General features: G+C 44.4%; 58 protein-coding genes and 1 riboswitch (2 of these 59 cut by a window edge). Of the genes, 9 read left to right on the top strand and 49 right to left on the bottom strand.

Going from position 1 to position 57,671, the window contains the following annotated elements; all coding sequences use genetic code 11:
- From ACY8D0_RS07320 to ACY8D0_RS07230, 19 genes are all read right to left on the bottom strand, one after another.
- Window positions 1–805, bottom strand: partial view of an ABC transporter substrate-binding protein gene (locus ACY8D0_RS07320; protein ID WP_462409817.1) — the 5' portion only. Its footprint begins 194 nt before the window's first position; the window shows 805 of its 999 coding nt (coding positions 1–805); the start codon lies at window positions 803–805; its stop codon lies off the left edge, out of view.
- A gap of 21 nt (window positions 806–826) precedes the next feature.
- Window positions 827–1,597, bottom strand: coding sequence for an ABC transporter permease (locus ACY8D0_RS07315; RefSeq protein ID WP_462409816.1), 771 nt, complete (start codon window positions 1,595–1,597; stop codon window positions 827–829).
- Window positions 1,587–2,321, bottom strand: a complete 735-nt coding sequence (locus ACY8D0_RS07310; RefSeq protein WP_462409815.1) for an ABC transporter ATP-binding protein — start codon at window positions 2,319–2,321, stop codon at window positions 1,587–1,589. Before ACY8D0_RS07310 ends, ACY8D0_RS07315 begins: the two co-directional genes overlap by 11 nt.
- Window positions 2,322–2,328: 7 nt before the next feature.
- Window positions 2,329–3,000 carry a thiaminase II gene (gene tenA, locus ACY8D0_RS07305; RefSeq protein ID WP_462409814.1) on the bottom strand — a complete coding sequence of 224 codons (672 nt, stop codon included), beginning with the start codon at window positions 2,998–3,000 and terminating at the stop codon, window positions 2,329–2,331.
- The gene (locus ACY8D0_RS07300) at window positions 2,997–4,289 is read right to left on the bottom strand and encodes an acetylornithine deacetylase (protein WP_462409813.1); all 1,293 of its coding nucleotides are present in this window, start codon (window positions 4,287–4,289) and stop codon (window positions 2,997–2,999) included. Before ACY8D0_RS07300 ends, tenA begins: the two co-directional genes overlap by 4 nt.
- 16 nt (window positions 4,290–4,305) lie before the next feature.
- On the bottom strand, window positions 4,306–4,821 hold the full coding sequence (gene thiW, locus ACY8D0_RS07295; protein WP_462409812.1) for an energy coupling factor transporter S component ThiW: 516 nt from the start codon (window positions 4,819–4,821) through the stop codon (window positions 4,306–4,308).
- Window positions 4,818–5,471 (bottom strand): thiamine phosphate synthase, encoded by a 654-nt coding sequence (gene thiE, locus ACY8D0_RS07290; protein ID WP_462409811.1) that lies wholly within the window; start codon window positions 5,469–5,471, stop codon window positions 4,818–4,820. Before thiE ends, thiW begins: the two co-directional genes overlap by 4 nt.
- On the bottom strand, window positions 5,468–6,280 hold the full coding sequence (gene thiD / locus ACY8D0_RS07285) for a bifunctional hydroxymethylpyrimidine kinase/phosphomethylpyrimidine kinase (RefSeq protein ID WP_462409810.1): 813 nt from the start codon (window positions 6,278–6,280) through the stop codon (window positions 5,468–5,470). The genes thiE and thiD overlap by 4 nt, the downstream gene beginning before the upstream one ends.
- 16 nt (window positions 6,281–6,296) lie before the next feature.
- Window positions 6,297–7,100, bottom strand: coding sequence for a hydroxyethylthiazole kinase (thiM, locus tag ACY8D0_RS07280; RefSeq protein WP_462409809.1), 804 nt, complete (start codon window positions 7,098–7,100; stop codon window positions 6,297–6,299).
- Window positions 7,101–7,859: 759 nt separating this feature from the next.
- A riboswitch (TPP riboswitch) is annotated at window positions 7,860–7,969 on the bottom strand.
- A gap of 57 nt (window positions 7,970–8,026) precedes the next feature.
- A complete protein-coding gene (locus tag ACY8D0_RS07275; protein ID WP_462409808.1) occupies window positions 8,027–8,773 on the bottom strand; it encodes a hypothetical protein in 747 nt (248 codons plus the stop codon).
- A 92-nt stretch (window positions 8,774–8,865) separates the two neighbouring features.
- Window positions 8,866–9,105, bottom strand: a complete 240-nt coding sequence (locus ACY8D0_RS07270) for a glutaredoxin family protein (protein WP_462409807.1) — start codon at window positions 9,103–9,105, stop codon at window positions 8,866–8,868.
- A gap of 20 nt (window positions 9,106–9,125) precedes the next feature.
- Window positions 9,126–9,617, bottom strand: coding sequence for a metallophosphoesterase family protein (locus ACY8D0_RS07265; RefSeq protein WP_462409806.1), 492 nt, complete (start codon window positions 9,615–9,617; stop codon window positions 9,126–9,128).
- Window positions 9,618–10,012: 395 nt separating this feature from the next.
- Complete coding sequence (locus tag ACY8D0_RS07260; protein ID WP_462409805.1) at window positions 10,013–10,411, bottom strand: acyl-CoA thioesterase; 399 nt, start codon at window positions 10,409–10,411, stop codon at window positions 10,013–10,015.
- Between the two features lie 96 nt (window positions 10,412–10,507).
- Window positions 10,508–11,497 carry an agmatinase family protein gene (locus ACY8D0_RS07255; protein ID WP_462409804.1) on the bottom strand — a complete coding sequence of 330 codons (990 nt, stop codon included), beginning with the start codon at window positions 11,495–11,497 and terminating at the stop codon, window positions 10,508–10,510.
- Window positions 11,478–12,767, bottom strand: a complete 1,290-nt coding sequence (gene hutI, locus ACY8D0_RS07250; RefSeq protein WP_462409803.1) for an imidazolonepropionase — start codon at window positions 12,765–12,767, stop codon at window positions 11,478–11,480. Before hutI ends, ACY8D0_RS07255 begins: the two co-directional genes overlap by 20 nt.
- A 21-nt stretch (window positions 12,768–12,788) precedes the next feature.
- The gene (gene hutU, locus ACY8D0_RS07245; protein WP_462409802.1) at window positions 12,789–14,462 is read right to left on the bottom strand and encodes a urocanate hydratase; all 1,674 of its coding nucleotides are present in this window, start codon (window positions 14,460–14,462) and stop codon (window positions 12,789–12,791) included.
- A 479-nt stretch (window positions 14,463–14,941) separates the two neighbouring features.
- On the bottom strand, window positions 14,942–15,838 hold the full coding sequence (locus ACY8D0_RS07240; RefSeq protein WP_462409801.1) for a PhzF family phenazine biosynthesis protein: 897 nt from the start codon (window positions 15,836–15,838) through the stop codon (window positions 14,942–14,944).
- A gap of 271 nt (window positions 15,839–16,109) precedes the next feature.
- The gene (locus tag ACY8D0_RS07235) at window positions 16,110–17,150 is read right to left on the bottom strand and encodes an ATP-grasp domain-containing protein (protein ID WP_462409800.1); all 1,041 of its coding nucleotides are present in this window, start codon (window positions 17,148–17,150) and stop codon (window positions 16,110–16,112) included.
- 139 nt (window positions 17,151–17,289) lie between these two features.
- Window positions 17,290–17,784 (bottom strand): flavodoxin domain-containing protein, encoded by a 495-nt coding sequence (locus ACY8D0_RS07230; protein ID WP_462409799.1) that lies wholly within the window; start codon window positions 17,782–17,784, stop codon window positions 17,290–17,292.
- A 210-nt stretch (window positions 17,785–17,994) separates the two neighbouring features.
- Between ACY8D0_RS07230 and ACY8D0_RS07225 the strand changes: the two genes are divergently transcribed.
- From ACY8D0_RS07225 to ACY8D0_RS07215, 3 genes are all read left to right on the top strand, one after another.
- Window positions 17,995–20,025, top strand: a complete 2,031-nt coding sequence (locus tag ACY8D0_RS07225) for a metallophosphoesterase family protein (protein ID WP_462409798.1) — start codon at window positions 17,995–17,997, stop codon at window positions 20,023–20,025.
- 243 nt (window positions 20,026–20,268) lie between these two features.
- Window positions 20,269–21,603 (top strand): alkaline phosphatase family protein, encoded by a 1,335-nt coding sequence (locus tag ACY8D0_RS07220; RefSeq protein ID WP_462409797.1) that lies wholly within the window; start codon window positions 20,269–20,271, stop codon window positions 21,601–21,603.
- Window positions 21,600–22,877 (top strand): MFS transporter, encoded by a 1,278-nt coding sequence (locus ACY8D0_RS07215; protein ID WP_462409796.1) that lies wholly within the window; start codon window positions 21,600–21,602, stop codon window positions 22,875–22,877. Before ACY8D0_RS07220 ends, ACY8D0_RS07215 begins: the two co-directional genes overlap by 4 nt.
- 234 nt (window positions 22,878–23,111) lie before the next feature.
- Here ACY8D0_RS07215 and ACY8D0_RS07210 read toward each other — a convergent pair whose 3' ends face one another.
- The 3 genes from ACY8D0_RS07210 to ACY8D0_RS07200 all read right to left on the bottom strand — a co-directional run bounded on the left by ACY8D0_RS07210 (window position 23,112) and on the right by ACY8D0_RS07200 (window position 24,662).
- Entirely contained in the window at window positions 23,112–24,008 is an 897-nt protein-coding gene (locus ACY8D0_RS07210; RefSeq protein ID WP_462409795.1) for a carbohydrate kinase family protein, read from the bottom strand.
- Window positions 24,009–24,093: 85 nt separating this feature from the next.
- Window positions 24,094–24,300, bottom strand: coding sequence for a copper chaperone CopZ (gene copZ, locus ACY8D0_RS07205; RefSeq protein ID WP_462409969.1), 207 nt, complete (start codon window positions 24,298–24,300; stop codon window positions 24,094–24,096).
- A gap of 14 nt (window positions 24,301–24,314) precedes the next feature.
- The gene (locus tag ACY8D0_RS07200; RefSeq protein WP_462409794.1) at window positions 24,315–24,662 is read right to left on the bottom strand and encodes a metal-sensitive transcriptional regulator; all 348 of its coding nucleotides are present in this window, start codon (window positions 24,660–24,662) and stop codon (window positions 24,315–24,317) included.
- A gap of 654 nt (window positions 24,663–25,316) precedes the next feature.
- Here ACY8D0_RS07200 and ACY8D0_RS07195 point away from each other — a divergent pair.
- The gene (locus ACY8D0_RS07195; protein WP_462409793.1) at window positions 25,317–25,784 is read left to right on the top strand and encodes a DinB family protein; all 468 of its coding nucleotides are present in this window, start codon (window positions 25,317–25,319) and stop codon (window positions 25,782–25,784) included.
- 43 nt (window positions 25,785–25,827) lie between these two features.
- Here ACY8D0_RS07195 and ACY8D0_RS07190 read toward each other — a convergent pair whose 3' ends face one another.
- Window positions 25,828–26,586, bottom strand: coding sequence for a GTP pyrophosphokinase (locus ACY8D0_RS07190; protein WP_462409792.1), 759 nt, complete (start codon window positions 26,584–26,586; stop codon window positions 25,828–25,830).
- 2 nt (window positions 26,587–26,588) lie between these two features.
- Entirely contained in the window at window positions 26,589–27,260 is a 672-nt protein-coding gene (locus tag ACY8D0_RS07185) for a TetR/AcrR family transcriptional regulator (RefSeq protein ID WP_462409791.1), read from the bottom strand.
- A gap of 299 nt (window positions 27,261–27,559) precedes the next feature.
- On the opposite strand from ACY8D0_RS07185, the gene ACY8D0_RS07180 reads away from it, so the two are divergent.
- Entirely contained in the window at window positions 27,560–27,727 is a 168-nt protein-coding gene (locus tag ACY8D0_RS07180) for a hypothetical protein (protein ID WP_462409790.1), read from the top strand.
- Between the two features lie 74 nt (window positions 27,728–27,801).
- On the opposite strand, the gene ACY8D0_RS07175 is transcribed toward ACY8D0_RS07180, so the two are convergent.
- The 11 genes from ACY8D0_RS07175 to ACY8D0_RS07125 all read right to left on the bottom strand — a co-directional run bounded on the left by ACY8D0_RS07175 (window position 27,802) and on the right by ACY8D0_RS07125 (window position 38,035).
- Complete coding sequence (locus ACY8D0_RS07175; RefSeq protein ID WP_462409789.1) at window positions 27,802–28,350, bottom strand: DNA-3-methyladenine glycosylase I; 549 nt, start codon at window positions 28,348–28,350, stop codon at window positions 27,802–27,804.
- 262 nt (window positions 28,351–28,612) lie between these two features.
- A complete protein-coding gene (locus ACY8D0_RS07170; RefSeq protein WP_462409788.1) occupies window positions 28,613–29,137 on the bottom strand; it encodes an aromatic-ring-hydroxylating dioxygenase subunit beta in 525 nt (174 codons plus the stop codon).
- On the bottom strand, window positions 29,134–30,486 hold the full coding sequence (locus ACY8D0_RS07165) for an aromatic ring-hydroxylating oxygenase subunit alpha (RefSeq protein ID WP_462409787.1): 1,353 nt from the start codon (window positions 30,484–30,486) through the stop codon (window positions 29,134–29,136). Before ACY8D0_RS07165 ends, ACY8D0_RS07170 begins: the two co-directional genes overlap by 4 nt.
- Before the next feature lie 63 nt (window positions 30,487–30,549).
- Window positions 30,550–31,746: a 4-hydroxybenzoate 3-monooxygenase gene (gene pobA, locus ACY8D0_RS07160; RefSeq protein WP_462409786.1), complete on the bottom strand. Its 1,197-nt coding sequence runs from the start codon at window positions 31,744–31,746 to the stop codon at window positions 30,550–30,552.
- A 75-nt stretch (window positions 31,747–31,821) separates the two neighbouring features.
- Window positions 31,822–32,670, bottom strand: a complete 849-nt coding sequence (locus tag ACY8D0_RS07155) for a DODA-type extradiol aromatic ring-opening family dioxygenase (RefSeq protein ID WP_462409785.1) — start codon at window positions 32,668–32,670, stop codon at window positions 31,822–31,824.
- A gap of 143 nt (window positions 32,671–32,813) precedes the next feature.
- Window positions 32,814–32,996 (bottom strand): 4-oxalocrotonate tautomerase, encoded by a 183-nt coding sequence (locus tag ACY8D0_RS07150; RefSeq protein ID WP_462409784.1) that lies wholly within the window; start codon window positions 32,994–32,996, stop codon window positions 32,814–32,816.
- 26 nt (window positions 32,997–33,022) lie between these two features.
- A complete protein-coding gene (locus ACY8D0_RS07145; protein ID WP_462409783.1) occupies window positions 33,023–33,805 on the bottom strand; it encodes a 2-keto-4-pentenoate hydratase in 783 nt (260 codons plus the stop codon).
- 13 nt (window positions 33,806–33,818) lie between these two features.
- Window positions 33,819–34,844 carry a 4-hydroxy-2-oxovalerate aldolase gene (dmpG, locus tag ACY8D0_RS07140; RefSeq protein ID WP_462409782.1) on the bottom strand — a complete coding sequence of 342 codons (1,026 nt, stop codon included), beginning with the start codon at window positions 34,842–34,844 and terminating at the stop codon, window positions 33,819–33,821.
- A gap of 22 nt (window positions 34,845–34,866) precedes the next feature.
- A complete protein-coding gene (locus tag ACY8D0_RS07135) occupies window positions 34,867–35,751 on the bottom strand; it encodes an acetaldehyde dehydrogenase (acetylating) (RefSeq protein ID WP_462409781.1) in 885 nt (294 codons plus the stop codon).
- 27 nt (window positions 35,752–35,778) lie between these two features.
- Window positions 35,779–36,552 carry a 2-keto-4-pentenoate hydratase gene (locus ACY8D0_RS07130; RefSeq protein WP_462409780.1) on the bottom strand — a complete coding sequence of 258 codons (774 nt, stop codon included), beginning with the start codon at window positions 36,550–36,552 and terminating at the stop codon, window positions 35,779–35,781.
- Window positions 36,553–36,571: 19 nt separating this feature from the next.
- Window positions 36,572–38,035 (bottom strand): aldehyde dehydrogenase, encoded by a 1,464-nt coding sequence (locus ACY8D0_RS07125; RefSeq protein WP_462409779.1) that lies wholly within the window; start codon window positions 38,033–38,035, stop codon window positions 36,572–36,574.
- Window positions 38,036–38,252: 217 nt separating this feature from the next.
- Between ACY8D0_RS07125 and ACY8D0_RS07120 the strand changes: the two genes are divergently transcribed.
- Complete coding sequence (locus ACY8D0_RS07120) at window positions 38,253–39,056, top strand: IclR family transcriptional regulator (RefSeq protein WP_462409778.1); 804 nt, start codon at window positions 38,253–38,255, stop codon at window positions 39,054–39,056.
- A 37-nt stretch (window positions 39,057–39,093) separates the two neighbouring features.
- Complete coding sequence (locus ACY8D0_RS07115; protein ID WP_462409777.1) at window positions 39,094–40,029, top strand: amidohydrolase family protein; 936 nt, start codon at window positions 39,094–39,096, stop codon at window positions 40,027–40,029.
- A 54-nt stretch (window positions 40,030–40,083) separates the two neighbouring features.
- On the opposite strand, the gene ACY8D0_RS07110 is transcribed toward ACY8D0_RS07115, so the two are convergent.
- The 9 genes from ACY8D0_RS07110 to ACY8D0_RS07070 form a co-directional block, all read right to left on the bottom strand.
- On the bottom strand, window positions 40,084–41,331 hold the full coding sequence (locus ACY8D0_RS07110) for an MFS transporter (protein WP_462409776.1): 1,248 nt from the start codon (window positions 41,329–41,331) through the stop codon (window positions 40,084–40,086).
- Window positions 41,332–41,358: 27 nt separating this feature from the next.
- Window positions 41,359–42,114, bottom strand: coding sequence for a cyclase family protein (locus tag ACY8D0_RS07105; protein ID WP_462409775.1), 756 nt, complete (start codon window positions 42,112–42,114; stop codon window positions 41,359–41,361).
- A gap of 27 nt (window positions 42,115–42,141) precedes the next feature.
- A complete protein-coding gene (locus tag ACY8D0_RS07100; RefSeq protein ID WP_462409774.1) occupies window positions 42,142–43,047 on the bottom strand; it encodes a fumarylacetoacetate hydrolase family protein in 906 nt (301 codons plus the stop codon).
- Between the two features lie 242 nt (window positions 43,048–43,289).
- A complete protein-coding gene (locus ACY8D0_RS07095; protein WP_462409773.1) occupies window positions 43,290–45,005 on the bottom strand; it encodes a sigma-54 interaction domain-containing protein in 1,716 nt (571 codons plus the stop codon).
- A gap of 35 nt (window positions 45,006–45,040) precedes the next feature.
- Window positions 45,041–46,798, bottom strand: a complete 1,758-nt coding sequence (locus tag ACY8D0_RS07090; protein WP_462409772.1) for a sigma-54 interaction domain-containing protein — start codon at window positions 46,796–46,798, stop codon at window positions 45,041–45,043.
- A 155-nt stretch (window positions 46,799–46,953) separates the two neighbouring features.
- Window positions 46,954–47,898: a VOC family protein gene (locus ACY8D0_RS07085; protein ID WP_462409771.1), complete on the bottom strand. Its 945-nt coding sequence runs from the start codon at window positions 47,896–47,898 to the stop codon at window positions 46,954–46,956.
- 38 nt (window positions 47,899–47,936) lie between these two features.
- The gene (locus ACY8D0_RS07080; protein WP_462409770.1) at window positions 47,937–49,043 is read right to left on the bottom strand and encodes an alpha/beta hydrolase family protein; all 1,107 of its coding nucleotides are present in this window, start codon (window positions 49,041–49,043) and stop codon (window positions 47,937–47,939) included.
- Window positions 49,044–49,107: 64 nt separating this feature from the next.
- On the bottom strand, window positions 49,108–50,238 hold the full coding sequence (locus ACY8D0_RS07075) for an FAD-dependent monooxygenase (protein ID WP_462409769.1): 1,131 nt from the start codon (window positions 50,236–50,238) through the stop codon (window positions 49,108–49,110).
- A 415-nt stretch (window positions 50,239–50,653) separates the two neighbouring features.
- The gene (locus tag ACY8D0_RS07070; RefSeq protein WP_462409768.1) at window positions 50,654–51,019 is read right to left on the bottom strand and encodes a winged helix-turn-helix transcriptional regulator; all 366 of its coding nucleotides are present in this window, start codon (window positions 51,017–51,019) and stop codon (window positions 50,654–50,656) included.
- A gap of 203 nt (window positions 51,020–51,222) precedes the next feature.
- Between ACY8D0_RS07070 and fdhA the strand changes: the two genes are divergently transcribed.
- The gene (gene fdhA / locus ACY8D0_RS07065; RefSeq protein WP_462409767.1) at window positions 51,223–52,440 is read left to right on the top strand and encodes a formaldehyde dehydrogenase, glutathione-independent; all 1,218 of its coding nucleotides are present in this window, start codon (window positions 51,223–51,225) and stop codon (window positions 52,438–52,440) included.
- 45 nt (window positions 52,441–52,485) lie between these two features.
- Entirely contained in the window at window positions 52,486–52,908 is a 423-nt protein-coding gene (locus ACY8D0_RS07060; protein ID WP_462409766.1) for a GlcG/HbpS family heme-binding protein, read from the top strand.
- A gap of 179 nt (window positions 52,909–53,087) precedes the next feature.
- Here the strand turns inward: ACY8D0_RS07060 and ACY8D0_RS07055 are convergent, their stop codons facing one another.
- From ACY8D0_RS07055 to ACY8D0_RS07035, 5 genes are all read right to left on the bottom strand, one after another.
- On the bottom strand, window positions 53,088–54,542 hold the full coding sequence (locus ACY8D0_RS07055) for an aldehyde dehydrogenase family protein (protein ID WP_462409765.1): 1,455 nt from the start codon (window positions 54,540–54,542) through the stop codon (window positions 53,088–53,090).
- A gap of 66 nt (window positions 54,543–54,608) precedes the next feature.
- Window positions 54,609–54,905: a thiamine pyrophosphate-dependent enzyme gene (locus ACY8D0_RS07050; RefSeq protein WP_462409764.1), complete on the bottom strand. Its 297-nt coding sequence runs from the start codon at window positions 54,903–54,905 to the stop codon at window positions 54,609–54,611.
- 47 nt (window positions 54,906–54,952) lie between these two features.
- Window positions 54,953–56,323 (bottom strand): thiamine pyrophosphate-requiring protein, encoded by a 1,371-nt coding sequence (locus ACY8D0_RS07045; RefSeq protein WP_462409763.1) that lies wholly within the window; start codon window positions 56,321–56,323, stop codon window positions 54,953–54,955.
- A gap of 89 nt (window positions 56,324–56,412) precedes the next feature.
- Window positions 56,413–57,117: a nuclear transport factor 2 family protein gene (locus ACY8D0_RS07040; protein WP_462409762.1), complete on the bottom strand. Its 705-nt coding sequence runs from the start codon at window positions 57,115–57,117 to the stop codon at window positions 56,413–56,415.
- Between the two features lie 37 nt (window positions 57,118–57,154).
- A protein-coding gene (locus tag ACY8D0_RS07035; protein WP_462409761.1) for an acyl-CoA dehydrogenase family protein crosses the window boundary here: on the bottom strand, window positions 57,155–57,671 show its final stretch. The gene runs 653 nt beyond the window's last position; the window shows 517 of its 1,170 coding nt (coding positions 654–1,170); the start codon falls outside the window, past its right edge — the gene reads right to left on this strand; its stop codon occupies window positions 57,155–57,157.

The raw sequence follows: 57,671 nt of genomic DNA, 5'->3' as shown, positions 1-57,671 counted from the left end.
CTTCATGGTCCATTAGGATTGACAGACTCTCCTCCGGATGTTCAGCCACATAAGTCTGCCCTTTGGCCATGGCTTTCATTAGCTTTTTAAAGACTTCCGGCTTTTCTTTTAACCCTTTTTCACTAGCCACCAGCACTAATTCATAATAATCTGGCACCCCATAATCGGCAGGATTTAACGTGCGCATCGGGTGACCTTCTTTTTCCAAGAGCAGTTTTTCATGATTGATGTAGCCGCCGATGAGCGCATCGGTTTTGTTTGTCGCCATTGCCGGTATTAAATCCCAGCCGACATCCGTCATTTTCACCTTTTTCGGGTCCCCGCCATCTGCTTCCACCATTGTGCCAACAATCGCTTCATCCAGCGGAATCGACGGGTAACCGACTGTTTTTCCGGCAAAATCCTTAGGCGATTGGATGGAACTATCTTCTGGCACCATCAATTGATTTAACGGATGGCGGACAAGAGCGGCAATCGATTGAACTGGAATGTCCTCACTCCGTGCCACCAACACCTCCGGCTGATAGCTTAAGGCCAAATCAATTTTTCCAGCAGCAGCCAATCGTAAAGGATCATTGGTATCGGCGGGCATTTGAATGTCCACATCCAACCCCTGTTCCTTAAAGTAGCCTTTTTCCTCGGCCGTATATAAAAACGAATGGACAGCATTTGGATACCAGTCAAGCATGATGCTGACCTTCTCCAATTTCTGGCCGGATGCTGACGTTTTTTCAGCCTCCTTTTGCCCGCAAGCACTTAACATTAACAGTAAAAGTCCGATTATCAAGATAATACCTTTTTTCAATGTACCTTCCACCCTCTCAAGCTATGAATAGTGTTTATGTTTTAGTAACTGTTTTTCTAGTAAACTGACGAATAAAAATAGAATCATTCCCAGCAATGAAAGTAAGAATATGGCAGCAAACACGGCATCTGCCTGCAGATTCCCCGACATCCGCCGGCTGAAATACCCCAATCCTTCACTCGCACCAAGCCATTCACCAATCGTTGCTCCGACCACACAATACACCACCGACATTTTGATCCCTGACAGGATGGACGGCAGCGCCATCGGGATCTGGATTTTTTGAAAAATCGTCCAGCGGCGTGCCCCCATGGTCAATAATAATTCCTGGTATTCTTTTCCGCCGGACTTCAAACCGTCATAGGTACTAACCACGATTGGAAAAAAGGCAACCAGGAAGGTGACGGCAATTTTGCTCCAAATGGAATAACCAAACCACATGATAAAAATAGGAGAAATTGCAATGGTTGGTATGGTTTGGCTTATGACCAAAAACGGATATAATACTTTTTCAGTTATCCTCGAAAAATGCATCAGTACCCCAAAGAACAGCCCTGCAGCCAATGAGACGCCAAATCCCAATAATGTTTCTTTTAACGTGGCTGGTAAATGTTCCTCCAGCAGTATTTGCCGGTTCTCCTGCAATGCTTCCCAGATGGCTGATGGAGAAGGCAGAATAAAGGAAGGAATCATCCCCTGCTTGACCACCCATTCCCATATGCTTATCACCAAAATGGCTGCCAGCACAAATAGGCCATATGCTTCTGTCCACTTTTTCCAGTTAGCTTTCATGATGTATCAGCCACTCCAGTTCTTTTCTCATGCTAATCAATTCTTGCTGATAGATTAATTCCGGACCCCTCGGGCGCGGCAAGTTGACTGGGAACTCTCGAACCCCAGTTCCTTTAAGGAGAAAGATCCGGTCACTTAATAAAATCGCTTCCTCGAGGTCATGGGTAATAAACACGATCGTTTTTTGCAGCTCTCCCCATAGGCCCAAAAGCCAGCTGTGAATATTCCGTTTTGTGAGGGAATCGAGTGCCCCAAACGGCTCATCTAACAACAGAAGATTTTTACCGGTCATCATCGTTCTTAGAAAAGCGGCCCGCTGCTTCATTCCTCCTGAAAGCTGGTCGGGATAAGCTTGTTCGTAACCGGCCAGTCCAAAGCGAGCCAGCCATTTCCGGATTTCCCGGACTTTTTTCTGTCTGTTGCTCCCTTCAACCTCTAATGGCAGCTGCACATTGTCGAAAACCGTCCGCCATGGCAAAAGCAGATCCTTTTGCGGCATGTAGCCTACTGTTCCCAAACGGTGTTTGGAGACCTCGCCATCGATCACAATCTCCCCCTGGTCTGGTTCAAGCAGGCCAGAAATTAACCGAAACAATGTGCTTTTTCCGGAACCGCTTGGTCCAATTAGAGAGACAAATTCTCCCGGATGGACATCCAATGATAGTTTTTCAAAAATCGGCTGTCCTCCCGCAAAGGCATATGTAAGTTCTTTGATGGACAACATCGGTGAATCAGACAGGCCAATCGCCCCCCTGATAAACCATATCCCAGAACATATATTCAAATTGGGAAGTAGTTAAAAAATGCTCTTCCAAGACGGCTAATTCCCGTTCCGGTTTCCCCTCGGTCAGCCGGTCAAGCTCCTGAATCAGCCAAGAAGCCAGCTCGCCAAACTCTTGGGAAGAGTACATTTTCACCCACTCGCCATATAATAGATGATTGCTAGAGTTGGGATATCTTTCTGCTAGCAGTGTGCCAATCTCCCAATAGCTCCACATACAAGGGAGAAGCGACGATATTAATCCCTCTAACGAACCATTTTGAGCCACATTGAGCATGTACCGGGTATAAGCCAGATTCATCGGAGCGGGTTTGGTCTCTTCTAGCTCGGCTGTGGTAATTCCGAACCTGGCTGCATACTGGCGGTGCAGGTCCATTTCCCCATGCAGCGTTTCATGGAGGAGTTTGGCAAACGCCCCCATGGTTTGAATGTCTCTTGCTTTCACCGCTGCTAAGGCAAAAAGTTTCGAGTAATCAATCAGAAAAACATAATCCTGTTTCATGTAGCGAACGAACGCCTCTACTGGGAGTTCCCCCGTGCCCATACCGGTCACGAACGGGTGCTGGTGAGTTTGTTCCCATATCGAATTCACGTTTTGACGAAGCCGCTCAGAAAATTTCAACCTATTTTCTCCTCCTTACGGGTATTGCACCATTCCGTGATAAAAACAGCCAGTGCCTTTGTAAAATCGAGCAGCTGCTTGATTTCTACTTTTTCATCAACAGCATGTGCATCTTCTAATTTCCCTGGACCAAACGTGGCTGTAGGGATGCCAGCCCGGCCTAGCCATCCTGAATCATTTACCGATGTCGACATGCCGATCACAGGCTTGTGCGATAAAGTCCTTTCAAACGAATCTGCCAATGCCCTTGTACCTGGATGATCGACTTGAAGTTCTAATGAAGGGAAAATCTCGCCTCGATCGACAATCATGGATTTGCCGCCCCACACAAACTTTGGAGGATTTTCCTTTAGCCACGGGTCAGCGGCAGCCACTGCATCAATATGCTGTTCAATCTCCTTGGTGACCTGCTCGTAATCTTCATTCGGGTAAAAATGGACCGTGACCCACAATGCACACCGGTCGGCAATAAAGGCCGCATGCCGGCCGCCTTCAATCACGGCGGGGTTAATGGTGTTGGTTCCCGGCGGAAACCCTGGAAAGCTTTTGGTTATCGCCCAGTGCCGTTCTAACTCCTGAAGTCCAGCGATGACCTTCATCATTTTCTCGATGGCACTGGCACCGTTGATTCCACCGCCGGCATGAATTAGCTGTCTCCTCAATCCATCATGAAACGTTTTTGGACTTTCAATCGTAATCCAACCGGTTATGACGCCGCCTTGCCCTTGGATATGCAAGTCACTTGTATCAACGACTACGGCATAATCTGCTCCGTACCCTCTTTCAAGACATGCCAAGGTGCCCGCCTCTCCGACTTCTTCACCTATTACGGATTGAAATTGCAGGTCACCTTGAAGCGGGACGCCTAGTTCTTTTAATAGCTTAATAGCGTATAGTGATGCAGCAATGCCGCCTTTCATATCAGCCGTGCCCCGTCCGTAAACATATTGATCTTGGATTACCGTCTGAAATGGTGACGATATCCACTCTTTTTCATCGCCTACTAAAGCCACATCCACATGACCGTTGATAATCAGGCTGTTATACTGTTCCGAAGCCGTTCCTCTTAGAGTCCCAACGACATTGGAGTCACCGGGGTACACTTCCCACTGATCTGTTTGGAAACCCAAGTCCTCCAGATACTCTTTTACAAATCCCTGAATCTCATTTGTATTCCTGGCCGGCGGACTGACCGTTGGAAAAGATACCAGTTGGGAAAGGAGCCCGAATAATTCTTCTTGCCTTGCGTCCACCTCTTCAGCCATTTTTTTAACCAGCTGTTCGTCCATGATTTTGCCTCTCCCATCAATTGTTGATCTTATTTTCAATGGAGCTTGTTTTGAACAAAACTCTTTTTCTTAAAAACACCACGAGGATGATAAAGCCTAGCAGCGCACCCGCAAATGAGCTAAAGATAAACAGCGGAATAAACCCAAACAATGTCGCTTTTTGCCCTAATAAAAGCGTCGCGACTGGATAACAAAGAATCGCTCCGATAATGCCGGTTCCGATTACTTCACCAGCAAAAGCCATATATATTTTTCTAGTTTTTGAAAATAAAACTGCCGCCAAGAAGGCCCCGACCATGCTGCCGGGAAAGGCAAAAATCGAGCCGGTTCCCATCAAGTTTCTTAAAACAGAGGTGCAAAAAGCTTGGGCCACTGCATAATAAGGCCCTAATAAAACCGCAGATAACACATTCAAAAAATGCTGGATTGGAAAAACTTTTGTAAAACCAACCGGAATCGATACGAGATTACTAGAAATCGTACCTATTGCAATCATCATCGCCGTCAATGTCAATTTATAGGTTTTATTCACTTGGAAATTTTCCTCCCCACCTGTTTACTTAACTCCCAAGCCGCCATCATAGGTGAATCTGCATGGCTGATGGCCGTTATGACGGAGACTCCGTCTCCCCCTGCTGCTGTTACAGAAGCGGCGTTGTCAATGGTGATTCCGCCAATGCCCACAATCGGGATGGTGTAACCTTGTTGCCGCAATGACTCAATCAGTGTGGTTCCTCTAGATGGTTTGGCGTCCGCTTTGGTGGTGGTCGGAAATACAGGACCGATGCCAAAATAGTCAGCACCATCCTGTAAGGCCTGTGCGGCTTCTTCTTCTGTATGGACCGAAACGCCGAGTATTTTCCCTACGCCAATTTTTTCTCTTACGGTACTTACTGGTTCGTCCTCCTGTCCGATATGCACGCCATCGGCATTCAATTCGATTGCCAGTTCAATGTCGTCATTGACCAAAAACGGGACTCCATTTTCCTTACAGATTCGCTGAAACTCCTTCGCAAGGGAATATTTTTTGGCCCCCATTAAGGCTCCCTCGCCTTTCTCCCGGAATTGAAACAAGGTAATCCCGCCGGCAATGGCCTCCTTTAACACTTCCACCGGTTCTTTTTTGCAGTTGGGGCTTCCCATAATAAAATATACCTTCAATGCTTCCCGCAATTCCATCATCGTTTCACCAGCTCCTTGTTCCTGTTTCGGTATGCCCAATGGTTGGTAGGCCCATGTCCTTGGCCGATTTCTAAGTCCTCTTCAATTGCCGCTTGGATAAAGGCTTTAGCCGTCATAACCGCTTCCTGTACCGTGTTTCCTTTTGCAAGCCCGGCAGTGATGGCCGCTGAAAACGTACAGCCTGTTCCATGGGTGTTTTTGGTCCGGACCCGCTTGCTTGGAAAACTGTAAAATTCCTTTCCATCAAACAACAAATCAATCGCCTGTTCTGGGTCTTCATCATGGCCGCCTTTTAAAACAATATTCTGAACCCCCATATCATGGATTCGTTTGGCTGCCTCTTTCTTTTGAGCCAATGTTGTAATCGTCAATCCGGTTAACTCCTCTGCCTCGGGGATATTGGGTGTGATCACCTTAGCCAAAGGCAGCAAGTATGTTTTCAAAGCAGAGACGGCTTCTAATTGGAGCAGTGAGGCACCGCCTTTCGCGATCATGACAGGGTCGACTACAACGTTTTCCCATTTATAGGTCCTCAGATTTTCCGCAACTGCCTCTATAATTTCGCCATTAAACAGCATCCCTGTTTTGACTGCGTCAGTACCAATGTCCTCGGCAACGGCCTGGATTTGCTTGGTGACTGCCTCTGCTGTCATCGGATAAACGCCATGCACCCCTAGGGTATTCTGTGCTGTTACCGCCGTTAAGGCTGACATGCCATATACCTCTAACTCTTGGAAGGTTTTCAAGTCCGCTTGGATTCCTGCCCCGCCGCCGCTGTCTGACCCGGCTATCGTCAATGCTTTATTCATGTGAATCGTCTCCTCATTAATTCATTTTTCTTACAGATGCATGCTCCATGATGTCATTCGCAGTTACTAATGACAGCTGATTTAAAAATTCAATTTGAAAGCTTCCAGGTCCCCGCTCGATGGTTACTTTTGCTGCCTTTTCAGCTGCAATTCCGTAGAAGGCCAATGCAGCGGTTGCCGCTGATAAGAGATCCTTTTCGACTCCAGCAAATGCTCCAATAACAGAGGTTAAAAGGCAGCCAGTGCCTGTGACTTTTGTTAATATCGGATGTCCATTGGCGATGAGATAGGTGGTCTTTCCATCTGTCACCACATCTTCTTTTCCAGTAATCACGACAATAATCCCCAGTTTTTGAGCTGCCGTCGTGGCCAGGCTGACAACATCTCCTTGTCCTTCCCCAGCATCGACTCCTTTTATCTCCCATAATTCTCCGACCACATTGGCAATCTCGGCGGCGTTTCCTCTGATTAGGGAGACATCTAGTTCTTTCAAGATTCTCCGTGCCGTTTTTGTTCGATACGGGGTTGCCCCTGCACCGACGGGATCCATGATAACGGGTACATCGGATTGGTTTGCAGCTCTTCCTGCGATCAGCATGGATTCGACGGTTTGCTCCGTCAGTGTTCCGATGTTTAACACTAGTGATCTAGCAATCTTCGCCATGTCCGCCACCTCTTCAGGGGCATTGGCCATCACCGGAGAGGCACCTAAGGCAAGCAGGCCATTAGCTGTAAAATTCGTGACCACTGTGTTTGTGATGTTATGTACGAGCGGATTTTCTTTTCTTACTTTTTGCAGTATGTTTATATACTTATCCATTATTGAAGGTCCCCCTTATGTTCTACTTTTCTTGGCATTCATAGGCAGTTATGTTACCTGGTTTCCTCTTTTTCCTTGCTTTCGGTCACGTAGAGCCCTTCTACGTTACCCGGTTTCCTCTTTTTCCTTGCCTTCGGTCACGTAGAGCCCTTCTACGTTACCCGATTTCCTCTTTTTCCTTGCCTTCGGTCACGTAGAGCCTTTCTACGTTACCCGATTTCCTCTTTTTCCTTGCCTTCGGTCACGTAGAGCCCTTCTACGTTACCCGATTCCCTCTTTTTCCTTGCCTTCGGTCACGTAGAGCCTTTCTACGTTACCCGGTTTCCTCTTTTTCCTTGCCTTCGGTCACGTAGAGCCTTTCTACGTTACCCGGTTTCCTCTTTTTCCTTGCCTTCGGTCACGTAGAGCCCTTCTACGTTACCCGATTTCCTCTTTTTCCTTGCCTTCGGTCACGTAGAGCCTTTCTACGTTACCCGATTTCCTCTTTTTCCTTGCCTTCGGTCACGTAGAGCCCTTCTACGTTACCCGATTCCCTCTTTTTCCTTGCCTTCGGTCACGTAGAGCCTTTCTACGTTACCCGGTTTCCACTTTTTCCTGAGCTTCGGTCACGTAGACTTTGCCCCTTATAGGGTTAATAACATTTCAATTGATTAGTCAATCACTCCTCCCCGTTCCTATCACTAAGACGTACGGCAGCAAAGAAACACAAAAAAACCAGATCCTATTAGGACCTGGTTGAGTTAGCAAGAGAAACAGCAAGTTTCACTGTACCTACTTTCCTACGCTGGTATTACCCAGATCAGGTCCGAAGAGTTAAAAACGCTGCCGTTTTCTCTCAGCCCGCATGCTGGGCACCCCTAGTAGATATTCCGTATTTAATTAACAACATCATACGCTTAAAAAACCAAACTGTAAAGGATATTGTCTTAAGTATTCTGAATCCTTTTTTGCAAATATTCCTTTGCAAGACGTGACAAAAGCCGTTCATCCTCATAGGAAGCGCTTCCTTCACAATCCGCAAAAAGATCCTGCATGTCTTCCCATTTAAGCATAGATATCCCCTTAACATTTTCCAGGCCATCCTGGCGGTGAGGCAAAAACTGCTTCAAAGTATTAGTGTTAGATTGATACTCTTTTACTGCTTTTACACCTTTTGGCGAATGTTTTTCATCTAGGATTAACAGGGAAAAATAAAAATCCTTGCCATTGGCATAATCCGAGCCAATATCGATATTCCGCAGCACCTGATTCCGAGATTCATTCCTGCTCGTGGCCATCTCTATATCTCTTTTATATTTCACTTCCATAAACCAAACAAACTTATCATTTTCCAGCATGACATCAATCTCAGATTCCCTTTCAGGCAGATCATAAGACACCGGCGGGCTGAATTTTTTCCATAAGGATATTTTCATGTCCTCCACAAGATCATCGCGCATTTCGCCAAAAGACTGATAGAAAAGTTTCGGCAGCCATAAGTCTGGATCTATTTTTTGCAGTGTCCGGAAGGCGTTCCATGTCATGGCATCCTCACTATTCTCACTACGAATGGCTTCGAGCTTAGGGCCTCTCATTTTTCCGAATACCCGGTTATATTTATCTATGATGATATTTTCCTTGTAGCTGTCATATACCAATACGCCCGATTTTGAGATACTTCCTTTAGCATTCATCCGTCCTTCCCCCCTTTACCAAAAATATTCGGTCTTTTTTATAAATATCCTCTTAAAAAATATCCCTGTCACCATTTTGACAGAGAATCACCTTACCTTTTAGCTATTTCTATCAACTCTTTTAACTCATTGGTAAAGCCTTTTACAGCCCGATCACCAACTACCGTTACCGGAACTCCCAGATAGCCGAATTTTTCGACTTCCTTTTGATAGTTCGGGCTTTCTGCTACATTCCTGGACTCAAACGTAATGCCTTCTTCCGTCAGCACCTTTTTTACCATAGTGCATTCTATACAGTCGTTTGTCGTGTAGACAATCACCTTTTTCCCCATTTTCTGTCTCTCCTCGACGATTATTTATCAAAAAAAATAAGCTCTGCTTGAAGTGTGTCGTTTACATGTAGGATTCCGAACGAATATTGTTTCTGTCTCCGCTTATCCGTAGGGGAACCCGGGTTCAATAAAAGGATTCCTTGGTCATATTTATGGACTGGAATATGGGAATGACCAAAAATAATACAGTCGAGCTGCTCTCCCTTAAATGCTTCCAGGGCTCTTTTTTCAGTCGTCTTTCCTGTTCCGTGTCCATGAACAACGCCAATTTTAAACCCTTTTTCCTCGATCATCAACTTGTCTGGAAATTTTGTTTGTATGTCCTCACCATCCACATTGCCATACACTCCAGCCACTTTTCCGAACGACGCTAATTGGTGATAAACCTCCAAGGTCTGCCAATCTCCAGCATGAATAATAAGGTCTGCCTCTTTTAGTTCTTTGGTGAGTCTGTCAGGGAGTTCTTTTGCACGTTTTGGCATATGTGTGTCAGAAAGAACAATTATTTTCATTGCAATTACCTCAGGTAATAATTGATACATTTTATTATACATTCAACATACCCATTTGGACAAAGCAGCGTATAAATCGAAGTATTATTGTTCTGCAGAAAACGCTTACAAAAAATCGAGAAATGTCTATTCCTGCGCTTTCCCGAGCAATAATTCCCCATAATCATAGTCTCCTTTATGCCTGCCAAGTAAATTGAACCTTGATAGTAATGGATTTATGAGAATGGTAAGACTTTACCTCTAAAAAAATAATAAAAAAACACAAATTGCATAGTTTGTCAATAATTGTATTTTGGTGTCTTTTAACACAATATTTCCTGTACTCTTGGGAAAGAATATTTCCCTTTCCTTCAAAAAAAATAGGGCTGAATCCATATACTCAGCCTTGTTGATATTCAATGTTGTGCAGTTTGAATATTCACCAAGTTATCCTGGTTAAGGAAGCTTCTTAACTTATTTGGCACCCGGGTTTTTTCCCTTGTTTTCGTATCAATTGTCGCAAGGATAATTTCAGCTGCCGCAGCCAATTCGTTTTCGCCGGTTACCATTTTTTGCAGCAAGGTAAAACTTGTATTTCCGACCCGTTCAAGACTTGTTGTAATCCTGAGTTTTTCGTTATTCCAAATTTCCCGACGGTAGTCGACTTCAATGTGTACCACTACTGCATGTACTTCTAGAGAGGAACAAAATCGGTACCATTCCTTGCGTGCGTCATCGAGATACTCAAAAAGCTTCACATTGCTGACATGGCCTTTCTCAGTCTTTGCCACCGTCTCCCACTCCGTATACGCCATCCTAATCCCACCTTGCCTATTATAAACTACATTATAACAAAAAGTGGAATACACAAGCAGAGACTATTAACATATTAAAATTTGTTTCTGTAAATCTTACCGTAACAAAGTCCCAGTAAGGTAGTTGAGGAATACATGGGTACCCAGCTTCACTGTTGTTTGGACTTGAGTGTCTTTAAGGGGATCAAGGCAAACGATGTCCATGGTGTTTACTTTAGGGTGCCGGCCAGCTGCAAGTACTCCTTCAAGCAATTCGGCAGCAGTCATGCCTCCTGGTGTGGAGGCTGGAACACCAGGGGCATAGGCGATGTCTAAGACGTCCATATCCACCGTCAAATAAATCGTGTCAACTTTAGCCGCCAACTGTTCCAGACATATCCCAACAGCCGTCTCGATGCCTAGTTTTCTCGCCTGTTTTAAGGTCACGTAATGAACACCTGTTTTATCAGCATATTCCTTTAAATCTCTGGTATTGAAAAATCCATGCAGGCCGATGTTATAAATATTGGTTGCTTTTACGGTGCCGCTTTCAATCAGGTTTCGCATCGGCGTGCCGTTGGACGGGCCATTATCGGTTAAATCCCGCAGATCAAAATGGGTATCAAACTGAAGGATCCCTATTTTCACTCCAGGCTTAGCCCGCTTCCATCCTTTTACCATCATCGCCGTAATCGAGTGATCGCCTCCGATTCCGCAGATTTTCGCCTTTGGGAAGCGGCCATGCAGCATGGAGGAAGCTTCAACAATATTGTCATGGCAACGGCTGATATCGGTCACATGCATGGGAACGTCCCCTGCGTCCACTGCGGTTATTTCCGCCAAGTCCGTATCTTCCTCCAGATGATAAGTGGAAAAGGATTTCCAGGACCGGCGAAAATGATCGGGAAATTCCGAGGCCCCTGATGCGCTAATTGAGGAACGGGAAAGCGGGACTCCCACTACCAATACATCCGCTTTTTCCGCCAACGAGACATCGCTGGATTCGTTTGTCAATGGCTGTATCCATTCATGGACCTTTGAAATCCTCTTTCCCTTATCAGGCCGAACCCAAATAAATCCTGGTGGGTTAAGGACTATACTCTTCAATCAGCTTCCCTCCTTTCACTACGACATGGCCATTTTTTACAACCGTATCCGTATGATTAACCCCGTACAAGTATTGCAGTTTTATATAATTCTCGACATTAAAAATAGTTATATCCGCCTTCTTCCCCACTTCCAAGCTGCCAATTTCATGGCCGCGGTTAATCGCGTGTGCTGCATTAATCGTGGCCGCTGTTATGACTTCAGCCGGGGTCATCCCCATTTTTAAACAACCAAAGTTCATGATAAATGGCATAGAGACCGTTGGGGATGAACCGGGATTGCAATCCGTTGCCAGTGCGACCGGCACGCCCAGGTCAATCATTTTTCGGGCATCCGCTGATTCCGCCATTAAAAAATATGCCGTGCCCGGCAGCAATACGCCTACTGTCCCTTTCTCAGCCATCTGGCGCAGCCCTGTCTCCGAGGCCTTTAACAGGTGGTCCGCTGAAATGGCCCCGACCCTTGCCGCTAGCTCTGCTCCTTGGTACGGTTCAATTTCATCCGCATGGATTTTGGGAAGCAGGCCATAGTTTTTTCCTGCTTCAAGAATGGTCCGCGATTGTTCTGGGGTAAACACCCCTTTTTCACAAAAAACATCATTAAACTCTGCCAGGCGGAGCTCCGACACCTTTGGAATCATTTCCTTGATTAATAATTGCACATACCTATCCGGATTTTGCTTATATTTCCTTGGGACGGCATGGGCTCCCATGAACGTGGCAATAACATCAATGGCATGTTGTTGATTTAACTTCTGCGCCACTTCCAGCTGTTTCTGCTCAGTTTCCCAATCCAAACCGTAGCCGCTTTTTGCTTCGACTGTCGTGACCCCGTGGAGCAAAAATTGGTTTAACCGTTCATACCCCTGTTGAAAAAGTTCCACATGTGTCGCAGCCTTTGTTTTGCTAGTTGTCGCATAAATCCCACCGCCGGCATTCATTATTTCCATATACGTTGCGCCTTGAAGCCGGAGATTAAATTCGTTTTCCCGGCTGCCGGCAAACACAAGATGAGTGTGCGGGTCGACTAACCCTGGTGTGACTAGTTTTCCACTTGCATCAATCAGATCGGCTCCATTCAAACGATTTTGATACTTGGCAGCCAGCTCTTCATCCTTGCCAATGTCCTTGATGACGCCCTCTTCAATCCAAACACTGCCCTTTTCAATAACGCCGAGGGCTGACATCTCCTCCTTAACCCGGGGAGCCTGCGAACTCCCTTGCAAGGTGATCAGCTGCGATGCTTTTCTGATAAAAAGTGGTTTCTTCATCCCTTCTGCCGCCCCTTCCGATTAATCTTGGTCCAGCATCGGCATTCTAATTCCTTTTTCTTTCGCCGTCTTAATAGCCAGTTCATAACCGGCATCCGCGTGCCGGACCACCCCTAAGCCAGGGTCGGTAGTCAGGACTCGCTCCAGCCGTACTGCTGCCTCTTTTGTACCATCGGCCACAATGACCATTCCGGCATGCTGGGAATACCCCATGCCAACCCCGCCGCCATGGTGGACGGATACCCAACTGGCACCGCCAACGGCATTAATAAGCGCATTAAGGATGGGCCAGTCAGAAACCGCATCACTGCCATCCTTCATTGCTTCCGTTTCCCGGTTCGGCGAGGCTACGGAACCAGCATCCAAATGGTCCCGGCCAATGACAATCGGAGCGGATACTTCTCCCAATGCCACCATTTTATTGATCATTTTGCCTAACCGGGCTCGGTCACCGTAGCCCAGCCAGCAGATGCGCGCCGGCAGACCTTGAAATTTAATTTTTTCTCCAGCCATGCGAATCCATTGGCATAAATGAGCATCATCCTTAAATTCCCTAAGGATGGCCTGATCAATTTTTCGAATATCCTCCGGATCGCCTGAAAGTGCCGCCCAGCGGAACGGGCCTTTTCCTTCACAAAACAGCGGGCGGATATAGGCTGGTACGAAACCTGGGAAATCAAAAGCATTCGCAACGCCTTCATCTTTGGCCATTTGACGGATGTTGTTTCCATAATCAAACGTAACTGCGCCATTTTTCTGCATATGGAGCATCGCCTTGACGTGTTCAGACATGCTTTGTTTGGCCAGCTTTACATATTGAACAGGATCTTCCTTCCGTAACTTGGCCGCAGCGTCTAGTGTAAAACTTGCGGGGATATATCCGTTTAAAGGGTCATGGGCGGAGGTTTGGTCGGTTAAGGTGTCGGGGGTAAATCCTTTGTCAATCATGATTGGCAGGAGTTCCGAAGCATTTCCCAGGAGCCCAATTGACAAGTGTCTGCCGGCCGCCTTTGCTTCTTGGGCCAATCTTAATGCCTCATCAAGTTCCTTTGTTTTCACGTCCAAATAGGCTGTTTCAATTCGCCTATCAATTCTCGTTTCATCCACTTCCACTGCAATGCATACCCCTTCATTCATGGTAATCGCCAATGGCTGTGCGCCGCCCATTCCACCAAGTCCGGCGGTTAAGGTAATCGTATGTTTTAAAGTGCCAGCGAACTTCTGCCGGGCGAGTTCGGCAAAGGTTTCGTACGTCCCCTGTACGATTCCCTGACTGCCGATATAGATCCAGCTGCCAGCCGTCATTTGCCCGAACATGATCAGCCCTTTTCGGTCGAGCTCGTGAAAATGCTCCCAGGTAGCCCATGCGGGTACAAGGTTGGAGTTGGCGAGAAGGACCCGTGGTGCATCTTTGTGTGATTTAAAAACGGCCACTGGCTTTCCGGATTGAATCAGCAATGTTTCCTCATTTTCTAGCTCGAGCAGGGTTTGAACAATTCGATCATACGCCTCCCAGTTCCGAGCGGCTTTCCCAATGCCACCGTAAACTACCAAATCCTCTGGCCGTTCTGCCACTTCCGGGTCCAAATTGTTCATCAGCATTCGCAATGCCGCTTCTTGTATCCATCCCTTTGCATGAAGCTGGGTTCCCTTATAGCTTTTAATGACCCTTTGTTTGTTAGGCTTTTCCCCCACTTCCGATCCCTCCCTCGGTTATTTCAGGCCCTGTTATTGAATATTGATTTTTCTGTGTTTGAAAAATAAGCGGAAAAATTTCGTTTAAATTGGGAAATACCCGTATTTCCTTAAAATAGAAGTAATATCGATTAACGACTGTACGCTCCAAAAAATCGCCAATACGGTCGTTAATCGCCTTTATTAGCGACCGTACACTCGAAAAAATCACCAGTACGGTCGTTAATCGCCCTTATTAGCAACCGTACACTCAGAAAAAGCGCCATAACGGTCGTTAATAGCCATTTATTAACGACCGTACGCTCGGAAAACTCGCCAGAACGGTAGCTAATACATATTACAGAATCCCATTTGATAAACGTAAGAAGGAAACAACAATCTCTACAAAAACTGTCTATTATTAAGAATATTAAAAATGTCATGAAAAAAGACACCTTCCTTCATGGATAGGTGTCTCAGTACTATCATAAAAATCTAGTTTACATAACAAGATTACCGTTTATTGTTATAATAGCTGAACCGGCAACCTCGATAATGGCTGATTCTTGTTTTGGTGTGACAGTGACAAACAGCGTACCAGGACGGCCCATGGCATGCCCTTGGCCAATTTTCAACTGATGTTTTTGATTTTTGGCAATGATTCCTTCCAGATAGAAATAACCTGCCAATGCTCCATTAGCAGAACCGGTAACAGGATCTTCGTTAATTCCGACTCCCGGGCCAAACCCTCTAGTATACACATCAAATTCCTCATTTGTATCAAATGTAAATAAATGTGTGGTAGAGATTTGGTATTCTCGGTTCATGGCTGCCAGCTCCTTTAGCATGGGTTCAGCGGATTCGATCGCCTTGCGGGACTTAACCGGTACAAGGAGATGGTTGTTACCGGTATTCCCTATCTTGATCAGGTATCGATCATCTAATTCCTTTGCATCAATCCCGATTAGTTCCGCCATTCTTTGGCTATCAAACTGAGATTCTTTGACACTTGGAGCATTCTGAGTCATTGAAACTCGAACCAACTGATCATCCTCCATGATCCATTTTACTGGAATAAGTCCAATATTGGTTTCAAAAATCACCTGATCATTTTTTTGAAGATAATCAAATTCTGTTGCAAGCAGCCAGGAGAGACCGACTGTTGCATGGCCACAAAAGTTAATTTCTTCTGTTGGTGTAAAAAAACGCACTTTGAAGTCGGCTTCCGGATGCTCTGAGGGCATCAAAAAGGCCGATTCCGGCAAACTTAACTCATTGGCAATTTTCTGCATTTCATTTTCTGTTAATTTTTCCGCCTCCAGCACCACTCCTGCAGGATTTCCCGAAAACGGTTCGGATGTAAAAGCATCAATATGATAAACTGGAATTTTTCTCATTTCATCCCTCCAAAAATATCATTCAGTCCTCCTGATTATAGCCTAAAGACAAATTAATTCGCATAACCATTTCTATGTATAGATACCGGGTATTAAATATTTCTTAATGACAACCAGAATCTGCTCCTGTTTGTTCGTTATAAACAACTACCTATTCACCAATAGGTATCAATTTTCCTGTGTATTCCAAGTGGATGACATAAAAAAAGCTGGCATCAGATACCAGCCCCAATTGTCCTCCACAGGCGGACAAAACTTGGGAAATATTCGATCATAGTGCCTGACTCCAGCTATCTTTTAGAATTAGTTCTTGTTCAATATGGCTCGCGCGAATGCCGAATCGAGGTGTAATCTTATCCATTCTCTCCCCCAGCAGGACCTTTATGGCGAGATATGGGAAGTTGATGCCGGAAAGGCAGCTGATATGAAGCCCGCCGCTCATTCTTGGATTGATTTCCAGCAGTTTCGGTACACCCTGATTGTATTTCACCTGAATATTGAAGACATACGGGACTTTATAAACGTCATGAAAAGCCTGTGCCATCTCCATCAGCCCACGGTGATCGACAAGCTCCCTTACCCGGCCGTCCCCCTTCATCCTTGGGATGGCCGCAAATAATTTTTCTTCCGAGGCCAAACAATCGATGCTATATTCGCGCCCCTCCAAATACTCAAGAACCATCAGGTCCGGAAAAGAAGCCTGCTGGCTTAAAATATCACAAGCATAGTTATAAGGAATCCGGTACCCCGTGGAATAACCGAAAAGCTGTTCGATGGAATCTTTTTTCTCCTTAATGACCCGGAACCCGGCAGCCCCTTCACCGATAACCGGTTTAAAACACACTTTATGGCCTTTCTTTTTCAAAGACTCATAAGCCCGCTTAAAATCTTCAAGATTGTTCACAACATGATAGTCGGGGATTGAAAAAAGCGATAATTCAGGTCTGGAAGTAAATTCTTTATATACTGCCGCCTTATTTTCCATCATGTCCATCAGTTTAGAATCAGGGCAGACAAGAACTTTGACCCCCAGGGCTTCAAACTTTTCCAGCCGTTGCGAAATCAGGACATTTTCCTTATGGGGAATAAAAATATCAATGCCATGCGTTAAGCAAAAATCAAGGCAAAAATCGATATAGGCATCCCCAGAAAGATCCGGTTCGATAAAGGCATGATCGCAATTTTGTAAATACAGCGCGTCAGGATTCGGATGGGAACCATAAATAGTAAAGTTACGGTGATCTTCATTCTCGCGAATCATTTCAATATAATGTAAAACTGTTGTAAACCATCTGTTAAACCAAATTTTCATGCTAAACCTCTTTCGTGTTGAAATCCAATATATACCAAACAAGTTTATATTATAATCAAATACTATTGGAGAATGCAAATTACGACAAAAAAAACCGTTCCGATTGTGGCGGAAACGGGTGTTATTCTTTTTTTAAATATCAAACCAAAACAGGACGGTTATTGATTCTGGAGGCAAATTCCATGATGGCCTTCAAATCGATTTCCGATAGATCCTTTGTCACTCCGTCGACCCTTTTGACGACATGCCGCTCAAAAAAATTCATTCTTGATACAAGCAATTCCCCACCGAATAATCCCATGGCCACGGAGTTTTTTCTCAATTCGGTTGGAAATGCATGATTGAATTGTTCAATGGCGATATCTCCTTTTCGCATGCAGCATAAAAATAAGCCAATGTCCTTTTCCAACAAAACATCATGATATTTTTCGATAAAGTGTTTCATTTTTCCTTGGATTTCCCCTGCATGAATTGATCCCCCAATGATTACCGTATCAAATTCCTCCGGATCGAATAAAACCTTATCTCGCCTTAAGTCAACGGCCAACACTTCCCCTTCCAAGTTTTCACTTAAGATTCGTGCCGCTTTTTCCGCAGTACCATGGGATGAGCAATAAACAATCAATGTTTTCATATCCCCTGCTCCTCCTTCATCAAAATGGCGAAGACATTCTTATCATGATTATTTCACTCCTATTATACTTCCTGTTCACTCGCTTTTACCGAAAGGCAATTGGCAATATTATGACAATTACGCCGTAGGATCGGTTTTGAAACCTGTCAAATAGCACTGCTGACTTGGCCTAGGAATATATTGGAATGAACTAATGAAAGAGGTGGAAATATGAATTTTCCCTTCATTTTGGCCGGACCGATTCTTAGGAGGGTTGAGCCAACCAAGGTTTACATTTGGCTTGCCACAAGCAAAAATGCCGATATTACTGAGGAATTTTTCAAAGTGACAGAAAATAACCCCTACGAAAAATTGGAAACCGTATCGGAATGCAAAACGATCCAAGCAGGTAAGAATCTATTCATTCACTTAATTGGTATCAAGCCTTCCAGCGATCCATCTTTTCCGCTCAATACGCTTATTGGATATAATCTCCATTTTCTTCGTTCCAAAAAGAGCCGCGATTTGGCCCGCCTTTTTGCAGACCAGTCGTTGACCTATGGAGATTTGCAATACCCCACCTTTCAGATACAGGCAGACAAGCTACCTTCCTCTTTTTTGTATGGGTCGTGCCGGAAACTTCATGGAGAAGGAGATGATAGGTTAGTTAAAGGGGATTCTATTTTGGAAGAACATGCGGCCAGTTTAGACTCCCGCCCAACAGCCCTGTTTTTAACGGGGGACCAAATTTATGCCGACAACGTGGCACACCCGATTATCCGCGTGTTATCCAAACTTGGGAAAGCATTACTCGGCACACGGGAGCCGCTCGAAAAAGTGGAGCCGCGTTTGGGAAAGGAAAGGTCCCGGAGTGCCAGAAGCCAAATTAATGGCCGCAAGGAAATCATCAAAGATTTCTGCCATTTCACCACGGACAATCCTGAAAATCATTTAATGGAGCTGGGTGAATATGCGGCGATGTACTTGCTTTCCTGGAGTCCTGCGCTTTGGAAAACCGCCCATCAATATGGCTTATTTCAAACGTTTGAAGTAGCCGATGCGGAAAATCAAATTTATTACGATTCCCCCTTCGGTGTGGGTTTACCCGGTTTGGATTCTTTGCAGAAACGGAAGCTAAAGACTCAGTACAACAACCAACAACAAGCCCTGGTTTCTTTTCAACAAAACCTGCATAAGATTCGCAGATTGCTAGCCAATATCCCGGTTTATATGATATTTGATGACCATGATATTACCGATGACTGGAACATTACTGCCAGCTGGAAAGACCAAGTGTCCCGCTCCCCATTGGGACGGCATGTGATTGCCAATGGATTGACTGCCTATTGGATGTTTCAAGGCTGGGGCAATGATCCTGATTCATTTGGGGAAGAATTTTTGGAAATCATGCAATCTCACTTTCTCTCACTAAAACGAAGAAACAAGGATTCGGGTTATGAAAAATGGGTCCGTACTGTTTGGGAGTTTGATTCGTGGCATTATATCGCACCGACCTCTCCAGAAGCGGTATTTTTAGACACACGGACACAGAGGGAATACAAATCGCACACAAAATCAACCAGTACTGCTCCTTTTAAATTCGAAAATGAAGCTGTGCCGGAGCTGGTGAATCAAATGTCGTGGAACCAAGTAACCAAAAAATTGGATGCAAGCGGTTGGGTAAGCCATACACCGTTAATGGTGGTTTCGGCTACGCCGGTATATGGCATGGGGTTGATTGAGTCTTTTTTGCATAATTATGTCTACCCTTTTCGGGCCATTGGGATAGACGTCGAAACTACTTTCGATTTTGAGGCATGGAAGTATAACGGGAAAGGTTTTACCGAGTTTTTAAAACGGGCGGCCGATTGGGGTGCTTCGCCATGCATTATTTTATCAGGCGATGTCCATTTCGCTTCGGAAGTTAAAGCACAGGTCACCTTCCATGATGGCGAGCAGCTTTCCATCCATCAGGTCACCAGCAGTCCTCTGAAAAATAGGAGTTTTTCCGGAATCTGGGGCATGCTGATGAAGGCGGTCATTACGTCGAATGCCGCCAAACGGAAGAATAAACAAATCCATCGTATCTGCCGGCCAGATTATGAAATTATCCATGTTGAACCTGAACATTCAGAGCCTTTTATTTGGAAGGACCAATTAGCCTATCAATTTATAGAAGAGGATTCGATTATGGTAACGAATAACAATCTCGGGCTTTTGGTGGTTAGTGCTGAACAAATCAAAAACACCGTCATAACTTAAACGAGAGTTATGATGGTGTTTTGCGAGAGTATTCCGGCTTCATCCGAGAGTAATCTCTTGTTATCCGAGAGTTATTTGCTTTGCGAGAGTATTCCCGCCTCATCCGAGAGTTAGTCTGTCCTGCCAGAGTATCCTGTTCACCATTTATTAGTTAATTTACAAAAATTTTGTAATTCAATTGTAACAAAGAATCTGACTTATAGTACAATTGAGGGGTAGTGGATATTTTTCTGGGGGGTTTTTATGAATCGCCTTACCGACCATTTGATTATTATTTCATTTGATTGTCTTTCAGCTTTAGACTTTCCTATTCTGCAAGATTTGCCTCACTTTCAGGACATTTTAAATCAGGGTGCATTAGTAAAGCATGTGGAAACGATCTATCCGTCCGTGACCTATCCTTGCCATGCGACCCTGGTCACCGGCAATTATCCAAACCGGCACGGCGTGGTCAATAATACACTGCTGCAGCCTGGCAGGCCTTCACCCGATTGGCACTGGTACCGAAGCTCAATTCGCGGCACCACGATTTACGATGAAGCCAAAAAGGCCCACATGACAACCGCGGCCCTGCTTTGGCCAATTACTGGAAAAGCGAATATTGACTACAACATGCCGGAGATTTTTCCTAACCGTCCTTGGCAAAATCAAATCTTGGTTTCACTCAGGAGCGGCACTCCCGGTTTCCAATGGGACTTGAATAAACGATTTGGCCATCTGCGCAACGGACTCAGCCAGCCCGAACTGGATGACTTTGTATTGGAAGCGGCCGTTGATACCATCGTGTCCAAAAAACCGAATCTAATATTGGTGCACTTTACCGATTTGGATTCCCAGCGCCATTATCATGGTTTCTCCAGTGAGGAAGCGCTCGCCGCAATCCGCCGCCATGACAATCGTCTCGGCCGGATTATCGAGGCATTAAAGGAAAGCGGCATCTATGAAAACTCCACCATTGCGATACTTGGAGACCATAGTGCTTTGGATGAAAACAAAGCCATCCATCTCAATTACTTGTTTCATAAACAAAATCTATTTACCACCAACACAAAAGGAAAAATTATCGATTGGAAAGCATACTGCAAAAGCTGCGATGGTTCCGCTTATATTTACTTGAACGACCCGAACGACACGATCACCTATAGGGCGGTCAAACAACTGCTTTTCTCCTTGCTGAAAAACCCTGAATCCGGAATGGAACAAGTGTTGACCGGCGAACAAGCCGCCAAAAAAGGCGCTGATGGCAATTGTGCCTTCATGGTCGAAGCAAAATGCGGCTATTATTTTTCAGAAGATTTCCAAGATGTTTTTATTAAAAAAGTCACACGTGAAGAGGCGTTCAGGGATAAAAAATATACGGTGGCCTGCCATGGTTACTCTCCCGAAAAAGAAAATTACGGAACCATATTTATGGCGGCAGGTAAAGGCATACATCCCGTCACGCTGCCCAGCATCCGGCTCATTGATGAAGGTCCCACTTTTGCCAGGCTCCTCGGTCTCAGTTTAGGTGACACGGATGGAAAAGTGATAGAAGAACTGTTAGATTTATCATCATATACTTGGGAGGAAATTGTATGAGCCGGTTATCCAAGCAAGAAAAAAGCTGGGTATTTTACGATTGGGCCAATTCCGCCTACTCGATTCTGATTACAACGGCTGTATTTCCACTGTATTTTAAAGCTGCGGCTAATTCTGCCGGATTGGCAGCGGCCGATTCAACTGCATATTGGGGCTATGCCAATTCCTTCGCCACCCTGCTGATTTCGATTTGCGCGCCTGTCCTCGGAAGCATTGCCGATTTCAAGGGACTGAAAAAACGCTTGTTTACTTTTTTCTTTGCGCTGGGTATCATTTTTACTTTTCTGCTGGCAGTTGTCCCCAGTAATCAATGGCTCCTTTTGCTCTTCTGTTATATGTTCACGGTGATTGGTTTTGGCGGCACCAATATTTTCTATGATGCCTTCCTCGTCGACGTCACGACGGAGGAAAGGATGAACAAAGTATCCTCCCGCGGATATGCGATGGGATATATCGGCAGTACGATCCCGTTTATTCTGGGCATCGCCCTGATTCTCTTATCGCAGCAAGAAATTCTGCCTTTTTCGGTTTCCGTCGCGAGCCAGATGGCCTTTGCCATCACGGCGTTATGGTGGGGGTTATTTACGATTCCGCTGTTAAAAAATGTCCAGCAGGTCTACTATAAAGAACCTGTCCCGAACCCGATTTCCAACGGCTTTAAACAGCTGTTTCAGACGTTTAAAAAAATTAAGCTGTACCGCCCTTTATTTCTATTTTTAATCGCTTATTTCTTTTACATTGACGGCGTCAACACCATTATCACGATGTCCACCGCTTACGGGTCTGATTTAGGGATTGATTCAACGAACTTATTGATTGTTTTGTTTGCCACTCAAGTTGTCGCCTGCCCGTTTGCAATACTTTATGGGAAGCTTGCCGATCATTTTAAAGCCAAGACGATGCTCTTGGTTGGCATTTTCATTTATATTGTGATTTGCACCTATGCTTATTTTTTAAAAACAGTGTTGGATTTCTGGATTCTAGCGATGCTGGTCGCTACTTCGCAAGGCGGGATTCAGGCGCTTAGCCGGTCTTATTTTGCCAAGCTGGTACCGAAGGAAAACGCGAATGAATTTTTCGGCTTTTATAGTATTTTTTATAAGTTTGCGGCGATCCTCGGTCCGTTTTTAGTCGGAGTAACAGCCCAGCTGACCGGCAATACAAACAGCGGCGTTTTCAGCCTAGTCATTTTATTTATCATCGGAGGCGTACTATTGCTGCGGGTACCCGACGCCCATTCAGTGCCAACTTCCAATTCCATTGCAAAATCATAACTTAAAGAAAAATGCACACGGGAAGTCGTGTGCATTTTTGTATGACGCAGGATTTACAGCACTTCCCCAAACAGATGAAGGACAGTTCAGCTCCTGCCGTGTGGTGTTTGTCCTTCATAACCCTTAAAAAACATTTTTTATCTTTGACGGAGTTTTTTTGTCGTTTATCGCCTTTATGAGAGACAATTCTTTCCTCTGTGGAGAAGTTTTGTCTTTCATTATCATTGGTGTATTCTATAAGGCTCCCAGCTTCGTGGTCGCCATTGCCGCTTTTTCATTGGCAAAATCAACATACTCTTTTAACATGTCATCGTCAGAAGGAGTTCCTTGATCATGAAAGCAACTAAGGATTGCGGCCATAAATGCATCCCCGGCCCCTGTTGTGTCAACGGCCTTCACCTTTCTGCCCGGAACCGTTATTTTTTTCCTATTATGTATGGCAATGGCGCCTTCACTTCCCATTGTTACAAAAAGATACGGAATGTTCCACTTTGTAATTCTTTTCAATCCATCTTCAACGGATGCTGTCTCCAAGAGAAAGCACAATTCCTCATCAGACATTTTGACAATATCCGCCCGCTCGATAAATGAACCTATCGTTTTCCTGCATTGCTCCTCGCTTTCCCAGCGTTTCAAACGGATGTTTGTGTCAAATGCCACAAATAAACGAGCATCCCTTGCATACTTTAATGCCTGTTCTGTTGTATTCCGAGCAGTATCATGAAAAAGAGTTCCTGAACCAAAATAAAAGATTCTCTTTCCCTGAAACCATTCCTTTTTCAGTTCCTTCTCTGACAAAAGTTCATCAGGAGTTGGGTTTTGATAGGAATGAAAATACCTGTCTCCTTTTTCATTCAAGTAAACGGTCACACTGCAGATCCGTTTCAAAACAGTCTGGACACAATAGTCAATATGTACGCCTTCTTTCCGCAATTCTCTTTCGACAAAGTGACTGTCCTCATCCGTTCCTAATTTCGTTACGTAATAAGAAGGAACACCCAACCGTCTGACCCCTGCCGCCACGTTAATGGTGGCCCCGCCTAAAAATGGCTGAAACTTACTGTTCGTTTGGTCCACCGATATATAATCAATAAAGGCATCCCCGAATATGATCGTTCCCTGACTACCCAAGTTAAATCCCCTCACAAATCAATTTCCATAAAGTATATCAAAAAAACAAGCACCCAAGTAATTTCAACTACTTGAGTGCTCTTTCTTAGTTCACATCGTATCCTTGATCATCAATCGTTTCTTTAATGGATTCGAGAGTGACTACGCCAGAATCAAATTCCACGTCCACTTCGCCTTTTTCCAATTTAACGGCTACCTTTTTTACTCCGTCCAATTTGCCGACGCTGCCTTCAATTGCTTTGACGCAGTGATTGCACGACATTCCGCTTACTTGTAATGTAACATTTTCCATCATGAAGTCCTCCATTATTTTTTCATCAATTTTTGAATGGTGACTAACACTTCATCCAGCACTTCGTAGTCGCCCTCTTGAATGCGCTCGACGACGCAGCTTTTCATGTGGCCTTCAAGGAGAATCTTTGCTACACTATTTAGGGCCGACTGGGTTGCTGAAATTTGATTAATTACGTCATCACAGTACGTGTCTTTTTCAATTAATCCTTTAATGCCGCGAATTTGGCCTTCAATCCGATTTAATCTGGTGATTAGGTTGCTTTTGACTTTATCTGAATGATGGCTCTTGCGATGGCTGCCATCTTCTGCACAGCAAGATTCATCAGGCTGTTCAACGTTTTTTTCCATTTCTAAAGACATTCGAACGCCTCCTTTTTTCCCATTATATCATACCCCCGTATCGTAAAGCGAAGAGTTTCGTGACCCTTTCTTTGGCATGATCCCCTATAGCAATGAGCTCTTTCTATTTAACATAACAAGCTTCAATCACGAGAATTTTGCTGTATTTTTAAGGATTCATCTTTTCTTCCTATTCTGTTTCTCTGTCACCCGTTCATAGCTAGAATAATCCCCCAAAATCAAGTTTGTGGATTTACCTGAACAATTGATAAGATAAAACCTGTTAACCAAAAAATTTGCTTTGCAATAAAAGGCAAATTAACAGGAGGAGTTTATTATCCAATCTCTATCATTGAATTACACAAGCGAAATGGAAAAAGCGTTGCTTAAAGCCCATAAAGTCAATTTCCACGTATACTGCCGGTCAAATAACGTTAGAGTAAAAGTGGAAAAACATCGGGAAAATGACTATAAAACCGCACAACGTATGATTGCCGAACTAGCTCGTCGAGTTCATTGCTAAATATAGGAAGGCTTATGTCAGACATTATCCGAAGATTCTCGTTCAGTTATCCCCTCCATTTTTTATAATTATTCGCAGGAAACCATATACTATAAAATTAGAAGAACTGGTATGATATTGCTATATTAGTAATGAAATAGGAGTGTTTTTTCATGAATGCAATCTTGCAGTTTGGCAATATCATTCCCTTTTTGGAGGAAATAAAAGAACGGGAGAATGATCAGGCGTTTTTTCAGCCGATCAGTGAGGGAAAATGGTCTACAGCTGCGATCGTTGCCCATCTTTTATACTGGGACCAATACATTCTTAATACCCGCCTGCCATCAATGATCACAATGGATGTTCTTCCATCAGGTCATATCGATGTTCAAGCGATGAACCATGTGGCTGAGACCTATGCCCATTCAGGCATCGGGAAATCAGAATTAATTGACAGCTTCCTAACCAACCGCAAGAAACTGTTAGATGAACTAAACCGGGTTAACCTTCAAAAAGCTTTTACCATCGGTTCTCACCAATTAACGATTGAAAGCTATATTCTAGACATGGCCGAACATGACCTGCACCATATCAACCAAATTAAAGATTCCTATACAAAAAAACTGTTTCGTTTTAAATAAAAATGGTGCCTGAAACAAATGTCAGGCACCACTTTTTTATAACTTAGTTGCTTTTTTTATCAGGCAGTAACTGTTCCAATATCGGTAGATTAAGGCCTTCTAAATTAAGCCGGTCAAGATGCAAATCCTCTAGGAATATTTGTGCCTCATTGGCTTCGTTCGCTTGTTTGATTTCGGAAATTTCATGATGCAGCCGCTCCATTTTTTTATCCAATTGTGAAGCCATTACGGCGGCTTCCTTTAGTTCCGCCACCATATGATGGGGAACTTCTTTATTGTATTTATAGTAAATCTTGTGCTCTAGACTGGCCCAAAAGTCCATCGCGATTGTGCGGATCTGGACCTCGACATAGGTCAATTCCTCGCGGTCAGACATAAATATCGGGATTTGCAAAATAAGGTGAAGGCTTTGATAGCCATTCGGCTTTGGATTTTTAATATAATCCTTGTAATCGACCACCGTCACGTCTTTTTGGCTGGAAATCATTCTGCTGATTTCATAAATATCGGAAATAAACGAACAAGTAATCCGAATCCCTGCAATATCCCTAATATTCTCTTTGATCGCCTCTAAGGAAAGGTCACAGCCTTTACGGTATATCTTATTAAAAATACTTTCTGGTGACTTTATTCTCGATTTAACATGTTCTATCGGGTTGTATTCATGAATATAATTAAATTCATCGCTAAGGATATTAATTTTTGTGCTCATCTCATCAATGGCGAACTTGTAGGCCATCATAAATCTTGTCAATTCCACTTTTAGTGCTTTTAATTCATTCAAATCAATAACATGTCCCATAGTTAATGCTCCAGTTCCTCTCCTGCTGTACGGTTTTCACAGTTTCTTAAAGTTTTCAATATTTCTGGTGGAAAAACCAGCCTGCAGATAACCTTCGCCAAAGCATAATAATCCGTTGGTTTACCGCTTTGAAGATATTTCTCAAAGCCGGTTTCAACTAATACCAATATCGACCAAGCCACGGTTTCCAGGTCCAGGTCCTTCCAGGTTAATCCGGCATCGTACGCCCGCTGCAAATCGGATAATACTCTTGCATGAATTTTTCGTTTCGCCCCTGACAGCATTTCCGCCAGCTCTGCATCTTTTAAAATAATTTCAGGCAAGACACGATAAAGGCCGGATTCGTTGAGGCTTGTTTCATGCTCCTCCAGCACTTTCGCCAGATAGATCTCCGGATCCTTCGCCGTCCAGCTTGGTTCAGGCGGCAAATAATTGTCGATTTTATCTTCTAACAGGGACATTAGCAGCTGCCGCTTATCAGAAAAATAACGATAAAAGGTCCCTATGGCAACGCCAGCATGGGCTGCAATATCTTTGGCTGTGGTATGTTCATATCCCTTTGACACAAACAAAATATGGCCGCTATCCAACAAGGCATTTCTCTTAGCCTGAGCCCGTTCCTGTTTCGGAATGATTGGAAAATCACCAATATGCAAATCCTCTCGCTCTGACATTTTACCACCTCGAACCCATCATATCATAAACCAATAAATTGAACCATAGTTCATGTTTTTATTGACAAGGTCTCTTCTTCATGTAATACTTGAACTACGGTTCATGTTAAGTCACTTCCCTGTTTAACACCCCTTTGACTTTAAAGAAATGATGTTAACATGGCCGAATTTTTTTTTTATAAAGATAATTATATGCAGGAAACCAAAGTGGTTTTTCCGAATAATAATATAATACAGTTTACTTGATTTTTTCTTTATTTTTTTTATATACTCGACCATATCGAAAGGTGATGATTCCTGTGGCTAACCAATCTGAATCAAAAAAAATCTCTGTTAATTCTACGATTTCGTTAAAGGGAATCGTAAAAGCCATCTTCAATGATACGGTTCATGTCCAAATCGGCGGTAAAATTATTACTCTGCCGGTATCGGACTTCAGCTTAGATAAACCAACTACAACTTCTTAAATACTAATTATTAAAAAGGTTCCCCAGTTACTGGAGAATCTTTTTTTTCATGTTTGGGAAAGCCGCGCAGTTTTTTAGTAACAATCACAGGTGGTAACGTGATCATTAACCATTCCCACTGCCTGCATAAAGGCGTAACAGATGGTTGAACCAACAAATTTAAATCCCCGCTTCTTTAAATCCTTGCTTAATTTGTCACTGAGCGGCGTGGTAGCCGGCACTTCCGACAGGTCATGAAAGTGGTTCTGAATCGACTTTCCGTCCACAAAGGACCAGATGTATGATTGAAAGGACCCAAATTCGTCCACCACTTGAAGATAGGCCTTTGCATTGGTTATGACCGCATTGATTTTTAGCCTGTTCCTGACAATTCCTTCGTTATGTAAAAGTTCCTCTACCTTTTTTTCATCGTAATGGACAATTTTATCAGCGTCGAAATGATCAAAAGCCTTACGGTAATTTTCCCGTTTTTTTAAAATGGTGTACCAGCTAAGACCAGCCTGTGCTCCCTCCAGATTCAGGTACTCAAACAATAGACGGTCATCATAGACCGGCACTCCCCATTCATGGTCATGGTAATCGATATATAACGGGTCCTGATTGACCCAGCCGCACCTGTTCATTCGTTTCCCTCCAAAATCAGCTCTTTCTTCATTATAGGTCTCTAAGTGAAATTCTGACAAGGCCACAGAAATTTGCCAGTTCCAGGATGGTGAATGGATGACCGTAATTTAAATGGATGGTATGTTCCGAGTATGACCAAGGCAGAAAAAGAAAAAGTGTACCACAATGCTTAGTACTTGGGATACACTCCATCACAATAAACTTATTTCATTTCGTTTTGACTCATTAATAACGATTATGATCTTGCAGTCCTTTTCATCATTATAAAAACATACTCATATTCATCGTTGTAATAACCGCTTGATCAGGATAAATGGTACGGGCTGCTATTTTGTATTCGTTGTTCTCTATTCGAATAATATCGTTTCGTTCACCAAACATCTCCTCAATTTCATGGGTAAACGCACGGCTTCGCTTAAATAAAAAATAACTTCTGACCAGAAATTCATTCGGTTCGGAACTTGGTTCTATCATGATATTGGATATAAAATGCCTCTGGCGGGTTGCCGGGTTTTCCACCCAAGCGGATTTTGTGTACAACCGGTTGACTCTTGTCGTTAAGGCTTGTTTTGTTTCTTCATAAAAAGAAGTATCCTCAGCAATATCGCTGACCCCCACACCTTCAACCGTCTCCCGCATTGGCATCCGATAAACGAGGTCATCCGTCAGCAAATCCAGCCATTCTTTGTATTTGCGATTATCCAAATAAAAGGCCTCTTGGTGCAATAACTGAATGATATCGTTTTGAATTTCAAAAGTGATTTTACTTCTTACTTCGGAAGTCATTTACTTACCTCCTTTAATGCCATGTCTTTGGATATATATTTGAACCATTCTTCATGCATGCTCCTGGCAATCGCATCAAGGAAGGTGGTGGGATAAGCGGTGCCTGGACCAGTAAATGTTTGATCCGGTTCAACGCGGCCGTAACCCATTAAATAATTATTAACGTTATTGTAATTTAATTCTTTATTCCGGACCATCAGTGCATTGCTGACTTCGACAATTCTTGCCCAGTTTTCTGTATCATCCTGCTCCAGAGTCCCGGTAGGTCCAAAAGAACCAAGATAGCCCCTATAAGCAGCTTCCTTATATTCTTCAGGTGCCGCTTTATCAATCATAAACCAACACCAAACCTCCACTTTTTCTGGTCCAATCGGCCTCCATACGCGGAAATTTAAATAATTGTGCAGATGCCCTTCCGTTCCGTGGATAGGGCTGACAAAGGACAGATTCGGATAAACTCCGCCAACCAGCACGGTCACACGTGATTGAATATCCAGCTGTTCGGGTGTTAAATGCTGCTCGAACAGCGGCCACATCGATTCCGGTGTAGCCTGAAAAGGCACTCTGGCCCTTCCCGTTTTGGAGGTGACCACATTAATTCCATGCCCATTTTCCAGGACGACTTGGTGGCCGTATGCTGCATAGAGAGGATCGGAAGGACTAATCCCCATTTCGACTGTAGAGCGGTGAGTCGTTTGAACATGATATGGATCGGCTGCAAAGTTTTCGGCAGTGGCTTTCCAGTTGGCTTTGGCAACCCAGCGCTGCGGCAGCCCCCTTACTTCCATTCCCCCGCTTCTGCCAAGCATAAGATCTAAGTACCATTTCATGTCTCCTAGATAATCCTCCAGCGGCTCGGCGTTTTCATCGAGATTTCCAAAAATCATGCCTTGGTAACTCTCGACTCGCGGAATCTTGCGGAGCCCCCAATCCGGCCGGCACATTTCTTCGCCATAGACTTGATTTCCTGCGACAATACCGATTAAATCGCCATCGGTGTTATAGCTCCACCCGTGATAAGGACACGTAAATGTTTTTTTATTTCCCCGATCAGCCGTACAGAGCATGGTTCCACGGTGCGTGCAGGAATTCAAGAACGCATTTATTTTTCCATCACGGTTCTTGAGAAGCAATATCGGATTATTGGCCATCCATCGGGTTATATAGCTGCCAGGCTCTTTTAATTCTGTCTCATGTCCAAGGAATTGCCATGTCACGCCAAAAATCTTTTCCATTTCCAATTCGTAAATATCAGGATCGGTTATGACCCACTGTGGAAGCAGTCCTTGCTCAAGTTTTTCTTTCACTAAACGAAACGCATTTTCATCAAGTGTTTTCTTTACTAGCATAAATCGTCCCTCCTTCTTAATAAAGCGTTTTCATTTTTGCTTTTTAGTTATTATTCAAACTGCTTAAACACGGCTAGTACTCTTAGATACCTCTAATGGCAAACCAACATAATTTTCTGCAAGGCTCTCCGCGGCAGCCCTTGACGATGTGACATAATCCAATTCTGCTATTTGGATGCCATATTCAAATGGACTGTGCTGAGTATTTCGATGCAGCATTGTTGTCATCCAGTTAGAGAACCTTTGTGCCCTCCAAACACGGCGGAGGCATATTTTCGGATATCGATCCAGCATCCCCGAGCTGCCTGATTGATAGAATTCCGTTAATCCACTTGCGAGCACCTGAACATCCGCTGCAGCCAAATTCAAACCTTTTGCACCGGTTGGCGGAACAATATGTGCCGCATCACCAGCCAAAAATAGCCGGCCATACCTCATTGTTTCACAAATAAAGCTTCGCATTGAAACGATATTCTTTTGGATAATCGGACCATCCGTAATCGACCAGTCATTTAAGTCTACCCTTGCATGAAGCTCTGACCATATCCGGTCATCTGACCAGTTTTTAATATCGTCGCTCGGATCAACTTGGAGATAGTGTCTCTGAATCTCAGGAGATCTAGTGCTGAGTAAGGCAAATCCACGTTCATGGTTCGTATAAATTAATTCTGGATTCACCTGTGGCGTTTTCGCAAGGATTCCCAACCAACCGAAGGGGTACACTTTTTGCATCTCCACACGTTCACCCGCCGGAATCGCTTTACGGCTTGGTCCATGGTATCCATCACAGCCAGCTATAAAATCACATTCCAACTCTTGCTGCTCACCTTGGTACGTAAACGTAATTTTTGGATTGTCGGTATCGATGTGATGAGGTGTAGTCTCTGAAACTTGAAAAAGAATTTTCCCTCCTGCTTGCAGGCGGGCAGCCACTAAATCTTTAATCACTTCATGCTGGGCATAGACCATAATGGACTTCCCGCCGGTAAGCCGGTCAAAATCGATTCTCCTTCTGATCCCATCAAATTGCAATTCTATTCCGTGATGGACCTTCCCTTCACGCATCATCCTCTCCCCAACACCGATGCTATTCAATAAATCAACTGTCCCTTGCTCTAAAACCCCAGCGCGTATCGTCCCCTCAATCTCTTCACGAGAGCGGGATTCTAAAATAACAGAGTCAATTCCTTGTAGAAATAATAAATGAGATAGCAATAGTCCAGCCGGGCCTGCCCCGATGATTCCCACCTGAGTCCTCATTACCCAATCGCTCCTTCTAACGGTAACCAACTGAAAGAATAGGAGATAAACCCTCTTCGTTCAGCTGTTTACGCATTATTTTGCATATTCACTCTCCATGCTCTGATCCACTATGTCAATCCGCTTATAACCAAAGGTAATTAGGGTATTCCAGCTTCCCGAAGACTGTCCATCCGCATAGTAGACAGGTTCGCTTCCTTCTTCAATGAGGCTGAACAGCATAGCAAGGTGACGGCCGCCTGATTCCACACGGGCTAACCTGGCATAATCCGGAAGCATGTGATACGCCGCTTGATAATTCTTGCTCATAATAAATTCGACAAATTGTTTATCCATTGCGTGTTCCGTAATAGTTGGCCTATTATGCCTTCCGCGCACTATATTGTGGGAAAGCGCTCCGCTCGACATGAAGACAATCCTTTTATCACTTTCTTTCAGAACTTTAGCGATTACCTGACCCCATTTATGTGTTTCTTCTAAACTCGCTGCCAGGGTGACCGATAGATTGATAACAGGAATATCCTCGTCCGGAACCAAATATCTTAGCGGGACGACACTTCCGTAATCCCATATGTAATAGGGATCATTAACACCCTGAACTGGCAGTCCTGCCTCTTGGCCCGCTCTGACTAGTTCATTGGCTAATTCTTCATTGCCAGGATAATGGTAGGGCACATCTTTTATCAGGTCCGGTGCCTCAAAAGCTGTTAATATACCTTTATGGACCGGTGTACAGTCAACATAGTGAAAAAAAGTGGAGGGCCAGTGACAGGACACCAAGACAATTAAATCTGGTTTGATTTTCTTTAATTCTTTTCCAAATTGTTTCATGGCAATAGCCAAATCCCGTTGAAAATCTGGTACTTGGTCCTCGTGGCAAAGACTAGGAACATGAGGAACGATCATACTAAATTCAATTGTCATCATTATCCCCCTACATTTTTTTGAAATTCAGTACTCTGGGATAAACCCCTGTGAAATCAGGGTTCCATTTGCTAAGGAATGTATTTAATCTATAAATCTTATGTTCAAGTAAGGAACCGGGCGGACTTATGCCGCCTCCGTCCTTATTTGCCAACCGGTTCTCCTGCTTTCCCCCAATGGGTCTTTGGAATTTCGGTTACTAGCACCCTAATATTCTCTTTAGGTGAATCCAAAGTCTCAGAGACCGTATTCGTTACATTCCGAATTAATTCGGCAACCTTCTCTTTTGGTCTGCCTTCCATAATTTGGACATTAATAATTGGCATTTAGGTATGCTCCTCTCTCAACCCTATTAATCTGTAACCGTAAAGGAAACTTCACCCAGGCCGTCAAATTTGCTGCTGACGACGTCCCCATATTTCAATCTAATGGCACTGGTAATACCGCCAGTCAGTATCACGTCACCTTTTTTGACTTTTTCTCCCTTTCTCGCCAGCATGTTAGCCAGCATGGCAACCGAATGGGCCGGATGGCCAAGGACCGCCGCACCTGCACCCAATTCTTTGATTTCACCATTTATGGAAAGTGTCGCCCCAACCAGTTCCAATTCGAATGGCTCGGGTTTTTTTATTGTGGTCCCAAACACGACCCTTGAAGTGGAGGCATTGTCCGCAATTACATCTGGCAGGGTAAAATTAAAATTTTCATAGCGGCTGTCGATAATCTCCAGTGCCGGCAGCACGTATTCGGTCTTCGCCAGAACCTGGGCACCTGTCACTCCAGGACCCTCGATATCTTCCCCAATCACAAACGCAATTTCCGCCTCCACTTTCGGGTGGATTAAATCATGCAGGCGAAGCTTACCGCCATTTTCAATGAGCATGTAATCAAACACATATCCGTAAATGGGCTCATGGATTCCCATTTGCTTCATTTTGGCAAAACTGGTCAGTCCCATTTTCGGGCCGACAATTCTACTGCCTTCCGATAGTTTCATGTTGACAATTTCCTGCTGGACAAGATAGGCTTCCTCTACCGACAAGTCAGGCTTTAAAGTGACCGTCACCTTTTCCACTTCGCGTTTCTCCAGCTCAGCTGATACAAGGTAACGGGCAATATCCTTATATTGGGTCATTCGAAATTCCTCCTTAAACCGTTGCGCCGTGTTTTTTCTTGGACAGTTCCGCAGCCAAATCCATAATCATATCTTCTTGTCCGCCGACTACTTTTCTTTTGCCCAACTCGATCAGAATTTCCCGTGAATCAATGCCAAATCGTTTCGCGGCACGCTGGGCAAACAGAAGGAAGCTTGAATAGACGCCTGCATAGCCAAGAACCAGGCTGTCCCGTGTAATTTCCTGGGGTTTTTCCAAAATTGGCGCGACCAATTCCTCCGCAATGTCCATCATTTTAAAAACATCGATGCCGGTTTTAATTCCTAGTTTATCTAACACGGAAACCAACACTTCTGTTTGGGCATTGCCAGCACCGGCCCCAAGGCAACGGACGCTGCCGTCAATTCGTGTCGCGCCTTCCTCAATCGCTGCCATAGTGTTGGCCAGAGCCAAGGACAGGTTGTTGTGGGCATGGAACCCGACATTGACGGACAAGCTTCCCCTTAAAGCATGAATTCTTTCCTTTACTTGATGAGGCAAGAGGGCGCCAGCGGAATCAACAACGTAAACCGTATCGGCTCCGTAGCTTTCCATCAATTTGGCCTGTTCCACCAATTTTTCCGTTGGGGCCATGTGGGACATCATTAAAAATCCGACGGTTTCCAAACCGAGTTCTTTGGCTGTGGCAATATGCTGCGGCGAGACATCCGCCTCTGTCACGTGAGTGGCAATCCGTGCCATTTTTGCCCCTAATCTGGCAGCCTGTTTTAACTCATGGATGGTCCCGATTCCAGGAAGAAGCAGCACGGCAATTTTGGCGTTGTTGACCACGGATGCGGCCGCTTCAATTAATTCCATTTCATTGGTCAACGAAAAACCATATTGCAGGGAAGATCCTCCCAAGCCATCGCCATGTGAAACTTCTATATAAGGTACATTCGCATCATCAAGGGCCTTGGCAACACTTGTGACTTGATCAATAGTGAATTGATGCCGAATCGCGTGGCTGCCGTCCCTCAAGGCGACTTCGGTAATAAGCACATCTCTTTCTACAGTCATTTTTAGTTCCACTCCTCTTAAGTTAAACGGTTAGTTGTGTAACCTTATGCTTCGCCCACTCTTCCGCCACTTTTACAGCGGCTGCCGTCATAATATCCAAATTTCCCGAGTACCTTGGCAGATAGTCCCCTGCCCCTTCCACTTCTATAAAAACCGTCACCCTGTTCCCGTCAAAAATCGGTTCCTGTCTTAAACGGTAACCAGGCACATAGGTTTGAACCTGCTTTTCCATGTCTTGAATCGAAGCGGTAATTTCGGCTTCTTTTGCCCCGTTTCCTTCCACAAGAACATGAATCGTATCCCTCATGATGATTGGCGGTTCGGCAGGATTTAAAATGATGATGGCTTTTCCTCTCTTGGCCCCGCCTATCTTTTCAATTCCCCTTGCGGTGGTCTGGGTGAATTCGTCAATATTGGCTCTTGTGCCCGGTCCGGCGCTTTTACTAGAAATCGTCGCCACAATCTCGGCATAATCTACCGCTTGAACGCGGTTAATCGCGTTGACCATCGGGATGGTCGCTTGGCCGCCGCAGGTGATCAAGTTAATGTTGGAAGCATCGATATGTTCGCCTATATTGACCGAAGGCACAACAATTGGCCCCACTGCCGCCGGCGTTAAATCCAACACCTGTTTGCCGGCCTCTTTTAATAGTTTCGCATGGCGGATATGGGCCTTGGCACTTGTGGCATCAAACACGATGTCCGCCAGTTCCGGTCTTTCCAAAAATCCCTTGATTCCGGTGTCTATTGCCACGAGTCCGCGCTCCTTGGCCTGTCTCAATCCATCCGAATCGGGGTCAATCCCTATTACTGTGGTCAATTCAAGGATTTCTGACCGCCCAAGCTTAATCATGAGATCCGTACCTATGTTCCCTGAACCTAGTACGGCAACTTTTACTTTACTCATATTGGCACTCCTTTCTATTCTTCCAGACTAAAACCGGACACTGACTTGCCCGATGTGAGCGAATCTTGCAGTGAATGTATCTCCTGCCCGAGCTTCCACAGCGGCTGACAGGGCTCCGGAGAGAATCACTTCGCCTGCCTTCAGCGAAATATCGAATTCGGATAATTTATTGGCCAGCCATGCCACGCAAGAGGCAGGGTTGCCAAGTGCCGCTGCCCCAACACCCGTGTTCACCAGCTCTCCGTTTTTAGTAAACATCATCCCGATTAACTCAAGGTCAATTTCAGAAACTTTAGTCGGCTTGCCGCCCAGCACATAAAATCCGGACGAGGCATTGTCGGCCACTGTATCAGCCAGTGTGATTTTCCAGTCTTTGACCCTGCTGTCGACAATCTCAAGTGCCGGAACCACATACTCAGTTGCTTGCAGCACCTCGAGCGTTGTCACGTTTGGCCCGCGCAATTCCTTTTTTAAAATAAAGGCGATTTCTGCTTCGACTTTTGGCTGGAGCAGTTTTTCAACTGAAAGGAGTCCGCTATTCTCTACCACCATGCTGTCCAACAAATGCCCGTAATCCGGTTCATTTACACCCAGCATCGTCTGCATGGCGAGTGAAGTCAGGCCGATTTTTTTTCCGACGATTTTCTGCCCTTGGCTGAGTTTGTGCTTTATATTCTCAAGCTGAACATGGTAGGCTTCTTCAACCGATAATTCAGTTTGGGATGTCAAAGGGGCAATACTGGCCCCTGTTAGCTCCGCTTCCCTCAGTTGTACTGCCAATTCTGTTACTTTATTGGTCATATTTGGCTTACCTTCTTTCTTACAGCTTAATAGTGATATTGGAAAGTTCGGAATAGAAGTCGATGCTGTGATTGCCTCCGGTTCGGCCAATCCCGCTGTGTTTCATGCCGCCGAACGGTGTCCGCAAGTCGCGCAGGAACCAGGTATTGACCCAAATAATTCCGGCCTCAATTTGGTGTGCCACCCGGTGCGCCCGTCTCAGGTCGTTGGTCCAAATCGTGGCACTTAAGCCATAATGGGTATCGTTTGCCTGCACGATCACTTCTTCTTCCATATCAAAAGGTGTAACGGTCACTACCGGTCCAAAAATTTCCTCCCGGACACAACGTGAATTACGGTCTAATCCGGTGATGATAGTTGGTTCTAAATAATACCCTTTGTCCAAGCCTTCAGGGCGTTTTCCTCCGGTCAAGAATACTCCGCCATCTTGTTTGGCAATCTCCAGGTACCCTTTTACCCGATCGTAATGTTCCTTGCTAATTAGTGCACCAACTTTGGTATCCTCTTTGTCAGGCTGGCCGACCTTCAATGTCTTCACTTGCTCTGAAAATTTTTCCAAAAACTCCTCATATACGGGCCGTTCCACATAAATCCGCGAGCCGCACAAACACACTTCGCCTTGGTTAATAAAGCTGGATTTTAATGTGGTTTCAATCACTTCGTCCAAATCAGAATCGGCAAAGATGATATTGGGATTCTTGCCTCCCAATTCAAAGGATAATTTTTTCAACGAATCAGCGGCCGCTTTCATGATAGCCGTACCGGTTCCCGGTTCGCCGATAAACGAGATCGCATCGACATCGGGGTGCTCAGTGATTGCGCCTCCTGCCGAATTTGGACCAAAACCGTGAACCAAGTTCACTACTCCGTCTGGAACCCCGGCCTCTTTACAGATTTCCATTAATACAGTTGCTGTCATCGGTGTCCATTCGGCTGGTTTAATAACAGCCGTATTCCCCATCGCTAAGCAAGGCGCCAGTTTCCAGGTCAGCAATAATAGAGGCAGGTTCCAGGGTTTAATCAGCCCGACCACCCCAACAGGACGGCGGTACGTATAATGGATGGCGATATCATCTTGTTGGTTGGCATCCGCGTTGACACCGATCATGTAGTCAGCAAAGAAGTGGAAGTTATAAGCGGCACGGGGGATATCCACACTATTGGTCAGCCATATTGGTTTTCCTGTATCCAATGATTCCAGCCTTGCGAGTTCTTCCTTTCGCTCGAGAATCAAGTCCCCGATACGGCGGATAATTTTCGAACGCTCGGTCGCAGTCATCTTTTTCCACCGGCCATTTAAGGCTCTGCGGGCAGCTGCAACTGCAAAGTCCACTTCTTCCTTTCCGCCTTCTGCAACGGTTCCCAGTACCTCTTCTGTTGCCGGGTTGATGTTATCAAATGTTTTTTTATTTTGTGATTCGACAAATTGCCCATTAATAAAGTGAAGGCAATTAATGGCTTTTACTCTTGTTTCTACTTGCATACCCTTTTTCCTCCTTCAAAAGTTGCATATTTTAAAATTTTCTTAAAACTATCGTAGCGCTTTCATGTTTCATAAACAACGCGGTTGTTTCGCTATATGCAACAACTTGAAAATTTTTGAGTATTATGCAAAAAATTAAAAATATTATCAATTTTCACTTTTCAACTCTATCAATTTTTGTTATATTGCACACTATAGAGCAACATTGTTTTCTATAATGAAATTTACTAGGAGGTTATGTCAGTTGGCTGTGAAGGATCAAGAAGATCAACATCTATCCTCTGTTAAGAACGCCTTGAGAATTTTAAAAAGCTTCTCCATGGACGAGCCGGAGAAAAAAATCAGTGATCTTGCCAGTTCGTTAGGACTAAACAAAAGCACAGTCAGCAGAACGATGGCCACATTGGCCAGTGAAGGTTTTGTATTCAAAGATCCAGACTCGAAAAAATACCGCCTCGGATTGTCGATTCTTTCATTAAGCGGGATTGTGAATAGCAATATGGATGTTTACCAGGAATCCCAGTCCATCTTAAATAAGCTTGTCGACAGCATTGGTGAAACCGCTCACATTTCACTTTTGGATAATCTAGAAGTCATCTATTTGCAAAAAGTGGAGTGCAACCATCCAGTCAGGTTTTTAACCCACGTAGGCAGAAGGAATCCTCCATATTGCACTAGTTCAGGTAAGGTTTTGCTTGCTTATGCAGATGATTCCGTTGTGGAGGCAGTCATCAACAAAGGCTTAAATAAGTTCACAAAGCACACGATTACCGATCCTAATCAGTTGCGATCCCATTTGCTGGAGATCCGCCAGAATGGATTTACCTGCAGCCTTGAAGAATACCATGAGGGGGTCAATTCAATTGCCGCCCCAATCTATGACCACCGGGGCCGTGTGACTGCAGCTCTATCTGTCGTGGGACCCAAGCAAAGGATTCAGTCTCATAGAGTCCAAGGATTAGCTAAAAAAATCATCCATGCTGCCACGGAAATTTCTGACCGGATGGGATATCGAGGATAATAGATTACTAGATTTCTTTCATAGAGGAGAATGCCTGATGCACGACTTTCATACTCATTTTATCCCTGAAGATGTCCTCCACTGGCTTAAGGACAACCAGCGAATGGTCCATGCGAAATGGGAACAAAAAGAAGCCGGTAAAAACGAATTCTTAACGGTAAATGAAAAGTGGGGATTTGAATTGAAGCCGGCGTTTATAGAGGATTCGGTTTATCTCTCTGAACAAGAGAAAGCCGGGATTACCCACTCGCTTGTTTCACCGATCCCACAGCTCTTCTTATATGATTTTCCTGCTGAAATTTCAGCAGATTTATCACGGGTTTATAATCACTCATTAGCCGAATGGTCAAAATCCGCACCGGAGAAACTCTCATCCTTAGGAACTGTCCCCCTCACCAACCCAGAACTATCAGCCCACATTTTGCAAGAAGCAATGAATAAAGGACTTAAAGGTGCCATTATTGGTCCTGGACTGCCAGGGAGCATGCTTTCAGATGAATTTTTCATCCCGTTTTTCGAAGAAGCTAACCGGTTAAAAGCCATCGTATTTATTCATCCCTTGCTGTGTGAAGACCCGCGGTTAAAAAGACGGATGATGCCCAATTTAATCGGGGTCCCTTGGGAGACGACGGTTTGTGGAACAGATTTGGTATTAAGCGGAATGGTCGACAATTATCCGGATGTTAAAATCTTGTTTGCCCACGGCGGCGGCTTCTTGCCCTATCAAATCGGCAGGCTCGATAAAGGCTATGAACAATGGAAGCTAGTATCCTCTAATTTGAAAGCGCCTCCATCTCACTACCTGAAACGGTTTTGGTATGATTCGGTTTTATGGAACCAGAATAGCTTGGACTTTCTGATTCAGACCGTTGGAGAAGATCGGGTGGTTCCAGGGTCCGACTATCCGTTTGATTTGTGTGTCTGGCCTCCTGAAGGGAAGAACTTAACGGGCACGCAAACGATTCTCAAATAAAACAAACAAGCCAACTCCAAACATGATTCGGAGTTGGCCTTATTTTTGTAGTTGTTAGAGTGGAACCTCTATATTCTTAAGGTTATCTTTCTTAATTGGTGCCGTTTCTTTCATTCCAAAAGTACAAAGAAACGCAATGACACCTGCGGCAGCGGCAACCCATAGGGGGGCAGTCAAAGAGATCTTATCTGCCAGAATCCCTGATAAAATGGGTCCTGTACTGCCGCCGATGATTTCGCTCGTTAAAATCACAAAACTGATGGATGTGGCTGAAACCGTCCGTGGAACCGATTCTGCAGGGATGACATTTAAAACGAGTGGCTGATAACCGTTGCCTAGGGCAAAAATGGCCATTGAGACTAGCAATAGTGAAAAGTTCTGGTACGTGAACGCTATCATAACAGGCAAGAAAATCCCTATCAATGAAAGGATTTTAATCACCGGCAGCCGCCCTATCCGGTCAGATAAAGCAGGGCCGCCTAATTGACTGATAAACATCACAAGCCCCATCAAACCCAACAGCATACCAATTTGATTTTCTCCATAATTGGTGGCACCCGCAAACATTGTAGGCAAAAATGCAGTCAAGGTCAAAATATACATCATATTGCAGATCCCGATGATGGCACCAAGCCAAACATTTCTAGTTTTAAACACCTGAGCATATTCCGCTTTGGCAGGTTTGGCAAATGCCTTCCCCTCAACAGTTGAGGCTGCTGATTTTGGCTCTCTTAAAAAAATCCAAAGGATAATGCCTGCAACGATCCCTGGCACAGCAATCATATAAAAAGAAGACCGCCATCCAAACGAGGCAGCAAGGGCGACCGTAACAACTGGCGCTAACGTCCCGCCGATTAACGAGGAAGCACTTTGGACCACCCCCATATTAAATCCTCTTCTTTTTTCAGTAGATTCCGCGATTACAATCGACTGCACCAGCGGCAGCACAGGTCCCTCTGCCAGCCCCATCAAAATTCGCAACAGCAATAACGCAGCAAAAGAGCCGACAATACCCGTTAATAGAGTAGAAATCGAAAATATGATGACACATATAATCAGCATCATTTTCTTTTTCCCCAAAAAATCTGAAAGACTAGCAAAAATTAAAGTAGAAAGTCCAAAAAAGACACCGGTTAATCCCACTATCAGTCCCAGTTGGGTATTCGACAGGTCTAAATCCTCAGCAATGAATGGGAACACAAACCCCAAGCTCAACCGGTCCAAGAACACCAAACCTACCACTAAAAACATAATGATGATTAGAAAATTTTCATACCTCCAAAAACGCTTTTTCCCCTCCATCATCATTGCCCCCCTTATCCATTGATTTTAATCCATAATAGCTACTGCCCGCGTCCATCCTCCGCTTGCCCCTTTGATTTTTACCGGAAATACCGATACTTTAAATCCAAATGGAGGCAGTTGATCCAAATTTGCCAGTTTTTCAATTTGGCAGTACTCTTTTTCTTTCCCGGCATAATGAGCTGCCCAAAGCACCCCTGGACGAGGGTTTTGTTTATAATCCTCAGCTTGAATCGATAGTGGTGTATCCCAGCCCCATCCGTCCGTACCCATCACTTTGATGCCTTGTTCAATCAGCCAGAGGGTGGCTTCTGCCGAGACTCCTACATGTATTTCACTATAATTGGGCTCATAGCGTTTTTTATCGGCATCGCAGCGGATCATGACAATATCAAAGGGTTTTAACTCATATTGGATGGCTTGTAGTTTTTCCTGCAGGTCCTCCATCGTGATGGCGTAACCGGCAGGCTTGTCTGTAAAGTCGAGCACGACTCCATTGTTAAAAAACCATTCCAAAGGCAATTCATCAATGGTTTTTGCTGGCTCTCCTTCCGCCGTGGGCCAATAATGCCATGGCGCGTCCACATGTGTGCCCGCATGGCTTGTTAATGTCAAAAATTCTCCGGCGAGCCCCTTTCGCTCAGGGAAATCTTCTGGTGTCACACCGACTAGTTTTGCTCCAAATTCAGCCCCTTCTTCATGCGTTTCATAGCGGATTGAAAATGGCAGCGGATCTTTTAATTCCTTTTCGATAGAAACACTTAAGTCAATTATTTTAGCCATTGTATATTCCTCCATCCGTCATCGTATTTAAACAATCTTGTTTTTTAGCTTTCCTAAACCCGTAATCTCCAATTCTATTTCGTCGCCTGGCTCAAGCCAGTGGTAATCGGTGGTGCCCAATTCTAAAATACAGCCAACCCCCACGGTTCCCGACCCAATTATGTCACCTGGATATAACGTGACATCCTCAGAAGCCCGTTCAATCATTTGCCCGAAGGAATAATAGATATCTTTAAAATTCCCCTTCGACCACACTTCCCCATTTACCTTTGCGGTCATTTCCAGGTCGAACTTATCACCCACCCGGTATTTCTCCAGCTCCTCCTTTGTGGCAATCCACGGGCCGATGGAAGTAGCAAAATCTTTGCCTTTTGCAGGGCCAAGCAATACTTTCATTTCTTTTGCCTGCAAATCCCTTGCCGACCAATCATTTAAGATGGTGTAACCGAAAATAAACTCCTCTGCCTCCTCGGCTTTAATGTCCCTGCCCTCTTTTCCGATGATGCAGGCCAGTTCCAGTTCGTAATCCAACCTTAAACATTTTTTAGGCCGTGCGACCTCCTCGCCCGGTCCTCTCATGACATTCGGATTGGAAAAATAAAAGATTGGGATCTCATACCATTCAGGTGCCACCGAATCCCCATGGGACGCCGCGGCATTTTTAACATGAGTCTCAAAAGAAACATAATCACGAAACGTTCCTGGGTTTGGCAGCGGTGCAAGCAGTTGAACTGCTTCAAGTGAATAGGCGGGCTGGACCCTTTCTTCAATGGTTTGAATCACCGGCATATACCGTTCTTGGTCCTCCAGTAATTCACGGATGCTTACGGGCAGCTTTCCTTGGCCTGCCATCCCCATATCGATGACTTCATTACCGGATAGCCATCCCCCACGTTGTTCACCCAGTGGGTTTCGAAAAGTGATAAATTTCATTTGTTTTTCTCCTTTCAGGCTAGTAAATGAATAATTAATATTCCTACTATGTTTATAGGTCGAAAACCCTCTATTACTACTTATGCAAGATTCGTGCCAACTTTATATCGCTTCATTCAATGGTTCGATGATCCAATTCTTTCAGCAAAAAGCGTACGATTTCAGGACAGTCTTATCTGACTGTCCCGGATTGCTACAACAACTTGGCAACAAAAAAAGAACCTACCTCTCCTGAGATAGATTCATAACAGATTGTATTGATATAGTTTATCGTATAAAGTGGATCGGGAGATGCCCAGTTTCCTGGCTGCTTTTGTTTTATTCCCATTAAGCTCATCCAGTGTTTTTATGATCAATTGCTGTTCCATCATTTTCTTGGTTTTCATCGAAAATGCCAGCTCATCATTTTCTTTTCTCGCGAATTTCTTGTGAGCTAATAGCCGTTCAGGCAAATGTTCCAAATGAATTTCATCAAATGCCAATATGACCGCCCGTTCTATCGTATTTTCCAACTCCCGGATATTCCCTGGCCATGAATAATGGGTAAACGCCTCGATTACTTCAGATGATATTTGCGGCCGTTCCCGTTTTTCCCGTTTCGATGTTTTCGTGAGAAGGTGGTTCACCAATACCGGCAGGTCATCTAAACGTTCCCGTAAAGAAGGTACCGTTAGATTCATCACATTAAGGCGATAGTAAAGGTCTTGACGAAAATTCCCTTGAAGTACTTCACCTGCCAGGTTTCGGTTGGTCGCGGCAATAATTCTGATATCAACGGGAATCGATTCATGGCTGCCGATTCTGGTAACGGTTCGGCTTTGGAGGACCCGAAGGAGCTTGGACTGAATCTCAAGCGGGAGCTCCCCGATTTCATCAAGAAACACTGTTCCCCCGTTAGCCCGTTCGAATTTCCCCATTCTTCCGCCTTTGCGGGAACCGGTAAAGGCACCTTCCGCATAGCCGAACAATTCACTTTCCACTAGATTCCTAGGGATGGCCGAACAGTCTATGACAATAAAAGGCTTTTTGGCACGTTCACTAAAATTGTGAATTGACTGGGCAATCAATTCTTTACCGGTCCCGCTTTCCCCCTCAATTAAAATATTGGAGTCTGTTCTCGCCGCTTTTTTTTCTACCTCAACCAAAAGGTCCATTTGTTTGCATTCATAAACGATATCGTCAAAATGGAAGAAACTCTTGCCAGGTTCGACTATTTCCACATCTTTTCTTATATCCTTAAAATGATAGATGACGCCGACCGGTTCATTCAAATTATCAAATAGCGGAGTAGCTGAAAGTATAAAGAAGAATTGCCCCTTGTTGATTTTCATTTTCACCTGTTTTTTCATCATCGGTTCTCCGGTTTCAAGAACAGAGAGGGAAAAGACACTTACATCTACCACATCAGCCAATGGCTTTCCGACAATGGCGTCGGTTTTTACCCCTAAAATTTCCGAACCCACTTCATTGATAAAAGCAATCGTTCCGTATCGATCAATTGATAAACAGCCCATATCGACTGTTTCGGTGATTTCCTTCATTGGCCTGTTTTGTAAAAAAACCCTGTTCATTCTAAACCGTTCCTCCAGACGGGAACTGATAAAGTTGGATTTGACTTCCAACAGTTGCAGCATCAGGGGATCGTTGAATGGGGTATGTGTACAAACAATATAAAACTCAGGTTTTTGGTTGATTAGGATCGGACTGGCATATAAATTTCCTTTTAAATAGGATATACCTTCTCCGGAATAGCATTTTGTTTTAGGTTCCAACCGGATATAAGGGATTGATTGAAAATGATTGTCCCTCATGACCGTTGCACCTTCACTTGGCTCATAATGACAAATATAAAATAAGTTCGCATCTGTTACGAACCACTTCGATTGAGTTTCACATCGATTATAAACTTCACAGACTTTCTTCAATTCGTCCATAAGGTAATTTATTACATTGTTCATCAAAGGCTCACCCAATTCGTATCATTAGCAGGATTCTACCTGCCAATCTCATATTTGATTAATTTGTCATATAAATTGGATCGGGAAATTCCCAATTTTTTTGCTGCCAAACTCTTATTTCCGTTGACGCTTTTCAGCGTAGAGATGATTAATTTTTTTTCGAAACTGCTTAAGGATTCCACTGCCTGTCCATCGGTTATATCCTCTTTAAGGATGTTTCGATTCATTTGTTTACTATTCTCGGCAAGCGCCTCCTGAAGCAGATGGTTGGGTAAATGCACGAGGTCAATTTGGTCGTGTGCCATAAGCAGGGCTCTTTCCAGTACGTTCTCCATTTCTCTAATATTCCCCGGCCAGATATATTCTTCAAACACGTTCATGACAGCTTGAGAGATGCTGGGTGATTTTCGATTGCTCCTTTTGGCGGCAATTTCCAATAAAGTCCTGGCTAAAAGAGGGATGTCCCCTTCCCGTTCATGTAAGGGGGGCACAATCAAATGGATCACATTCAACCGATAAAACAAATCCAGCCGGAAATTTCCGTTTTTCACTTCCTCTTCTAGAGTCCGATTCGTTGCGGCGATAATCCGAATATTGCTTGGAATCGGGTCATGGCCTCCCACTCGAGTAATCGAACGGGTTTGAATCACGCGAAGAAGCTTGACCTGAATGTCAATGGGCATTTCACCGATTTCATCCAAAAACACAGTACCGCCATTGGCCACCTCAAATTTCCCAAGCATGCCGCCTTTTTTTGCCCCTGTAAATGCCCCGTCCACATAACCAAAAAGCTCCGTTTCCACTAAATCTCTTGGGATGGAAGAACAATCTATGACAACAAACGGCTTTCCTTTCCTCCTGCTGTGATTGTGGATGGCTTGGGCAATCAGTTCCTTTCCAGTACCACTATCCCCTTCTATTAATATATTAGACTCCGTTTTCGCTGCTTCTTTCGCCACTTTAACCAATTTTTGCATAGTTACACTTTTAAAAATCAAATCTTCAAATTGAAAAACAGGATGGATATTGACCAAGTTTCCTGCCTTTTTCAGTACAATCGTGATTTCTTTGAAAGTCAATACAAGCCCAATGGGCACATGATACTCATCAAACATTGGAATCACCGACAGCATGAGGTGAAGCTTTCCCTCCGGCCTTTCGATAAAAAACTCCCGATTAACCCACATTTTCCCTGATTTAAGGGTTTCAAGAGGGGAAGGCTGAAAATTGGCAAGTCCATCGGCATAGTATTTTCCAATGATTTGCTCACTTTTGATTCCCAAAATCTCCGAGCCTCTTTGATTAAGGAACGTGATTGTGCCCTTTTTATCCATGGTTAAGTAACCTTCTTCAAGATGTTCTGTTATTTGCTTCTGGTATTTACTCTGTAAAAATAACGATTCCACATTTGGCTGATTAACGAGCTTATAGCTGATCTGCTCAGAGAGAAGCTGAACAATTTGCATGATGATGGGATTGTTATATTCAAGGTGCTTTAAAATCAATATGTATACAGGTTCGCCTTGGTATTTGATAGTACCATAATAAATGGATTCTTCTTCCGAAATTCGGCTAGAGCCTGGAAAGGTTAGTTCCTGACTAGTTTTTTGTTCCCGCCTCCAAGTTTCTAGCCACTTGAGGTTACCAGGGTCAAATTTGTTTGACTTCTCTAATAGATTGTAGTGACATTGGTAATCAAAAGTATGGCTCAACAGATAAACCTCATTGACAGCGCTTCCAAATTGATTTAACGTATTACAAGTTTCTTTAAAGGCTTGAACTGCAATCGTCATGAGCAATTGTCACCCATTCCTGTCTGTTTGAATTTTCCAAAAATATATTTCTATTATAACAATTTTTCCTAAAAATTTCACCATTTGGAATTATTGCTACAGGAAAAGGTCATGGGGAAATCAACTTCCCCATGACCCTGTATCAATCTGTAATGCTAAGCCTTTTCTTTCATACTATCAAATTGGTCGGATTCAAATATATTTTTATGGTCCCAAGCATCGTTCGGGTTTTCTTCTACTTTCCAGATTTTCGGGCCATAATCAGGGGCAAAATACAAGGGAGACCCACCATATATTTCAATCCGATTTCCGCCAGGTTCAATCGCGTAAGTAGTAAACGCCTCTCCAACCGCATGCTTAAATGGCTTCATTTCTAAAAAGTATCCATTGTCCACGACGTAATCGGCTGTCTCTAAGACTTGATCGCGATTTTCAACCGCAAAGCAGATATGGTTTAACACCCCATGCTGTTTAATTGGATCGGCAAAAAGGGCGACTTCGTGAGATAAACTGGAAACCGCAAGAAGTGAGCCAATTTCCGTTCCATTCGGGATGACGATTCCCTCGTTATACTTGAATCCTAACTGCTGATAATGATTTCGGTGCCGGGTTACATCACTGGTCCATAGCGTGATATGATCCAAACGTCTTACCGAAGCCCCGCGGCTTGGATTTTTTTGCGGACGGGACCGCCATTTGCTTTTCTTATGCTCGGGAATCTCCGCAAGTTCTACTTCCCAAAAAATTTCTTCTAAATGGCCATCCGGAGAGGTAAATTGAAAAGCGTTCCCATGACCAAGGTCCCCTTCCGTCCAGCCTTTGCCGCAGCCCATGTTTTTTATAAATTCTACAGCATCCAGCAAATCCTCATCGCTCTCGGCCCGCCAGCCGATATGGCCAAGGCCAGGTGTTTTCGCTTCGGTTACTTTCAGACTGTGATGAAAAAATTCCCCCCATGCCCGCAGGTAGACAGATTGGCCCAGCCTGCCGGATTCCTCCAAACCTAATACCGTTTTAAAAAATTCCACAGACTCCTCCGGTTTTGGGCTTAAAATTTCTACGTGGGCTAACTGGGAAATAAAATGATTTCTTTTTGGCATGATTCATCCTCCAAATAAAAGTTTGATAGTGGAACAGACTATGCGTTCAGTTGAACCTTTAGCCAATCATACAGTGAATAGGTCTCTGTCACATTGTCGACCTGGCAATGGGCAGAACCTGGGCTGCTCTTTGGAACAATTTTCAGCCATCTTGGACAAGTTAAATCATTGTACAGATTATAGGCATTCTCCACAGAAACCTGCCTGTCATCTTCTCCATGAATAATGTAGGTAGGCATGCTGATTTTTTCAGCCACCCCTCTCAGGTTAAACAAATCGAGTTTTCTTCTCGCCTCGTCCATGGATTCAGCCCCCACCACATGCTGTAAGATTTTTGCCAGCGGGTGGTTGTCGGGACGCTTGGCCCAAACAGATTGGTAATCGTAGACAGCTCCCCAGATGGCACAAGCCTTAAAGCGCGGTTCCAATGCGGCGGACCTCGCTGCCATATAGCCGCCCATGGAAACCGCCATAACGCCAACCCGATTCGCATCTACGTCCAGATTGTCAACGGCCCATTCATAGACAGTTGTCCCGGCCACGTTGTAATCGTAACGGGAGGAAATATGATTCAATCTCAAAGCTCCTCCCTGACCCGGGCCATCCACTGCAAGCAGGGCCATTCCCCGCTCGTTTAATAACTGGGCCGGACCAAAATACAGCTCCTCTGCCGTGGAATCAAGCCCGCCAAACATGATGACTAAAGGGGGCTCCGATTTTCCTGGCACAGGGAAAAAATATCCTGGCAGAAAAGAATTTTCATAAGGAATTTGCACAACCTGGGGAGGGTGATCAAGCATCGCAGCTCCCTTTCTAAACGATTCCACTCCTTTTAAGTAGGTTGGTATTTTCCTGGAATCATCTGGCTGAAGGAAAAATTCCGCCGTTCGGATATAGTTGGAACCTCTTAGGCAGGCAGCTCTCGCCGTTTCGACTTGTTCTTTGTCCAGCGCCTCATTGGCAACGGCCAGCGTTCGATTTCCAAGCTTCATCCATGCATGATGAAAGCTATCCGTATCACCAAGTTTAATATTTCCGGCCGCTTCTAAAATTTCATTCACTTCTCCACCGCCAAAATGAGCTTGGCTAAACATCCTTACAATTTGATAAGACCACATATAATGCTCGGGGAAATAATGCCACATTGCTTCGTCACTCCTATTTCTTTTATGTCATTTCATTGTCTCGGTCCATGCTGGATTAGTTGGATTAAATTGCCTCTGTCATTTTCATCAGACTTTGGGCAACAATCGCATTAGGGTCATTCTCTTTTGGAAGTGTTCCTTCCAACTGCAATAGTTCCCATTGAACCAATGTGTTGGAGTTGTCGACAACAAACTTGCAACGCTCATAGCGCCGATCCATAAACTCATTTAAAATATCTGGTAATGGTAAATCCTTCTGAAGGAGTTCGGCCAATACGAGACCATCTTCAATGGCAATGGCCGCTCCCTGCGCTAGATGTGGAACGGTTGCATGAACGGCATCCCCAATCAGGATAACCCGATCACGATACCAAGGTTTCTCGACCAATAGTGTTTCAAGCGGACGATACACTACCCCTTTTGGATCGGTTATTTGTTCACTTAATTCACGAATTTGACCGCCAAATTCCTGGAAGGCTTCACGCATCATCACATGCAGTTGATCTTCCTGCTTCCATGGATTTCCTGGTTCTGCGGTAACAATAAATACGTAAACACTATCCTTGGTCATGGGAACAATTCCAGCTTTAGCTTTTTGGCCATAAAACATCGTAATATTTTCAATATCTTCAGGCCGCTTTAAGGTGTACCTCCAAACAGCCTGACCGACAAATTGCGGTTCGATGTCGCCGAAGATTAAATTTCGAACCTTCGATCTTACTCCGTCGGCCCCTATCAGGAGATCATAAGTTCCTGAACTGCCATCAGTAAGCTCCACATAAACTCCATTTTCCACATTTTTGATACCCTCAACGGTTGTGCCCATTCGAATCTTTGTGCCATGTTTTATCGCAGCATTCAGTAAAATCTGATGCAGATTTCTTCTCGGGATGCCACCGCTTACATTAAAATTTCCAGAAGGCAATATGGGTGCTTCCAAAATCATATGGCCCTGTGCACTGCGAATATGTAAGAATGGATGAGTTTCCCCGACTACTAAAAATTCATCCAGAATTCCCAGCTCATCGATTGCCCTTAGAGCGTTTGATTGAAGAATGATGCCCACGCCATACACATTCCATTCTTTTTGCTTTTCTACAATTTCTGTCTCCAATCCAGCCTTTTGCAAAGCGATGGCAGTTGCCAAACCTCCAATGCCACCCCCGACAATAAGCACTCTGTTTACATTTGACATTTTTAACCCCCCCTTAAATTTGAAATTGGAATTCTTTATCATACAGTTCGGTAATCTTTTCATTGTGAAGATAGTAAAAATAAAGAATTCCTTTGCTCATTAAAATGCAAGAAGTGTGCCAACTTACTTTTTCACCTTAAAGTTAAATTCTCGTGGGATTTTTCTGCCAGCCGTGCCTCTGTTTTCATAAAAACTGTATGAATTCCGCACACCATTGACAGCCCTGTACGAAATTCATACGACAATTCCTTTCACCGGCATACAAAAAGCCAGGCTATGAAAGCCTGGCTTAGTAATTTAAGCATATTGCTAAAATCCTATGTGATAAATTCGCAGCAACCATACGGAATTAACAGAACCTTACATTGATTTCATATTTCAATCCTTGACTGTTCCCCTCTATAATTTTGAATCTTTACTCACTTTTTGCAAATGATTTTATATTTTGCTTACCCCAATCGTACATCATTAAGACAATGGGCATGAGGCTTTTCCCAAGTTCTGTTAATGAATATTCGACCTTTGGCGGAACTTCGGGGTATACCTTTCGAAAAACAATCCCATCTTCTTCTAACTCGCGTATCTGGGTTGTAAGCACCTTATGAGTAATTTTGGGAAACAACCGCTTAATCTCACTGAATCGCAATGTGCCGTCCGTTCCTAAATAGTAAATAATCGTGATTTTCCATTTTCCGCTTATAAGGGAAAGAGTAAATTCTTTTTCACAATTAAATTCACCATTTTCGATTTTCTTCTTTACTTCTGCCCGTAAATCTTCCATTCATGGTTTCTCCTTCCCAATCTAGTTTCAAAGTATCCTTAAGGTAACCATCTCACAAAAAAGTGCGTTCTTCCAGAAAAAAGTATTATTTTTTAGAATATAAATAAGATAGTAAATTTTCAGACTACATAATTTAACTGAGAGCTCTATCTTTTAGTAATCCAATTTCTCAATTTCAGGATGATAGAATGGAGGAAAGCATTATGGCAGGAAACAGAGCGGTAGTGTACAAAGGACCTGGTAGTGTGGCGGTTGAAGATATCAGCTTTCCGGACTTAATTTTGCGTGACGGACCCGGGGTAAATCCGTTAAATGTCGGACGAAAATGTGAACATGGAGTCATTCTTAAAGTGGTTACAACCAATATTTGCGGCAGTGATCAGCATATGGTCCGCGGGCGGACCACCGCTCCGTCGGGACTCGTTCTCGGTCATGAAATCACGGGTGAAGTAATCGAAGTAGGACGGGATGTTGAATTCATTAAAAAAGGTGACCTTGTTTCGGTACCTTTTAATATTGCCTGCGGCCGTTGCCGGAGCTGTAAAGAGCAAAACACGCATATTTGTGAAAATGTCAATCCGGACCGGCCCGGCTCAGCTTACGGTTATGTGGACATGGGCGGATGGGTTGGCGGGCAATCCGAATACGTCATGGTTCCATACGCGGATTTTCAGTTATTGAAATTTCCTGATAAAGATCAGGCACTGGAAAAAATACTCGATTTAACGATGCTGTCTGATATTTTCCCAACAGGTTATCACGGAGCAGTAAGCGCGGGAGTGAAGCCCGGTTCCACGGTATATGTTGCCGGAGCTGGACCTGTTGGTTTGGCAGCTGCTCATTCCGCCCAGCTTCTTGGTGCTTCGGTGGTTATCGTCGGTGACTTGAATAGCGAGCGTTTGGCACAGGCGAGAAGCTTCGGCTGTGAAACAGTCAACCTTAGGGAGTACCCAAATCTTGGCGAGCAAATCGCACAAATATTAGGGGTTCCGGAAGTTGACTGTGCAATAGATTGTGTAGGATTCGAAGCCCATGGACATGGATCTAGCGCAGGTGAAGCTCCAGCCACGGTATTGAACTCCATTATGGAAGTTACCCGTGCCGGCGGCCGTTTGGGCATTCCAGGGCTCTATGTTACCGGTGATCCAGGTGCAGTTGATGAAGATGCTAAGATTGGAACCTTAAAGGTCCGCTTAGGACTTGGCTGGGCGAAAGCACATACCTTTGTGACCGGTCAAACTCCGGTTATGAAATATCACCGCGACTTAATGATGGCAATTCTTAGCGGGAGAGCGCAAATTGCCAAAGCGGTTAATGCAACCATGATTTCTTTAGATCAAGCACCCGCAGCTTATTCGGAATTTGATCAGGGAGCTTCGAAGAAATTCGTCATTGACCCTCATGGAATGTTCAAAAGATAAAACTTTTCAATATCATAATCAATTTAAATAGGAGGTTGATCAGTTATGACTAAAATGACATTAGCGTTAGCAAAGGAATTAATTGCAGGAGCCGAACAGGAAGCAAAAAATATCGGTGTTTCAATGGTGATTTCAGTCGTAGATGAAGGCGGCAATTTGATTGCGGTCCATCGTATGGATGACGCTTGGTTAGCCAGTATTGAGATTGCCCAGAATAAGGCATGGACATCTGTTGCATTAAAAATGCCTACCGCCAATTTAGCCGAGGCAACCGTTCCCGCAGCCGAACTTTATGGCTTAAATACCACCAATAATGGACGCTTGGTGGTATTCGGAGGCGGAATCCCTCTGGTCAGCGATGGAAAGGTGATTGGTGCTGTTGGTGTAAGCGGCAGCAGTGTCCCGAATGATGTTCAAGTGGCAGAAGCCGCGGTTCAGGTGTTTAATCAAAAATTAATTTCAGTATAAAATTGGCTATCGTTTAAAAACCCCCCAAGTGAAGAACACTCACTTGGGGGGTTGCTTTTTCAGGACAAGAAAGATGATGACTTATATATTTTAGGGAACCATACCAAGGAACCAATGATAGCCAAACAAATATTTTGCCTGGCATCGTCCTTTCGTATTTTCTTTATTAAAACTCCGTCCTATAAATCTATCCTTTTAATGATCGCTTGAAGCTCCATATGCTCATGCAGCGCCTCTACACCGTGACCCCTTCCGATCCCGCTTTGTTTAAATCCGCCAAACGGCATGTTGACGGCTGATGCTCCAACACGGTGAATATTGACAAAAACACTGCCGGATTGGAGCCTGCGGCCCAGCTGGAAACCCTTGTCGACATCGTTTGTCCAAATGGAGTTTCCCAGCCCAAACTCCGTATCATTTACCAGTTTGATGGCTTCCTCCTCTGTTTCGAACGACAGGATCGGAATAACGGGGCCAAATTGTTCACTTTGTACGATGGGATCGGATTGGTTAACATCCGTTACAATCGTTGGAAGAATATAGTAACCAGCCTCCGGATTGATTCCCTCCACCCATTGGCCGACAACGGTTACCCTTGCTCCATTCTTTTCGGCTTCGCTGATTAACCTCATTACGGTTTTATACTGTGCCTCGTTATTTACAGGCCCCATGGTGGACCGTGGATCTAATCCCGGCCCCACTTTGATTTGGCTTGCTTGTTCGATAAATTTCTCGGCAAACTCTTGGTATTTATCCTGCTGGACGTAAATTCTTTTGACTCCATAGCAAATTTGGCCGCAGCCGATAAAGACACCTTGTATCAATTCCCTTACCATTTTTTCGTCAATATCGGCATCGCGAAGGATGATCGCTGCGTCATTTCCGCCGAGCTCCATACTTACATTTTTTATGGTGGCTGCCGAACTGCAGATAATCCCGGAACCAACTTCGGTGCTTCCTGTAAAGGTAACTTTGCGGACCTGTGGATGGCTCACCATGGCCTCTCCGACAATGGCTCCTGACCCAAGAACAATGTTCAACACTCCGTCGGGAAGGAGCTGTGCCGCTGTTTTTAAAATCTGTGTCAATGCTAGAGGACTATAAGTAGAAGGCTTTATAACAATTGTGTTTCCCCCCATCAAAGCTGGCCCCAGCATAAGGCAGGTCAGGTAAACTGGTGAGTTCCATGGGACAATAATGGAGACAACCCCCATTGGCTGGCGGGTGAGCACCATTTTTCCTTGATGATTCTCGATAACCTCCTCTTTTTCCGCTTCAGAAGCCAATGAGCCGTAATAACGAAGGACGTTTGCCCCTCCTAAAATATCGCCTTTCATTTCCGATAAGATTCTTCCGTTTTCACGGACAAGCAATTCCGCTAATTCAGCATGGTGTTCTACCATTGAATCGGCAATCTTGTGGAGCAGTTCTCCACGGAGGTATGCCGAAGTTTGAGCCCATCCCTCCCCAGCCTGCTCGGCGGCTTCTACAGCAGCGTTTACATCTTCCACCGTTCCAAGTGAAATTTCTCCCACACATTCGTCTACTGAAGCCGGGTTATAGATTTTTACTGTTTTTTCTGCAGGAATTTCCTTATTATTTATCCATTGGGATACTGCACTAATCGTTTGCATATAAACCTCCTTGAAATTATCGTAATTTGTATTATATTAGTCTGATAAAATATTCAATCGGGGTTATTAAATGGTGGCGGTCTTTACATCAATAACGGCCGACCGCCCCGCCTTTACTGCCTCCATCCCTTGCCGAAGCACGTCTTCAAGCTTTTTGGGGTTGGACACCGTCAAAGCTAAAGCACCACCTGCGGCTTCGGCAATTTTGGCTAAATCAGCAGGCTGGTCAAAGTTGACCCAGAACTCGTCATTCTGCTTGGCATACCCATCGGGATACAGCATCAATGTATTTTTCTTTGTAGCATTCCAGCCTTGGTTATTAAAAATAACGGTTAGAAAGGGTGTCTGATATCTGCGGGCCATCCAATGGACAGAAGAAGGGACGCTGAATAAATAAGAGCCGTCACCTGTTAAACTGACAATCGTTTATCCGGCCGGGCCAGCTTGGCGCCTATGGCTGCGCCGCCATTCCATCCTAAAGAGGAACCGCCATTGGCAAACATCGTTCCTGGTTTATTTCTCGGTATATGCCGAAAAACGGCTGGCACATTGGTAATTGTTTCGTTGAGGATAATCGTTTCCTCATCGATCACTTTGTTCAAACAGACCGCAATCCAATCTGGCGTAATCACACCATCTATTGGTTCCACCCCAAACTGCTGCCAATCTATCCGTTGCTTTTGATGGAGTTCTTTTAACCGTTCGTAACGGTCTATGATCAGGCTATCTTTTAAATCCATGGATTTCACATATTCATTTAACTGTACCAATGCTTGATAGGAATCTGCCCGAAAGCTTGCTTCTGCAGGGATATGGGCTAACGGGATATTCTCCTTTAATGGATCCGCATCAAGATAATAAACTTTGCAGTGGTCCCCTGGTTTATTAACAGTCGGCACCCACGGAACATCTGAATCTATTACCAAGGCGACATCCGCTTCCACTAATAGTTTCCCGCCATCAAACCCAAGATGCAGCGGGTGATCCGTCGGAAAATTCATACAGGTGGCATTGGATTCAATCACAGGAATGGCCAATTTTTCACACAATTCAACGAGAAGGTTGACGCTTTCCACGTTCCTGCCAAGGTGTGAGGTAACAATGATAGGGTTCTTGGCGGCGAAGATCGCTGAGATGATATGCTCTACTGCCTCCGGGGACAGAGGCACTTTTTCAACCGGCTTCCAACGATGGGATTGGTCACTAGTGGGATGTAACTCTTCCTCGAGCACCTCTCTTGCTCCCGTTAGGTAGACAGGTCCCTTGGGATCGGAATTAGCCAGCTGCATAGCCCGGTAGATGAGCTGCTTAACGTTCCTTCCCGTGCGGATATCGTATTCCCATTTGACATATTCCCTGACAATTCCCCGCTGATCATAGACATTTTGCAAATAATTAATATAGGAATTTCTGCTTCCGGCAAGTTCCCCTTCCATAGTGGAAGGAGTCTCACCGGAAAAAATAAACACCGGAGCCCGCGATCTTGCTGCATTATGAAGACTTCCACCTAAGTTTTGTGTTCCAACATCGGTATGAACCAATACTCCTTGTGCCTCTCCACTTAAGAGGTAATAACCAATCGCTGCACATAAAGCGACATATTCGTGGGGGGCCATTATTACTTCCGGTAGTGGCCGCCCTAACGCTTTGGCCTTAGCCAATCCCTCAATTAGGGCAGGATGATCGCTTCCTAAATTGCTAAACAAATAGGAAACCCCTGTTTCTTGAAGCGCGTCTAACATGGCATCGGCAGTTGTATAACGTGGTAATAGCTGGCCCAAATATTTGCCTCCCTTCACTGATTTTGAATTTTAAAAGCAGCCGAGGACTCCCTGTTCGCGGCTGCTTCATCATCGGACTACACTAAAATTTAGGGTTTTTCTGGAATTACCCACTTTTCTCCAGTTACAGGATGCGGGTAGTGGAATGGCAATACATCTGTGTCCGGCCACAAGACCGGCATCGGATTGACATTCATCAATTCATCAGGACCGATTGGGTCCTTTGGGTAGGTCTCAGAAAGAAACGGGTATAAATTGGGCGGTGTGTGTGCCCATCCAGTTTTAAAGTCGGCGTGCCAAAGTCCACGATAATCCAATATCTTAAACTTCCAAATACCGTCTTCTTTTACATAAGTATTTTCATAGGTTCCACCCTCCCACCATTGCCTGGTGAGTCCTTCTGCAAGTTCGTGCCGTCCGGCCTGCATCAGGGTTCGATATCTTCCTTTTGCTGTGGTTCCATCCTCGGATATTGTGAGAACATCCTGCATCATAATATGTTCCAGCAGGTAACCATAAATAGGGCCATTATGCCCGTTTGTATGCCGCATCCTCAACCGGTCGCAGTAAAACCGCCGAACCCCCTCTTTCCCCTTAAAAACTCCTCCCATAAAGCGGACTTCACTATCATCAGCAAAAAGGTCTACTACTTCATCAAATAGACACACATCAAAGTAATACCCATAAGCATGATGCAGTTTTCGAATATCATCGATATCCTGAAGATCGGAAATTCTCTTCGTTACATCTTTTATTTTCTTTTCTAAAACTGCTTCCCTAACAGACAAATCCATTCGGCACCTCCAAAAGTTTTATCATTATATTGCTATATTAATGAAATTCTCCTATTTTCACTTTTTCACCTAAGAGGTTAAAAGCAATTGTCCTGCGCAAAATTTCATCTGTTCCTTCAAATACCCGATACTTTCTGACTGTACGGTACCATCTTTCCACTGGGACTTCCTTTGTGATGCCCATCCCGCCGTGAATCTGCAGGACCCTGTCGACCACACGATGGACCATATTTGTACTATATAGCTTCGCCATGGAAGCATAATGGCGTTTATTATCCATTCCCTTTTCTGCCAATTGGGCCGCATTTAAGACCAACAATTTCGAAGATTCCACTTCCACAGCAGAGTCGGCAATCATCCACTGAATGGCTTGATATTCAGAAATGGGGCTGCCGAAGGTCACCCGCGATTTGGCATACTCCATGCCCATTTGGATGAGCCTTTCTGCGATGCCAACGGACCATGCCCCAATTTTCACTCTTCCCAGGGTGATCCACTTCATGGCCAGTTCAAACCCCTTACCCAGTTCGCCTAAAATATTTTCCTCGGGAACC

This window comes from Neobacillus camarae, assembly GCF_054950115.1.
This window is presented reverse-complemented; position numbering and strand designations above follow the sequence as displayed.

Excerpts from the sequence above, each read along its gene's own strand:
- ACY8D0_RS07315 (WP_462409816.1), bottom strand. The coding sequence starts at position 1,597 with ATGAAAGCTAACTGGAAAAAGTGGACAGAAGCATATGGCCTATTTGTG.
- ACY8D0_RS07185 (WP_462409791.1), bottom strand. The coding sequence starts at position 27,260 with ATGTCAGAGCGAGAGGATTTGCATATTGGTGATTTTCCAATCATTCCG.
- ACY8D0_RS07170 (WP_462409788.1), bottom strand. The coding sequence starts at position 29,137 with ATGACTTCCGAAGTAAGAAGTAAAATCACTTTTGAAATTCAAAACGAT.
- ACY8D0_RS07260 (WP_462409805.1), bottom strand. The coding sequence starts at position 10,411 with ATGGCGTATACGGAGTGGGAGACGGTGGCAAAGACTGAGAAAGGCCAT.
- ACY8D0_RS07125 (WP_462409779.1), bottom strand. The coding sequence starts at position 38,035 with ATGCAAGTAGAAACAAGAGTAAAAGCCATTAATTGCCTTCACTTTATT.
- ACY8D0_RS07085 (WP_462409771.1), bottom strand. The coding sequence starts at position 47,898 with ATGCCAAAAAGAAATCATTTTATTTCCCAGTTAGCCCACGTAGAAATT.
- ACY8D0_RS07050 (WP_462409764.1), bottom strand. The coding sequence starts at position 54,905 with ATGGCCCGCAGATATCAGACACCCTTTCTAACCGTTATTTTTAATAAC.
- ACY8D0_RS07195 (WP_462409793.1), top strand. The coding sequence starts at position 25,317 with ATGAATGCAATCTTGCAGTTTGGCAATATCATTCCCTTTTTGGAGGAA.
- ACY8D0_RS07110 (WP_462409776.1), bottom strand. The coding sequence starts at position 41,331 with ATGGAGGGGAAAAAGCGTTTTTGGAGGTATGAAAATTTTCTAATCATC.
- ACY8D0_RS07200 (WP_462409794.1), bottom strand. The coding sequence starts at position 24,662 with ATGTCTTTAGAAATGGAAAAAAACGTTGAACAGCCTGATGAATCTTGC.
- fdhA (WP_462409767.1), top strand. The coding sequence starts at position 51,223 with ATGGCAGGAAACAGAGCGGTAGTGTACAAAGGACCTGGTAGTGTGGCG.
- ACY8D0_RS07150 (WP_462409784.1), bottom strand. The coding sequence starts at position 32,996 with ATGCCAATTATTAATGTCCAAATTATGGAAGGCAGACCAAAAGAGAAG.
- ACY8D0_RS07275 (WP_462409808.1), bottom strand. The coding sequence starts at position 8,773 with ATGAATGCTAAAGGAAGTATCTCAAAATCGGGCGTATTGGTATATGAC.
- ACY8D0_RS07190 (WP_462409792.1), bottom strand. The coding sequence starts at position 26,586 with ATGGGACATGTTATTGATTTGAATGAATTAAAAGCACTAAAAGTGGAA.
- ACY8D0_RS07130 (WP_462409780.1), bottom strand. The coding sequence starts at position 36,552 with ATGACCAATAAAGTAACAGAATTGGCAGTACAACTGAGGGAAGCGGAG.
- pobA (WP_462409786.1), bottom strand. The coding sequence starts at position 31,746 with ATGAGGACTCAGGTGGGAATCATCGGGGCAGGCCCGGCTGGACTATTG.
- ACY8D0_RS07070 (WP_462409768.1), bottom strand. The coding sequence starts at position 51,019 with ATGGAAGATTTACGGGCAGAAGTAAAGAAGAAAATCGAAAATGGTGAA.
- ACY8D0_RS07095 (WP_462409773.1), bottom strand. The coding sequence starts at position 45,005 with ATGAACAATGTAATAAATTACCTTATGGACGAATTGAAGAAAGTCTGT.
- ACY8D0_RS07155 (WP_462409785.1), bottom strand. The coding sequence starts at position 32,670 with ATGACAATTGAATTTAGTATGATCGTTCCTCATGTTCCTAGTCTTTGC.
- thiE (WP_462409811.1), bottom strand. The coding sequence starts at position 5,471 with ATGATGGAATTGCGGGAAGCATTGAAGGTATATTTTATTATGGGAAGC.
- ACY8D0_RS07175 (WP_462409789.1), bottom strand. The coding sequence starts at position 28,350 with ATGAACAGGTGCGGCTGGGTCAATCAGGACCCGTTATATATCGATTAC.
- ACY8D0_RS07080 (WP_462409770.1), bottom strand. The coding sequence starts at position 49,043 with ATGTGGCATTATTTCCCCGAGCATTATATGTGGTCTTATCAAATTGTA.
- ACY8D0_RS07105 (WP_462409775.1), bottom strand. The coding sequence starts at position 42,114 with ATGGCTAAAATAATTGACTTAAGTGTTTCTATCGAAAAGGAATTAAAA.
- ACY8D0_RS07040 (WP_462409762.1), bottom strand. The coding sequence starts at position 57,117 with ATGGATTTGTCTGTTAGGGAAGCAGTTTTAGAAAAGAAAATAAAAGAT.
- ACY8D0_RS07100 (WP_462409774.1), bottom strand. The coding sequence starts at position 43,047 with ATGAAATTTATCACTTTTCGAAACCCACTGGGTGAACAACGTGGGGGA.
- dmpG (WP_462409782.1), bottom strand. The coding sequence starts at position 34,844 with ATGACTGTAGAAAGAGATGTGCTTATTACCGAAGTCGCCTTGAGGGAC.
- ACY8D0_RS07270 (WP_462409807.1), bottom strand. The coding sequence starts at position 9,105 with ATGGGGAAAAAGGTGATTGTCTACACGACAAACGACTGTATAGAATGC.
- ACY8D0_RS07240 (WP_462409801.1), bottom strand. The coding sequence starts at position 15,838 with ATGAGAAAAATTCCAGTTTATCATATTGATGCTTTTACATCCGAACCG.
- ACY8D0_RS07215 (WP_462409796.1), top strand. The coding sequence starts at position 21,600 with ATGAGCCGGTTATCCAAGCAAGAAAAAAGCTGGGTATTTTACGATTGG.
- ACY8D0_RS07115 (WP_462409777.1), top strand. The coding sequence starts at position 39,094 with ATGCACGACTTTCATACTCATTTTATCCCTGAAGATGTCCTCCACTGG.
- ACY8D0_RS07055 (WP_462409765.1), bottom strand. The coding sequence starts at position 54,542 with ATGCAAACGATTAGTGCAGTATCCCAATGGATAAATAATAAGGAAATT.
- copZ (WP_462409969.1), bottom strand. The coding sequence starts at position 24,300 with ATGGAAAATGTTACATTACAAGTAAGCGGAATGTCGTGCAATCACTGC.
- thiD (WP_462409810.1), bottom strand. The coding sequence starts at position 6,280 with ATGAATAAAGCATTGACGATAGCCGGGTCAGACAGCGGCGGCGGGGCA.
- ACY8D0_RS07120 (WP_462409778.1), top strand. The coding sequence starts at position 38,253 with ATGAAATTTACTAGGAGGTTATGTCAGTTGGCTGTGAAGGATCAAGAA.
- ACY8D0_RS07230 (WP_462409799.1), bottom strand. The coding sequence starts at position 17,784 with ATGAAAACATTGATTGTTTATTGCTCATCCCATGGTACTGCGGAAAAA.
- ACY8D0_RS07265 (WP_462409806.1), bottom strand. The coding sequence starts at position 9,617 with ATGAAAATAATTGTTCTTTCTGACACACATATGCCAAAACGTGCAAAA.
- ACY8D0_RS07235 (WP_462409800.1), bottom strand. The coding sequence starts at position 17,150 with ATGAAAATTTGGTTTAACAGATGGTTTACAACAGTTTTACATTATATT.
- ACY8D0_RS07165 (WP_462409787.1), bottom strand. The coding sequence starts at position 30,486 with ATGCTAGTAAAGAAAACACTTGATGAAAATGCGTTTCGTTTAGTGAAA.
- ACY8D0_RS07135 (WP_462409781.1), bottom strand. The coding sequence starts at position 35,751 with ATGAGTAAAGTAAAAGTTGCCGTACTAGGTTCAGGGAACATAGGTACG.
- ACY8D0_RS07220 (WP_462409797.1), top strand. The coding sequence starts at position 20,269 with ATGAATCGCCTTACCGACCATTTGATTATTATTTCATTTGATTGTCTT.
- hutI (WP_462409803.1), bottom strand. The coding sequence starts at position 12,767 with ATGAAGAAACCACTTTTTATCAGAAAAGCATCGCAGCTGATCACCTTG.
- ACY8D0_RS07060 (WP_462409766.1), top strand. The coding sequence starts at position 52,486 with ATGACTAAAATGACATTAGCGTTAGCAAAGGAATTAATTGCAGGAGCC.
- ACY8D0_RS07225 (WP_462409798.1), top strand. The coding sequence starts at position 17,995 with ATGAATTTTCCCTTCATTTTGGCCGGACCGATTCTTAGGAGGGTTGAG.
- ACY8D0_RS07145 (WP_462409783.1), bottom strand. The coding sequence starts at position 33,805 with ATGACCCAATATAAGGATATTGCCCGTTACCTTGTATCAGCTGAGCTG.
- ACY8D0_RS07310 (WP_462409815.1), bottom strand. The coding sequence starts at position 2,321 with ATGTTGTCCATCAAAGAACTTACATATGCCTTTGCGGGAGGACAGCCG.
- ACY8D0_RS07090 (WP_462409772.1), bottom strand. The coding sequence starts at position 46,798 with ATGACGATTGCAGTTCAAGCCTTTAAAGAAACTTGTAATACGTTAAAT.
- ACY8D0_RS07300 (WP_462409813.1), bottom strand. The coding sequence starts at position 4,289 with ATGGACGAACAGCTGGTTAAAAAAATGGCTGAAGAGGTGGACGCAAGG.
- thiM (WP_462409809.1), bottom strand. The coding sequence starts at position 7,100 with ATGGATAAGTATATAAACATACTGCAAAAAGTAAGAAAAGAAAATCCG.
- ACY8D0_RS07075 (WP_462409769.1), bottom strand. The coding sequence starts at position 50,238 with ATGTCAAATGTAAACAGAGTGCTTATTGTCGGGGGTGGCATTGGAGGT.